This window comes from Thermaerobacillus caldiproteolyticus (assembly GCF_015326725.1).
Taxonomy (GTDB): Bacteria; Bacillota; Bacilli; order Bacillales; family Anoxybacillaceae; genus Thermaerobacillus; species Thermaerobacillus caldiproteolyticus.
This window is the reverse complement of sequence record NZ_CP064060.1, coordinates 919,582-977,252: the sequence shown is the minus strand read 5'-3', so window position 1 is coordinate 977,252 and position 57,671 is coordinate 919,582. Positions and strand designations below refer to the sequence as shown.

At 40.7% G+C, this 57,671-nt stretch carries 51 protein-coding genes and 1 pseudogene (1 of these 52 running past the window's edge); 14 read left to right on the top strand and 38 right to left on the bottom strand.

All coding sequences use genetic code 11. The annotated features are described in order from the left end of the window. Positions 1–166: 166 nt before the first annotated feature. Together ISX45_RS04895 and ISX45_RS04890 are read left to right on the top strand one after the other, a co-directional pair. Entirely contained in the window at positions 167–889 is a 723-nt protein-coding gene (locus ISX45_RS04895) for an NAD-dependent protein deacylase (protein ID WP_194520114.1), read from the top strand. A gap of 4 nt (positions 890–893) precedes the next feature. Further along, on the top strand, positions 894–1,769 hold the full coding sequence (locus tag ISX45_RS04890) for a fructosamine kinase family protein (protein WP_194520113.1): 876 nt from the start codon (positions 894–896) through the stop codon (positions 1,767–1,769). 230 nt (positions 1,770–1,999) lie between these two features. Here the strand turns inward: ISX45_RS04890 and ISX45_RS04885 are convergent, their stop codons facing one another. The 3 genes from ISX45_RS04885 to ISX45_RS04875 all read right to left on the bottom strand — a co-directional run bounded on the left by ISX45_RS04885 (position 2,000) and on the right by ISX45_RS04875 (position 3,932). Further along, on the bottom strand, positions 2,000–2,830 hold the full coding sequence (locus ISX45_RS04885) for a formate/nitrite transporter family protein (RefSeq protein WP_181556832.1): 831 nt from the start codon (positions 2,828–2,830) through the stop codon (positions 2,000–2,002). A 334-nt stretch (positions 2,831–3,164) separates the two neighbouring features. Further along, entirely contained in the window at positions 3,165–3,305 is a 141-nt protein-coding gene (locus ISX45_RS04880; protein WP_194520112.1) for a hypothetical protein, read from the bottom strand. A 255-nt stretch (positions 3,306–3,560) separates the two neighbouring features. Then, the gene (locus ISX45_RS04875) at positions 3,561–3,932 is read right to left on the bottom strand and encodes an HXXEE domain-containing protein (protein WP_194520111.1); all 372 of its coding nucleotides are present in this window, start codon (positions 3,930–3,932) and stop codon (positions 3,561–3,563) included. 119 nt (positions 3,933–4,051) lie between these two features. Here ISX45_RS04875 and ISX45_RS04870 point away from each other — a divergent pair, with 119 nt between their 5' ends. Further along, positions 4,052–4,747 (top strand): Crp/Fnr family transcriptional regulator, encoded by a 696-nt coding sequence (locus tag ISX45_RS04870; RefSeq protein WP_194520110.1) that lies wholly within the window; start codon positions 4,052–4,054, stop codon positions 4,745–4,747. Positions 4,748–5,025: 278 nt separating this feature from the next. Here ISX45_RS04870 and ISX45_RS04865 read toward each other — a convergent pair whose 3' ends face one another. The 21 genes from ISX45_RS04865 to ISX45_RS04765 form a co-directional block, all read right to left on the bottom strand. Then, positions 5,026–5,511, bottom strand: a complete 486-nt coding sequence (locus tag ISX45_RS04865; RefSeq protein WP_407649705.1) for an amino acid kinase family protein — start codon at positions 5,509–5,511, stop codon at positions 5,026–5,028. 386 nt (positions 5,512–5,897) lie between these two features. Then, positions 5,898–7,250 carry an aspartate aminotransferase family protein gene (locus ISX45_RS04860; protein ID WP_194520109.1) on the bottom strand — a complete coding sequence of 451 codons (1,353 nt, stop codon included), beginning with the start codon at positions 7,248–7,250 and terminating at the stop codon, positions 5,898–5,900. A 25-nt stretch (positions 7,251–7,275) separates the two neighbouring features. Next, on the bottom strand, positions 7,276–8,742 hold the full coding sequence (locus ISX45_RS04855; RefSeq protein WP_181556828.1) for a CoA-acylating methylmalonate-semialdehyde dehydrogenase: 1,467 nt from the start codon (positions 8,740–8,742) through the stop codon (positions 7,276–7,278). A 243-nt stretch (positions 8,743–8,985) separates the two neighbouring features. Continuing rightward, positions 8,986–10,599: a PucR family transcriptional regulator gene (locus tag ISX45_RS04850; RefSeq protein WP_194520108.1), complete on the bottom strand. Its 1,614-nt coding sequence runs from the start codon at positions 10,597–10,599 to the stop codon at positions 8,986–8,988. A gap of 118 nt (positions 10,600–10,717) precedes the next feature. Then, complete coding sequence (locus ISX45_RS04845; RefSeq protein ID WP_194520107.1) at positions 10,718–10,951, bottom strand: hypothetical protein; 234 nt, start codon at positions 10,949–10,951, stop codon at positions 10,718–10,720. 69 nt (positions 10,952–11,020) lie between these two features. Then, a complete protein-coding gene (locus tag ISX45_RS04840; protein WP_181556825.1) occupies positions 11,021–11,254 on the bottom strand; it encodes a hypothetical protein in 234 nt (77 codons plus the stop codon). 13 nt (positions 11,255–11,267) lie between these two features. Then, on the bottom strand, positions 11,268–12,761 hold the full coding sequence (locus ISX45_RS04835) for an NCS1 family transporter (protein WP_194520106.1): 1,494 nt from the start codon (positions 12,759–12,761) through the stop codon (positions 11,268–11,270). Positions 12,762–13,052: 291 nt separating this feature from the next. After that, positions 13,053–14,471, bottom strand: coding sequence for a dihydropyrimidinase (gene hydA / locus ISX45_RS04830; protein WP_194520105.1), 1,419 nt, complete (start codon positions 14,469–14,471; stop codon positions 13,053–13,055). Between the two features lie 43 nt (positions 14,472–14,514). Further along, positions 14,515–15,798 carry an NAD-dependent dihydropyrimidine dehydrogenase subunit PreA gene (gene preA, locus ISX45_RS04825; protein ID WP_194520104.1) on the bottom strand — a complete coding sequence of 428 codons (1,284 nt, stop codon included), beginning with the start codon at positions 15,796–15,798 and terminating at the stop codon, positions 14,515–14,517. A gap of 34 nt (positions 15,799–15,832) precedes the next feature. After that, the gene (locus tag ISX45_RS04820) at positions 15,833–17,188 is read right to left on the bottom strand and encodes an NAD(P)-dependent oxidoreductase (protein ID WP_194520103.1); all 1,356 of its coding nucleotides are present in this window, start codon (positions 17,186–17,188) and stop codon (positions 15,833–15,835) included. Positions 17,189–17,254: 66 nt separating this feature from the next. Further along, the gene (locus ISX45_RS04815) at positions 17,255–18,145 is read right to left on the bottom strand and encodes a nitrilase-related carbon-nitrogen hydrolase (protein ID WP_194520102.1); all 891 of its coding nucleotides are present in this window, start codon (positions 18,143–18,145) and stop codon (positions 17,255–17,257) included. 247 nt (positions 18,146–18,392) lie between these two features. Further along, positions 18,393–18,839, bottom strand: coding sequence for a DMT family transporter (locus ISX45_RS04810; RefSeq protein ID WP_181556819.1), 447 nt, complete (start codon positions 18,837–18,839; stop codon positions 18,393–18,395). Positions 18,840–19,270: 431 nt separating this feature from the next. Then, on the bottom strand, positions 19,271–20,503 hold the full coding sequence (locus ISX45_RS04805) for a dihydrolipoamide acetyltransferase family protein (protein ID WP_194520101.1): 1,233 nt from the start codon (positions 20,501–20,503) through the stop codon (positions 19,271–19,273). A gap of 91 nt (positions 20,504–20,594) precedes the next feature. Beyond that, a complete protein-coding gene (locus ISX45_RS04800) occupies positions 20,595–21,629 on the bottom strand; it encodes an alpha-ketoacid dehydrogenase subunit beta (protein WP_181556817.1) in 1,035 nt (344 codons plus the stop codon). A gap of 22 nt (positions 21,630–21,651) precedes the next feature. Continuing rightward, positions 21,652–22,647 carry a thiamine pyrophosphate-dependent dehydrogenase E1 component subunit alpha gene (locus ISX45_RS04795; RefSeq protein WP_181556816.1) on the bottom strand — a complete coding sequence of 332 codons (996 nt, stop codon included), beginning with the start codon at positions 22,645–22,647 and terminating at the stop codon, positions 21,652–21,654. Between the two features lie 184 nt (positions 22,648–22,831). Continuing rightward, positions 22,832–24,676, bottom strand: coding sequence for a sigma-54-dependent Fis family transcriptional regulator (locus ISX45_RS04790; RefSeq protein ID WP_181556815.1), 1,845 nt, complete (start codon positions 24,674–24,676; stop codon positions 22,832–22,834). A gap of 420 nt (positions 24,677–25,096) precedes the next feature. Continuing rightward, complete coding sequence (locus ISX45_RS04785) at positions 25,097–25,357, bottom strand: HPr family phosphocarrier protein (RefSeq protein WP_181556814.1); 261 nt, start codon at positions 25,355–25,357, stop codon at positions 25,097–25,099. 24 nt (positions 25,358–25,381) lie between these two features. Continuing rightward, positions 25,382–25,774: a dihydroxyacetone kinase phosphoryl donor subunit DhaM gene (gene dhaM / locus ISX45_RS04780; RefSeq protein WP_181556813.1), complete on the bottom strand. Its 393-nt coding sequence runs from the start codon at positions 25,772–25,774 to the stop codon at positions 25,382–25,384. Next, positions 25,771–26,400: a dihydroxyacetone kinase subunit DhaL gene (gene dhaL / locus ISX45_RS04775; protein ID WP_194520100.1), complete on the bottom strand. Its 630-nt coding sequence runs from the start codon at positions 26,398–26,400 to the stop codon at positions 25,771–25,773. The genes dhaM and dhaL overlap by 4 nt, the downstream gene beginning before the upstream one ends. Before the next feature lie 53 nt (positions 26,401–26,453). Continuing rightward, a complete protein-coding gene (dhaK, locus tag ISX45_RS04770) occupies positions 26,454–27,449 on the bottom strand; it encodes a dihydroxyacetone kinase subunit DhaK (protein WP_194520099.1) in 996 nt (331 codons plus the stop codon). Positions 27,450–27,565: 116 nt separating this feature from the next. Continuing rightward, a complete protein-coding gene (locus ISX45_RS04765) occupies positions 27,566–29,611 on the bottom strand; it encodes a sigma 54-interacting transcriptional regulator (RefSeq protein WP_228485630.1) in 2,046 nt (681 codons plus the stop codon). Positions 29,612–29,774: 163 nt separating this feature from the next. On the opposite strand from ISX45_RS04765, the gene ISX45_RS20210 reads away from it, so the two are divergent. Next, positions 29,775–29,921, top strand: a complete 147-nt coding sequence (locus ISX45_RS20210) for an IS3 family transposase (protein WP_194520614.1) — start codon at positions 29,775–29,777, stop codon at positions 29,919–29,921. Positions 29,922–30,374: 453 nt separating this feature from the next. Beyond that, a complete protein-coding gene (locus tag ISX45_RS04755; RefSeq protein WP_194520613.1) occupies positions 30,375–30,701 on the top strand; it encodes a thioredoxin family protein in 327 nt (108 codons plus the stop codon). 593 nt (positions 30,702–31,294) lie between these two features. On the opposite strand, the gene ISX45_RS04750 is transcribed toward ISX45_RS04755, so the two are convergent. The 7 genes from ISX45_RS04750 to ISX45_RS04720 form a co-directional block, all read right to left on the bottom strand. Next, positions 31,295–31,675, bottom strand: coding sequence for a DMT family transporter (locus ISX45_RS04750; protein WP_194520097.1), 381 nt, complete (start codon positions 31,673–31,675; stop codon positions 31,295–31,297). A gap of 714 nt (positions 31,676–32,389) precedes the next feature. Continuing rightward, entirely contained in the window at positions 32,390–33,322 is a 933-nt protein-coding gene (locus tag ISX45_RS04745) for a TauD/TfdA dioxygenase family protein (RefSeq protein ID WP_194520096.1), read from the bottom strand. A 164-nt stretch (positions 33,323–33,486) separates the two neighbouring features. Further along, positions 33,487–34,329, bottom strand: coding sequence for an ABC transporter ATP-binding protein (locus ISX45_RS04740; protein ID WP_194520095.1), 843 nt, complete (start codon positions 34,327–34,329; stop codon positions 33,487–33,489). Positions 34,330–34,350: 21 nt separating this feature from the next. Continuing rightward, positions 34,351–35,406 carry a taurine ABC transporter substrate-binding protein gene (locus ISX45_RS04735; RefSeq protein ID WP_194520094.1) on the bottom strand — a complete coding sequence of 352 codons (1,056 nt, stop codon included), beginning with the start codon at positions 35,404–35,406 and terminating at the stop codon, positions 34,351–34,353. A gap of 23 nt (positions 35,407–35,429) precedes the next feature. Beyond that, positions 35,430–36,224: an ABC transporter permease gene (locus ISX45_RS04730; protein WP_181556802.1), complete on the bottom strand. Its 795-nt coding sequence runs from the start codon at positions 36,222–36,224 to the stop codon at positions 35,430–35,432. A gap of 563 nt (positions 36,225–36,787) precedes the next feature. Continuing rightward, a complete protein-coding gene (locus ISX45_RS04725; RefSeq protein WP_194520093.1) occupies positions 36,788–37,597 on the bottom strand; it encodes an alpha/beta hydrolase family protein in 810 nt (269 codons plus the stop codon). 915 nt (positions 37,598–38,512) lie between these two features. After that, a complete protein-coding gene (locus ISX45_RS04720; RefSeq protein WP_194520092.1) occupies positions 38,513–39,331 on the bottom strand; it encodes an NERD domain-containing protein in 819 nt (272 codons plus the stop codon). 180 nt (positions 39,332–39,511) lie between these two features. On the opposite strand from ISX45_RS04720, the pseudogene ISX45_RS04715 reads away from it, so the two are divergent. Next, a pseudogene (locus ISX45_RS04715) lies at positions 39,512–39,743 on the top strand (DNA-binding domain-containing protein); the annotation flags it as partial. Between the two features lie 425 nt (positions 39,744–40,168). Here the strand turns inward: ISX45_RS04715 and ISX45_RS04710 are convergent. From ISX45_RS04710 to ISX45_RS04695, 4 genes are all read right to left on the bottom strand, one after another. Continuing rightward, on the bottom strand, positions 40,169–40,501 hold the full coding sequence (locus tag ISX45_RS04710; protein ID WP_181556798.1) for a nucleotide pyrophosphohydrolase: 333 nt from the start codon (positions 40,499–40,501) through the stop codon (positions 40,169–40,171). Between the two features lie 224 nt (positions 40,502–40,725). Continuing rightward, positions 40,726–40,899 (bottom strand): hypothetical protein, encoded by a 174-nt coding sequence (locus ISX45_RS04705; protein ID WP_194520091.1) that lies wholly within the window; start codon positions 40,897–40,899, stop codon positions 40,726–40,728. A 147-nt stretch (positions 40,900–41,046) separates the two neighbouring features. Then, positions 41,047–42,459 carry a glycoside hydrolase family 18 protein gene (locus ISX45_RS04700; RefSeq protein ID WP_194520090.1) on the bottom strand — a complete coding sequence of 471 codons (1,413 nt, stop codon included), beginning with the start codon at positions 42,457–42,459 and terminating at the stop codon, positions 41,047–41,049. Between the two features lie 469 nt (positions 42,460–42,928). Continuing rightward, a complete protein-coding gene (locus tag ISX45_RS04695; RefSeq protein ID WP_194520089.1) occupies positions 42,929–43,984 on the bottom strand; it encodes an alpha/beta fold hydrolase in 1,056 nt (351 codons plus the stop codon). 1,137 nt (positions 43,985–45,121) lie between these two features. Here ISX45_RS04695 and ISX45_RS19440 point away from each other — a divergent pair. From ISX45_RS19440 to ISX45_RS04665, 7 genes are all read left to right on the top strand, one after another. Then, positions 45,122–45,370, top strand: coding sequence for a GntR family transcriptional regulator (locus ISX45_RS19440; protein WP_228485628.1), 249 nt, complete (start codon positions 45,122–45,124; stop codon positions 45,368–45,370). A gap of 29 nt (positions 45,371–45,399) precedes the next feature. Further along, positions 45,400–45,777: an FCD domain-containing protein gene (locus ISX45_RS04690; protein WP_267240198.1), complete on the top strand. Its 378-nt coding sequence runs from the start codon at positions 45,400–45,402 to the stop codon at positions 45,775–45,777. An 89-nt stretch (positions 45,778–45,866) separates the two neighbouring features. Beyond that, a complete protein-coding gene (gene gabT / locus ISX45_RS04685; protein ID WP_194520088.1) occupies positions 45,867–47,228 on the top strand; it encodes a 4-aminobutyrate--2-oxoglutarate transaminase in 1,362 nt (453 codons plus the stop codon). Between the two features lie 72 nt (positions 47,229–47,300). Continuing rightward, positions 47,301–48,143 (top strand): ABC transporter substrate-binding protein, encoded by an 843-nt coding sequence (locus ISX45_RS04680; protein WP_194520087.1) that lies wholly within the window; start codon positions 47,301–47,303, stop codon positions 48,141–48,143. 46 nt (positions 48,144–48,189) lie between these two features. Then, a complete protein-coding gene (locus ISX45_RS04675; RefSeq protein WP_194520086.1) occupies positions 48,190–48,897 on the top strand; it encodes an amino acid ABC transporter permease in 708 nt (235 codons plus the stop codon). Positions 48,898–48,901: 4 nt separating this feature from the next. Continuing rightward, a complete protein-coding gene (locus tag ISX45_RS04670) occupies positions 48,902–49,642 on the top strand; it encodes an amino acid ABC transporter ATP-binding protein (protein WP_194520612.1) in 741 nt (246 codons plus the stop codon). 427 nt (positions 49,643–50,069) lie between these two features. Beyond that, positions 50,070–50,270, top strand: coding sequence for a hypothetical protein (locus ISX45_RS04665; RefSeq protein WP_194520085.1), 201 nt, complete (start codon positions 50,070–50,072; stop codon positions 50,268–50,270). Between the two features lie 143 nt (positions 50,271–50,413). Here the strand turns inward: ISX45_RS04665 and ISX45_RS04660 are convergent, their stop codons facing one another. The 3 genes from ISX45_RS04660 to gltB all read right to left on the bottom strand — a co-directional run bounded on the left by ISX45_RS04660 (position 50,414) and on the right by gltB (position 56,890). Beyond that, a complete protein-coding gene (locus ISX45_RS04660; protein ID WP_181556900.1) occupies positions 50,414–50,632 on the bottom strand; it encodes a hypothetical protein in 219 nt (72 codons plus the stop codon). A 164-nt stretch (positions 50,633–50,796) separates the two neighbouring features. After that, positions 50,797–52,278 (bottom strand): glutamate synthase subunit beta, encoded by a 1,482-nt coding sequence (locus ISX45_RS04655; protein WP_194520084.1) that lies wholly within the window; start codon positions 52,276–52,278, stop codon positions 50,797–50,799. Positions 52,279–52,327: 49 nt separating this feature from the next. Beyond that, the gene (gene gltB, locus ISX45_RS04650; RefSeq protein WP_194520083.1) at positions 52,328–56,890 is read right to left on the bottom strand and encodes a glutamate synthase large subunit; all 4,563 of its coding nucleotides are present in this window, start codon (positions 56,888–56,890) and stop codon (positions 52,328–52,330) included. A 131-nt stretch (positions 56,891–57,021) separates the two neighbouring features. On the opposite strand from gltB, the gene ISX45_RS04645 reads away from it, so the two are divergent. Then, a protein-coding gene (locus tag ISX45_RS04645; protein WP_181556788.1) for a glutamate biosynthesis transcriptional regulator GltC crosses the window boundary here: on the top strand, positions 57,022–57,671 show its 5' portion. It continues 253 nt past the right edge of the window; the window shows 650 of its 903 coding nt (coding positions 1–650); the start codon lies at positions 57,022–57,024; the stop codon falls past the right edge of the window.

Genomic DNA, 57,671 nt, shown 5'->3' with positions numbered 1-57,671 from the left:
TAAAATTTGACCATTCCATTAATATCTCTGTTTTAATGAATGAGTAAAGCATTAATTCCGCCAACAAAAAACAAATCTCTACATGCAGCCTATATTTCAAAACACCACGAGTTCAACAAACTTTTCCGATCGATCTTTTAACATAAATAATCGGGAAGGTGAAGCAATGTTAGCACAATGGTTAACAACCTCAAATTATACGGTCGTGCTTACAGGAGCTGGCATGTCAACGGAAAGCGGGTTGCTTGATTTCCGTTCGGCACAAGCAGGACTGTGGAATACAAAAAATCCGCAACAGTTAGCGAGCACATATGCACTGAAATACAATCGGGAGGAGTTTATTGCATTTTATCAATATCGTATTCGTACACTCCAACAATGTAACCCGCATGCAGGACATCTCATTTTAGCTGAGTGGGAGAAACGAGGGATTGTCCAAAACATCATTACGCAAAATGTAGACGGATTTCACCAACAAGCAGGCAGCCAAAACGTTATCGAACTTCACGGATCATTACGGACGGTTCACTGCCAACAGTGTCATCAAGCGCATGCGAGTGACATGTATATAAACGAAGAATTTCATTGTGCTTGCGGCGGTTTTTTGCGTCCATCCGTCGTCTTATTCGGCGAATCGCTGCCTGCCAAAGCGATAGAGAATGCATGGTCTGCTGCGCAAAAAGCGGACTTATTGATCGTGTTAGGCTCTTCTTTACAAGTATCACCAGCGAATCAGCTTCCGCTCATAGCCAAAAGAAACGGTGCAAAGCTAGTCATTGTGAATATGGAACCAACGGAAGCGGATAATTGGGCAGATTTGGTCATCCATCACCGAAAAATCGGTGAAGTTCTTAAGGAAATCGACAATGAGTTAAAGGACGGTGAATAGGGACATGAACGCTTCGACCATTTTGCGGGAGGCGCTTGATGAAATCGGTGACCGAACAGCGATTATCCAATGCAAAAGCATATCTGGCGGCGATATAAATTCTGCCTATTATGTGAGAAGCGAACGTCATTCATATTTTGCCAAAATAAATAATCATATTCCTCCTCGCTTCTTTCAAAGTGAGGCAGCTGGCCTTGAATTATTAAGGAAAACGAATGTCGTCCAAGTTCCAAACGTATATTACGTCATGGAAGCAGGAGACGGAACATACGGCTTGCTTTTACTTGAGTGGATTGAAGGAGAAAAAACTGAGCAAACCGCCGTTTTACTTGGTCAGGCGGTCGCTCACCTTCATCAGTGTTATAGTCAGCATTTTGGGTTAGAGAAAGACAATTATATTGGCCTCCTTTCTCAAAAAAATAGGCTGTATGAAGACTGGATTGATTATTTTGTTGATTGCCGCCTCCTTCCTCAAATCCAATTGGCGGAACAAAAAGGAAGAATGCCGACATACAGACGGGATAAAATAGAAAAATTATTGGTTTTACTCGAACAATGGCTTCCGCGAACATGCCGTCCTTCTTTATTGCACGGTGACCTTTGGGGAGGAAATTGGATTGTCGGCACAAACGGAATTCCATACCTTATCGACCCTTCTGTATTTTATGGCCATTACGAATTCGAAATAGCGTTTACGGAATTGTTTGGCGGATTTCCGGAATCATTTTATCGCGCGTACAATGAGATTCAACCACTTTCACCGGAGTATAAAGAGAGAAAAGAACTGTATCAACTGTTTTACTTGCTTGTGCACCTCAATCTGTTTGGGGAAACATATGGTTATTCTGTCGATCGGATATTGGAAAGGTATGTTGGATAGCTCATTAAAAGCAAGGGACAAAAGTATGACATAGAGGTGTTGGTCTGCTTGCACCGTATGTGAATCAAAAGAATATTAGAAAGCATTCCAAATGAAGGACGGTTTAGAAAACTGGTTGAAAGTTCCGGGAAAATTTTATTCATTATGTTCGCTCAAAATTTTATTGAAATCATCAAAATGCCTGCCATCTCCCAATGTTCTATAAAACACGGGCGGTGGCAGGCACTTGCTCATTTGTTTAAAATTTTTCCCTTATGAAACAAATATCCAAAAGACCACTTTTCAGAAACACAACTTTCCTTTTGAGATGTCAGATATGTATACAACGCTCCCATAAATAAGGCCCCACCGACAATATTACCTAGTGTAACAGGAATAATGTTATGCATAACTCCTGTCAAATCAATCGTCGTTGGATGAGGGATCGCTAACACAAGCGAAAAGAGGACGAAATTAGCAATAGAGTGCTCATATCCAGAAGCGAAAAAGATAAAAACAATGAAAATCATTGAAAATACTTTTGCCATATCTTCTTTCATTTGCATCGGAATAAAAATCGCTAAGCAAACAAGCCAGTTACAGAGAATTCCTTTAAAAAAGAGCTGTATTATCGTTGCGTGTATTTTTTTTGTCGCAACAAGAAACAATAAGTGGTCTTTCGGAATATGATCAAAAACGCCGGATTGGGAAATAAGAAAAGCAAAAAATACAGCCCCCAATAAATTACCGCTATAACAAACAAGCCAGTTACGCAACGTGTCTTTTACGGTTGTTTCCCTTTGCAAGGTGCTAATCGTAAAATACATCGTATTCCCGGTAAATAGTTCTGCTCCACCATACATAATCAATACTAAGGCAATCCCGAAAAAAATGCCGCTTACTAAATAAGTGGCCGGGGAATTCGCTTCACGGAAAAACTCCCCTACACGGAAACAAAGGACAAGGGCAAAACCGATGTACACACCTGCTAAGGCAGCCCGAATGATATATTGAACAAGGGAGCGCTCTAGAATAGCACGTTTTTTTAAAGCTAACTCTTTGCACTTTTGAACTGCTTCCATTTCTCCGACACTTCTCTTTCACTGCAAATTTGTGATGTTTTTCACATTCTTTACGATATATAACATACTTCTTCCTCATTGATTTTTCAACATATTGATGCAAATGTTAAAATAAATGTCAACACTTTTTATTTGTAAACGATTACTAAAAAAATAATCGTTGCAAATTCAACTACCTTTGTTCTAATATAATCAAGATAAAGATGAAAAAGAAATAACCCGTGGCGATAGATAAGCTTGGAAATCCCGTCAGAATGAAAGTGGACAAACTCAACATTTCAATGCAAGAGCGTCTTCATCGTACACGAGATGCAAAAAACAATAATCATCGATTTTACTCATCGGCAAAAATATATCGCTTTCCCTCTACCATACTTACATCGCCGAAATCATCATTTGCTGAAACAGTCCAGTCCTCATTCGTATCCATGTTCTCGAAAAAAACAGAAGCGCAAACGGCTTCTGTTACGAGCAATCTACCACCGACTCAACACCCACAACATAAACTGATCGACATCGTTCTCCGTCTCCGGTCTGACGAAGTCAATGGGTGTACCGATTGATTCAAAATATTGCGAGTGAAGTTGATTTTTGCTTGTTCTGCCTGTTTCAACTTTAGTTTCTTGTGACCCATCAAAACGGTCCTGTCAACTTTTCAGTCCGCTGTACACAAGAATCTGACCTTAGATAAAGGGGAACTGAGATGAGGGGGGTATGCACGTTGAATCATTTAATGTTTCGTCACTCGATTTCGTTCACTAACTAAGAAAAGAAAAAGAAAAGGAACAGCTATGCACATGCCTAAGATGCTCCAAAGAATATCACCGCCACTAATAACTTGTTCCTTTAGCAACCGGTAGTAAGCGTAAAGAGAATAAGGTAACACTAGAATGATGGAAGTAATCACACCTGGAGTGTATTTTTTTAGATAAAAAGTTTGCCCTATATGTGTGAATACATGGGCAAAAAAGATAGCCAATAACATGAAAAATAAATAGTAAAAAGAGAAAATGACAGCTAGAGCTGTTGAAGTCGTAATGGTAAGGAAAATCCAAAATACATCTTTCGCAAATTGAACAGCCGTCATCTGATAATGGGCCATATATTTACGTATTTTTTATTAAAATGGGCTAATTTGAAAATATTGTGACCATTTTGATCAAAATAAAGAATTTCTATTCGCTTACTATTATAATAAAAAACGAAAAGGAGGCTGAAATTATGTTAACGGTTACAGTACCTTCAATACGAAGAAATGAAATTTACAAGTTTCCTGTTTTTAATGCGCTTCCTAGAAAACGTGTACAGGAAATCATGGAGCATGCTTTTATCCGAAATTATCATAAGAATCAGATTTTATTTATGGAAGGTGATCCCCGAGATAGAATATATCTTTTGCTTAAAGGGTTCATTAAACAATTCAGTGTGAATGATGTTAGTTCCAATGAGTTGATCTTATACCTGAAACCTTATAGTATATTCCCTTATATAGGAATTTTTCAGGACAAGTATTATCGATTTTCTGCGAAAGCAGTAACTGATGTTGAAATAATTTATATTCCAATGTGCAAATTTGAATCGATGATTCAAAACGATACAGCTGCCTTAATTAATTTAATTCGAACTATGGGGAATGAAATGCATGAACTTGAAATAAGGATTCAAAAATTAACTCAAGTACATGCTGTAGATAGAATTAAGCAACTAATTAGTTTTCTTATGAAGGATATTGGTGAAAAAATTAGTGCCTCCAAAATACGTATCCCTTGTCCAATTACTACCACTGATCTTGCTAAAATGGCAGGAACAAGTCGAGAAACGGTCAGCCATGTACTCCAGAAATATAAAAAATCTGGAAAACTGATAATCGAGTCAAAAATTATTACAATTACTAATCCCGATTATTTTATGATATAACAATTTAGCTGGTTTTGTATATGACAATTGTTACAAAGGGTCAAATAGTCTATTTTTAGTTTTTACATCAATTTGAAATTATGTAGAAATGGTTCGGTTAGTTGGATTTACAAGAGAAGACAATTTTACTCGTGTGGATCAGTAAGCGTTTTTTATGATAAAAGTAATTCTATAAAAATTCTTCAAAAAAATTAATGACCTTTTCCCAATTTAATCATGAGAAAAGGTCGATGATTCTTTTTTCTGTCCTACAAAAAATCCGATGTTTATCTCCTCATTTATTTACTCCAATCACGAGCAGAAATACGTGTACCCGTTTTTCCAAGTAACGCATCCAACCCTTTTTCCAGAGATGTAATGATAGCTAATCTGCCAGGCTTAGATTCAGCAAACTGTACAGCAGCTTCTACTTTTGGTAACATACTTCCCGGTGCGAAATGACCTTCTTTCATATATTGTTTCATCTGATCAACAGTAACTTCTTCTAGATCTATTTGATTTTGTTTTCCAAAATGGAGTGAAACTTTTTCTACTGCTGTTAAGATTATCAAAATATCTGCATCAAGCAATTCAGCCAATTTAGAGGAAGCTAAGTCTTTGTCTATAACCGCTTCGACTCCTTCAAAAGTTCCATCTTCCTTGCGAATGACTGGAATTCCTCCACCGCCGACACTAATAACTATATATCCATCATTTATAAGTTTATGAATTACATCTTTTTCAACAATATCAATTGGTTTTGGGAAGGAACTACTCTTCTCCATCCTCTTCCTGCATCTTCTTTAAATATATATCCTTTTTCTTTCGTAATTTCAACAATAAAAAACGAACTCCTTTTGAAAAGAAGTTCGTTTTTGTTTAAGTCGTTTTCTTCATTTCAATTACGTTTTTTGGGTATATGATTTTTAACCATGTAACGCTAAATCCGTATAAAACGAAAAGTAGCACGGTAACGAATATATTCTGAGTATAAAATCAGTTTTCATTATTTTTTATTTCCTTTGGTATACCGATTCTCATTGCTGTTCCTCCTTTTTAGACAAAACTAGTTAGAACGTTTTTGCAGGAATAGTAGGACTCTTTTTATCTAAAAATGGCACTCGCAATCTCCTGACAACGATTGCGAGTGCCGTCCCTGTCCGTCAATTTATTACTTGATTTGCGATAATGCCTCTGCTAATGTTTTCACTAAAAATGAGAGATCTTCCTCTTCAATATTCAATGGTGGTGACAATGTCAAAACGTTGTTATAGCCGGCAACCGTCGTACCGTTTTTACCGATAATCAGTCCATTTTCTTTGCAAATACCGATCACTTTATTGACGAGTAACACATCAAGCGGTTCTTTTGTGTCTTTATCGGCCACCAATTCAATTCCAATTAACAAGCCTTTTCCGCGAACGTCGCCAACATAAGAATGATCTTTCAGTTTATTTTTTAACTCGTTTAACAATCGTTCACCAACTTCTCTTGAACGCTCGAATAAATTTTCTTTCTCCATAATTTCTAGGTTTTTTAAGGCTAGTGCGCATGCTGCCGGATTGCCGCCGAATGTGTTGACATGGCGGAAGTAATCATATTCTTCTGTTCCTTTGAACGCTTCGTAAATCTCTTTTCTGACGGCCGTTGCCGATAACGGCAAATAAGCGCTTGTAATTCCTTTCGCCATTGTAACGATGTCCGGCTTCACACTGTAATTCATGAATCCAAACGGTTTGCCCGTCCGTCCAAAACCGCAAATAACCTCATCGACAATCAGTAAGGCACCGTGTTTTTCACACACTTCTTTCACAGCTTTCATATATCCCTCAGGCGGAATCAGTACTCCCCCGCCAGTGATGATCGGTTCCATGATCACCGCTGCAATCGTTTCGCTCAATTCCCACGTCATCACATCATCGATTGCTTTCACCGATTTCAGATCTCTCGGATTTTCCGCCTGATCATCGTCACGGTAGCTGTCTGGAGGCGCTACGTGAATAAAACCGGGAGCGAGCGGTTCATATTTATATTTCCGCTGCGCCTGGCCTGTTGCGGCAAGCGCTCCCATAGAATTTCCATGATACGACCGATAACGGGAGATAATTTTATAGCGGTTATGTTCGCCTCTTTGTTGATGATATTGCCTTGCGATTTTGAACGCCGTTTCATTTGCTTCCGATCCGCTGTTAGAAAAGAAAATGACATATTCATCGCCAAGAAGTTCGTTCAATTTTTCACCCAATTGAATCGCAGGCACATGGCTTTGCGTGAGCGGAAAATAAGCAAGTTTCTTTAGTTGTTCATAGGCCGCTTTGGCCAATTCCTCGCGACCGTACCCGACATTGACGCACCATAAGCCTGCCATGGCGTCTAAATATTTTTTCCCCGTGTGATCCGTCACCCAACAGCCTCTCGCTTCTGTCACTACTAACGTTGCATCAGGATTGTACGGTTTCATTGAATGCCATATATATTGATCATCTTTAGCCAACAATGGTTGGCTTTGGTCGGTTTGAACCATCTCTTTCCCCTTCTTTCTACACAAATTAAAAATCAAATCGAGAGGTAATCATTTTTTTGCGTGTATAGAAGTTCACACCGTCTTTTCCGTTCACATGAAGATCACCGTAAAAGGAATCTTTCCATCCGGAGAACGGGAAGAATGCCATCGTCGCCGGTACGCCGACATTGATTCCTAACATTCCAGCATCTGCTTCTTCGCGGAATTTGCGGATGGCTTTTGCGTCTTTTGTATAAATCGTCGCGCCGTTTCCATATCTTGATTTGCGAATATACTCGAGTGCTTCATCTAAATCCTCTGCACGCAACAAGCTGAGAACAGGAGCAAAAATTTCTTCTTTGGCAATCGTCATATCCGGTATGACATGGTCAAAAATCGTGGGACCAAGGAAGTTTCCTTCCGTCATTTCGTCCATTTCTTTGCGTCCGTCCCGAATTAATATCGCTCCTTCTTCAATTCCTTTTTGAATGTATCCTAACACTTTCTCGCGGTGAGATTGACGGATGACAGGAGTTAAAAGCACTTCTTCATCCATGCCATTGCCGACAATGAGCTCATCTGCTTTTTGTTTTAAAACCTTAACAAACTTATCATTCTCCCCGACGACTACGACCGCGCTGCAAGCCATGCAACGCTGTCCTGCGCTTCCAAAGGCAGAACTGATGATATGTTGTGCCGCTATCTCTATGTCCGCATCTGGCATGATGATATGATGGTTCTTCGCACCGGAAAGCGCTTGTACGCGTTTTCCTTGGGCAGCTGCACGTTCGTAAACGTATTTGGCGACAGGTTGGGAGCCGACAAAGGAAATGGCTCTAATATCCTCATGATCAATGAGGGCATTCACAACATCATGAGCTCCGTGAACGACATTCAGAACTCCTTCCGGCGCGCCGGCTTGCGTAAATAACTCGGCCAATTTGTTGGCTAAGATCGGGGTTCTTTCGGACGGTTTTAACACAAACGTATTCCCGCAAGCAATGGCTAATGGAAACATCCAGAGCGGCACCATCATTGGGAAATTAAATGGAGTAATCCCACCGACAACCCCTAACGGATAACGGAACATCTCCGAATCGATATCTTCAGCAATCCCAGAAAGTGACTCACCCATCATTAATGTCGGAGCTCCTGCAGCGAATTCCACACACTCAATTCCGCGCTGAATCTCACCATACGCTTCTTTGTATGCTTTTCCATTTTCTTGAACAATAAGCCTTGCTAACTCTTCATGATGTTCATTCAGTAAATGATGAAATTTGAACATAATCCGCGCCCGTTTCGGTACGGGAGTATTTTTCCATGTTTCAAACGCTTTTTTCGCGGCTTGAACAGCCTTCTCTACATCTTCTTGCGTGGAAATAGGGACTCTTGCCAGCACTTCTCCCGTCGCTGGATTTGGAACATCCAACGTTTCTGTTCCGCTTGATTCTACCCATTGTCCATTAATAAAGTTTTTCAAGACCGTTGTTTCGTTCTTCGTTACTGTCATAACAGCAGACCTCCCATTTATTCGACTATTTTAAATTATTTTATTTTAATGAAATTATCTCTCAATTTATAAAGGTCTTCATTAGACACAATGTAAAAATTCTAGATGTATTCATTCCACAATATGACAATCACTTTTTAACTATTCAAGGAGCTTGAAAAAGGGGTATAGTACCACCTAAAACTGGGTGATACGTGATGCAAACAAAAAAGATAAAAACTCCCCTACTTTTGTAGAAGAGTTCTATTTGTCGTTTTGAACATATTGATTTTCGTCGCTCGGTGTTAAATATTCGTATGCTTTAATCATAAATTCAATAGCTAAACGTTTTTCCGGATTCATAAAATCGTCGCCCAACAATTTTTCCAGCTTTTGAATACGATGATAAAGCGTCTGCCTGACCACAAATAGTCTTTTGGCCGTTTCTTTTTTCGAGCCGTTGCATGCCAAATAAATTTTTAGTGTTTCCATCAGTTTGCCGTTATACTTTTTATCATATTGGATGACAGGTTCTAAATATTCCATCACGACCTCATTCAAATCGCTGTATTTATGAATAAGGGAAATAATCCGGTACATATGTAAATCTTCATAAAAATGGCTATTTGCTTTTTTCCCGAGTTGGTGTTGAATTTTAATCGTTTCAAATGCGGTTCGGTAGCTTTTGTCCATATGGGAGAGTTTTTCCACAAATTTTCCGACACCTAGAAAAAAACACGGCACCCTTTTTTTATTCACAAAATCAGACTCGATCAAGCGTTGAATTCCTGCTTTCATGCGATTTTTCCATGTTTTTATGCCGCGTTTGTTCAACATAATGAAGATGACGCTGCTGCGAAAATCAACGGAAAATGTATAGAAGCCTTGTTGTTCAAAAATGGTTCGAAACAATAATTTAAAATAAGTAATATCTAGGTTCGAGTATTGCCTCAACGACTTGAATTTACAAATACTTACAAACCCACCTTTTGGCTTTAATTCTGGTTCGTGGTCTGTTAAATAATCGTAAATGGCTTCGTTGCTATGTTCTCCTTCCAACCAACCCTTTAGCCACTCATTTTCTTGCGCCCGCTTTTTTTCCTCGACATATAAATCGCGTAACAAGTGCTGGGCCAGAGCAGTAGCCGTCCGGTCTAAAATCAGAAGATCGAATTCACTGATTTCTTTTTCTAATGAAACAATGGATAATTCGGCATATTCGTTGCCAAGAAGCTGTATCGGTTGAGAAGCCGTCTTTTTCGGCTGTTGGGACGGATGATCTAACAATGAGATTGCTTTTTTGGAATGTTCTACATGTTCTGGTACAAATTCTGCTTCTTTTCCGTTCAACCGAAAAATAACTTGATAACCTAAATAGTTGTGTAGAAATTTTAAAATCTCATCATAATGCTCAATCGATAACAATTTTTTGTTTAATTGCTGCGAATACGATTCTAAATTAGAGATCATTTGATAATGCTGGTTAATTAAGTAAGTGTGGATATCTTGGGTAATTTCGACGAATGGAACTTCCTTTAAAAAGAGAATAATTGGAAAGTGGTGTTCGTTGGCCAAATCAATGATTTCTTGCGGAATTGAAGAAGTATAGGTCCCCATTTCAATACATAATCCTGAAGCATCGCATTCAATCAATTGCTGCAGAAAAGATCTGAATAATGATTCGTTTTCCTTCCATCCTACTCCTGTGGATAAGATGAGTTCTTTCCCATTTAATAGTTTGTTAATTTTTGTCACTTCAACAATATGCACCCATTTCACTGTGCGATTTAGCCCTTCATATCCAGCTACCACTTGAACATGCTCAAAATGCCTCCTTTTGAGAATATCTGAAACGGTGAATTGAAAATTTTCATGCACCTCTTTTCACCCCTTTAGATTTCGGGAAAATGTGTATAGTAATAATATTCAGTACAACATAGCGTATTCCTGCTAAACAGAAAAAGTGGGACTGGTTGCCTACCAATCCCTCTTCTCATTACTGACTAATAGAAATATAGACTTGAATTTCTTTCATCATCCAATCGAACTGTTCTTGGTCTTGAAAATCGTCATTGTTCCAATTGTCAATAATCCATTGCACAAGTTCTTCCGGTGTGTTAAATACTTCCCCGCTCGTATCGGCTTTTCGAATCATGTATCTGCCGTTGTCCTCATCAATCGTCACTTCACATGGGAAAGCACTATCCTTCGCTTTTAAAGAAAATTCCACACTAATTCCCCTCCTATAATTATTTGAATATTAAGGAATTTATAGACACACTTGCGACTCATTACCAAGTTACTGAGCTTGTTTCATTTGTTGAATTAATAGAGAAGAAAAATATTTGCGGGCATCGGCGTTTTTGATGTGCAATGTTTCTGTAAAACTCTTTTTGCCGGAAAGATCCGGTTCTTTTAATTCAAATTCCACAAACGCTCCGCTTAAATTTTCATTGACATTTTTCATGTAATAACCTTGTTGGATCAAATAGTCGATTTGATCCCTTTCCTCCAAAAATTCTTGATAAGACATCCCTCTTCCTCCTTTAATCTAACGAAACATTTGCATTCCCGCTCGTGTTTACTACAACGACAGAAGATGGTACCACATCATTATCTTCAATTTTCCAATCTCTCCCTACAGTTATCCCTAAATATTTTTCCTCATTCGGATCTTCAATTTCTGCTTGCTTATATTTTTGGAACCACCAATATTTCGCCAAAAAGTAATAACATACCGCACCGACGAGGAAACCGACGACAAATGAATAGTTTGTAAGGAAATAGGCTGCTGTTCCTCCGACAATCCAAGCGATAAATCCAGCAAGGTTAAAACCATTTAAATAACGGAACTGTCCATATTCTTTATAAAGGTCATATACATTGACACGCCGTTTGCGAAGCAGGTAGTAGTCTGCAAACAAAATCCCGACAATAGCTGATAATACACCGCCACAGATTAACAGTGCCGGAATGATAATGTTAAATAAACTCCAAGGTTGAACAATAGTTCCGATGAATCCTGCGGCAAATACCCCTGCCCAAAACGGAAACTTTGGACCGCCGACATTGGAGAAAATTGTTGCTGCCGGAATTACATTTGCTGACGTGTTGGTTGACCATTGTGCGAGGACAATCATGAGCAACAAGACACCAAGAATAAAACCGCTGGCTGCCTCTTGAAGAGCAACCACAGGATCATAGTTTTTGAGCGCGATATAGGAAACTGCTCCGATAATAACCATAAACGTTTGTGTAACGGTTAAAGCTAATATATTACCAATAAGTGATGCTTTATTCCGTTTAAACCAATTTTTTTCATACTTTGGCGCTTTAATGAACCTTGAAATCGAAGGCATATCCGCAGCAAGTGTAGACCAGAATCCCATATTGCTCATAATCACGACGATAAATGCTGTGATAGCCGCCCTGCCGGTGACGGGGTTTTCCACCCAGGACCAAATATGACGACCTTCTTCTAACGCCTTTTCAGAAAGCGTTGTGTACATCCAAGCAGAAATGATAATAATGACCGGCGCGGCCAAATCCGCAAATCGTTCAATCGCTTTAATTCCTAGGGCTGTATTGATTAATTGGGCAGCCGCAAAAATGATATAGCACAAAAACCAGTTATCAAAATCAAACAAAATATTTAATATGCCGTTCATTGCTGTCGATCCGAAATACGTATTAATGCCGAACCAACATGAAGCAGCAAATCCGCGAATGACAGAAGGAATGTGCGTACCAATCGTTCCAAATGGTGCGCGCATATAGACAGGGAACGATAAACCATGCTCAATGCCGATATCTCCAATAATTGTCATAAATAAACCAATCGCCGCCGAACCAATAATTGTTGCCAATATAACCCAACCGAGAGATAAATGTTGTACACCAGCACCGCCAATGGCAAACGCTGCAAGCACTACCGCCATGCCAATCCAAATTAATGCGAACCCTAACGCACCAATTGTTTTATCGCTGTGTGGGACTGGCAAAAGGTCCGGAGATTTTAAATAATTAGATTTTTTACTCATGCCATCACTCCTTAAATCTAGCTTTTTATTAAAAGCCTTGGTTTGCAGAACAGTGCGTTTGCTTGCCTTCTCATCGTTTGGCGATAAATGCAAAGTTTCAACTGTGAGAGGATTCGAGTCTCCCCACTAATGCGGCGGTGATCTCCAACCTATAAAGGAGGAAGACTTACCGCCGATTAGAACGAGATTAAAGGTCAAGCCATTGCATAGAGTGATTCATATCGGGTGATAAGATTGATCATTATTTTAGAGTACAGCCTGAGCAACGTACCTCATGAATCGCCCATCCTATTAAATAGTTAATTTCTCATCTCGCTTAGAAACAGCGTAGTTTCCGTATCTTGCCCGATTTAAATATTGACCGTAACCCGGCTTTCCGACAAATGTTTTGTCACGAATGACAAATTCTCCTCTAGAAAGTACGGACACTGGTTCGCCCGTCACCTTCATTCCTTCAAACGCATTGTAATCGACTGACATATGGTGGGTTTCAGCTGAAATAACCCGCTCAACATTTGGATCGAAAATAACTAAGTCTGCATCAGCTCCCACAGCAATGGTTCCTTTTTTCGGAAATAATCCAAACAGTTTCGCAATTCTTGTAGACATGATGTCGACAAATTGATTTAATGTAATTCTTCCTTTCTTCACACCTTCACTAAAGAGAATACTTACACGATCCTCAATCATTGGTCCGCCGTTCGGGATTTTCGTGAAATCGCCTCTGCCAAGTTCTTTTTGGCCTTTAAAGTCAAAGGAGCATTGGTCGGAACCTAACGTTTGCAATTGGCCGTTTTTCAAGGCGTTCCACAACACATCTTGATGCCATTTTTCACGGAGCGGAGGAGACCAGACGTATTTCGCTCCTTCAAAGTTAGGCTGTTCTAAATAAGATTGGTCTAGGACTAAATATTGCGGACACGTTTCTCCCCATACGTCCAATCCTTTGTTGCGCGCTTCCGCAATTTTTTCCACGGCTTGTGCGCAGGAAACGTGAACGACATATAATTGAGAGCCGGCGAGTTCAGTTAATTGACATGCACGTCCTGTCGCCTCTCCTTCCACTTCTGGAGGTCTAGTCAGCGCATGGTAAATCGGATCGGTATTGCCATCAGCGAGCGCTTTTTTTGTTAAATAATCAATGACGTCACCGTTTTCGGCATGAACCATAACAAGTGCACCTAGTTCTTTCGCGGCCACCAATGTGCGGTATAAAGTACCGTCGTCCGCTTGGAATACATTTTTATAGGCCATGAACACTTTAAACGATGTAATGCCTTCTTCTTCAATGACTTTCGGCAATTCTCCCAATACATCGTCGTTAATTTCACTGATCATTAAATGGAATCCATAATCGATGACCGCTTTTCCTTTTGCTTTGTTATGCCAAATTTCAATCGCTTTTTTCAATGGCTGACCTTTATTTGTTAAACAAAAGTCAATAACCGTTGTCGTTCCGCCAAATGCCGCCGCGATGGTTCCCGATTCAAAATCATCTTTTGTCACCGTGCCACCAAATGGCATATCTAAATGCGTATGCGGGTCAATGCCTCCTGGAAACACATAACATCCTTTTGCGTCAATCATTTCTGCGTCTTTATCGTCCAAATGTCGGCCAATCATCGCAATTTTCCCGTCTTCAATCAGCAAGTCGGCTTCATACGTATCAGTTGCCGTGACAATCGTTCCGTTTTTAATGATCTTTTTCACTTGACATCCCCCTTTTTTGTTTGGACCTAGTTATGTTAAAAGGTTATTTTACATCAATATTGCAACTGGCTAATGCGCCGATGACGGCTTGCCGTTCGTTCCACGTCATCGGCGGGTGTTCACTCGGAATTTCGACCATGTCGATAGCACCGTCAACTGGACATACGATGGAACATAAATTACAGCCTACACAATCATCTTCACGTACTTTTAAATATTCTTTGCCATTTTCATCCGTTAGGCGGTCAATGCATTGATGAGATGCATCTTCACAGGAGATATAACACTTGTTACAGTTAATACAGACGTCTGTGTTTATGCGGGCCGCCACTTTATAATTGAGATCAAGATTGCCCCAATCCGAGTATTTATGAACAGATTTTCCGACAAGATCCATGACAGACGCAATTCCTTTTTCATCGAGGTAATGGTTAAGTCCTTCGATCATATCCTCAATAATCCGGAAGCCGTGATGCATCACAGCTGTACACACTTGAACACCGGTTGCTCCCATCAACATAAATTCAACCGCTTCCCGCCAGCTTGATATACCGCCCATGCCAGAGATCGGTACATTAATCCGCGGATGGCGCGCACATTCTGCGACCATGTTCAACGCAATCGGTTTGACAGCCGGACCGCAATATCCCCCATGTGTTCCTTTTCCAGCGACATGCGGAATAGTGTTCCACGTATCTAAATCAACACCCGCCAAACTATTGATCGTATTAATCATACTGACGGCATCAGCTCCTCCTTGTACAGCGGCTTCGGCTGTCGCGGTGATGTCCGTAATGTTCGGTGTCAGCTTGACGATTACCGGAGTCTGTGCTACTTCTTTTACCCAGTATGTTTGCTTTTCAACGAATTCAGGCACTTGCCCTGAAGCAGAGCCCATTCCTCGTTCTGCCATCCCGTGAGGACAGCCAAAATTCAGTTCCAGTCCGTCTACGCCGACATCCTCTACCCGTTTTACAATTTCATGCCATTTTTCCCTTTTTGGTTCTACCATGAGCGATGCCACCAATGCCCGATCCGGAAACCGTTTTTTCGTTTCATAGATTTCTTTCAAATTGACTTCCAGCGGACGGTCGGTAATTAATTCAATATTGTTAAAGCCGGCAACACGCTGTCCGTTGAAGCTTACTGCCGCAAAACGGGATGACACGTTTAAAATCGGTTCGCCGAGCGTTTTCCAAACCGCCCCTCCCCAGCCAGCCTCAAACGCTCTTTGCACTTGATAACCGGAGTTTGTCGGCGGTGCGGAAGCTAGCCAGAACGGGTTCGGAGACTTTATACCCGCTAAATTAATGCTTAAATCTGCCATTTTCCTAGCCCTCCTCTTTTAAAAAATTGCTATATCAGGCGGTTTCACTCACCGCTTGTGTTAGATATTGATGTATAGCATAGGCTGATTCTTTTCCTTGCTGGGCGGCTGTGACAACCATTGCTTCGCCTTGTCCTTTTCCAAACATGACATCGCCGCAGGCAAACACTTTTTTGTTGGATGTTTGATAATTTTTCTTATCAACTTTCACCACGCCGTCGTTATGCTCCAAGCCAAATTCCTCAATGAGATCAAGGTGACGTGTCTGGCCGATCGCTTTAATAACGGCATCTACTTGCATAACAAATTCCGATCCTTCAATTGGGATTGGACGGCGGCGTCCGTCTTGGTCCGGTTCCCCCAGCTTCATGCGAATGCATTCAATATGGGTGACCTTGCCGTTTTCATCACCGATAATCCGTTTCGGAACGGTTAACCAACGAAACTCAATACCTTCTTGTTTAGCAAATTCGTATTCAAAATCATAAGCTGTCATTTCCTCTTTTGTCCGGCGGTATAAAATTTTCACATTTTCCGCCCCTAACCGTACCGAACAGGTCGCACCGTCAATCGCAGTGTTCCCGGCACCAATCACGACGACTTTTTTGCCCAACAGCTTGTCGGTCAATTGTTTTGTTTTGGTTTCTTTAATGAATTCAATCGCATCGTATACGCCGTCTAAGTCTTCTCCTTCAATGCCGAGCATCGGAACTTTGCCCATTCCAACGGCCAAAACAACTGCGTCATAGTTGTCTAAAAGTTCCTTAGCGGGAATATCTTTTCCGACTCTTGTATTCGTTCGGATATCTACACCTAAACTTTTGACTTGATTCACTTCCCAAAAAGATATGTTTTGCGGTAACCGAAAAGAAACGATACCGTACGTATTAAGTCCGCCGGCTTCTTTTTCCGCTTCAAAAATCGTGACCTTGTATCCCATGCGCGCCAATTCTCTGGCCGCAGACAATCCTGCAGGACCACTGCCGACGATAGCTACCGTTTTGCCGTTTGTCTTTCCAGCTTGGAACAACACTTTTTCATTTCGAATGGCCCAATCTGTTGCATAACGTTGCAGATTCCCAATCATAATCGGTTTGGTTGAATGGTTCAGCACACAGGCTCCTTCGCACAATTCCTCTGTCGGGCATACTCTTGCACAGCTTGCTCCAACCGGATTCGACAGCATGATCGTCTTAGCCGAGCCTTTTAAATTCCCTGATGCAATTTTTTTTATGAAAGTTGGAATGTCTATCCCGGTAGGACAAGCTTTAATACAGGGAGCATCGTAACAGTACAAACATCGGTTGGCTTCTTCAATGGCTTCCCGGTCCGTCAAACCCGGCTCCACTTCTTGAAAGTTTTTTTCCAAGTCGAGTAGCGATATGTTCATCGCAAACAACCTCCTTTTTTCATTTTTAAAAAAAGGGAATAGAGGTGAACCCTAATCCCTTGTTTGTTATGGTAGGAGTGCCGTCATTTCATTGTAAGTTTCAGGGCGGCGGTCTCTATAAAACTGCCAAGTATCACGGACTTCGCGAATCATCTTTTTATCGATTTCGCCGATAACAACTTCGTCTTTGTCACGGCTTCCCATCGCAACAAAATTGCCTCTTGGATCTACTAAATAAGATTGGCCGTAAAACTCTCCCATGTTCCAAGGCGCTTCATATCCGACCCTGTTAATCGCGCCGACATAATATCCGTTTGCGACCGCATGGGAAGGTTGTTCGAGTTTCCATAAGTATTCTGATAGACCTGCCACTGTTGCCGATGGGTTAAAAATAATATCAGCACCTTTTAATCCTAGGATTCTCGCACCTTCCGGGAAGTGGCGGTCATAACAGATGTAGACTCCTACTTTGGCGAATGCTGTATCAAATACCGGATATCCTAAGTTTCCAGGTTTGAAATAAAATTTTTCCCAGAAGCCGCATCCTTCATTACCGACACCAACATGCGGAATATGCTGTTTCCGGTATTTGCCCAAGTACGTACCGTCTGCATCGATCACAGCCGCTGTATTGTAATAAGTGGCAATTCCTTCTCTTTCATAGATTGGCAGCACAATGACAACACCGAGCTCCCTCGCCAAATCTTGAAATCTTTTTGTTGTTGGTCCGTTCGGAATTTCCTCCGCGGCATCATACCATTTTGTATTTTGCTCCGCACAAAAATATGGGCCATAAAAGATTTCTTGCAAACAAATGATTTGCGCTCCCCGATCTTTGGCCTCCTTGACCAGCTTTACATGTTTTTCAATTGCCTTTTCTTTGTGCACTTCCACTGGTTCGTCCCCATGAACATCATGCGAAGCTTGAATAAGACCAATTTTTACTTGATCTGGCATTGTTCCATCCTCCTACTTTTTTATATTTCGAGAATTGGCGATTTATTTTACTCTATAAACCTATAAAAGTAAGCGTTTTCATATATTTTTGAAATAATAGAAAGATAAGCACCTCCCTTTTCTTTTTGTATTTGACAGAAAAATTATAACTTTAAGAATATTTTACTTAGGCGAAATAAGCTTTTCATTATACACTTTGTTAAATAAATCGATGAAGTTGTTTTTCATTATGTAAAGTTTTTCTGTTCTATGATGACACGCTGCCCCGGTAAATAAAGAACAGAGCCGCCAACATTAACGCTAGACCAAGCAGGCGGTTTGCATTCATCGGAATTTTTTGTACGCCGAACAAACCAAAATGGTCAATGATAATGCTAATGACAATTTGGCCAATGATCGCCGCAAAGATGGTTAAAGCCACCCCTACATTCGGTACAGAAATAACAACAAAAGTCACGAAAAGTGCCCCTAATAAACCACCAAGTAAATTCCATTTAGGTACTTGAAATAAATGAGTGATTTGTCCTTTTCCAAAAAATAAGACCAAAAGTGTTAAAAACAGCGTTCCGACAAAAAATGAAGTAAACGCTCCTTCAACACTGCCTATTCTTTTGCCGAGACTTCCGTTTATAGGTGCCTGAATCCCCGCCATCATTCCGCCTAACAAAGCTAAAAGGATATACAAAAACTTCATTTTTCTCCCTCCTAATAAGTGATTAATTACACCCCGTCATATTTTTATTTCCAAAATTGTAAACAACTGAATCATTATAATAATTTTATGTCAATATTTGAACAAACACTAGAAGAAAAATACGACGAACTCACCATAAAAATCGGTGTAAAGATCCGAAAAGGTTACCTTTCGTTAACGCACCGATTCACGTGGAAAATTTTGTGCGGCTACTTTCAGCCTGTGGAGTAAGGCTGCAAAACAAGAGAACATAAGATGATATTAATTGCATTAAAATCCTAAAATAAAAAAATCGCTAATTTTGAACAAAAATGTCCAAATTAGCGATTTTCTTTTGAAATAACTTCCTAAAATCGCTCTTATGTTATCTAGTTCTACATTAGCTATTTTTATATGATTGAATCAATCGTCAATGATCCTGTTTGATACTATTAAATCAACATTTTATATGGTTTTTCCAGATAATCTTTAATGGTAGAAAGAAACTTACTGGCGGGCACACCATCAATGACACGGTGGTCGAATGTTAGACTAAGCGGCAGAAGGCTGCGACGCTGCACTACATCTCCAACAAAAACAGGGGTGTCCGTAACGGTTCCAACACCGAGAATTCCTACCTCCGGCGGATTTAGTACCGGGGTAAAAAATTCGACTCCATAAGCACCAAGACTCGTAATCGTGAAGGTGGATCCCTTCATTTCCTCGCTTTCTAGATTTCCTTCTTTTGCCCGCAGGCTCAAATTCTTTATCTTTGCGGAAATTTCCTTAATGGACAGTTTTTCCGCATGGGAAATGACAGGAACAATAAGACCGTTTTCTAACGCTACGGCGATCCCGAGATGAACTGAATCATACGTATGAATATGTTCGTCTTGATATATGCTGTTCATCTGCTTGTGGGCGAGTAATGCCAAGATTGTCGCTCGAGCGATAAAATCCGTTATCGTCAGTTTTACGCCATGTTCATCTAGAAAATCAGCCCTGACTTTTTTCTGTATTTCGAGCAACTCTGTGACATCTGCTCGCATATGAATGGAAAGCTGGGCGGTTTGCTGAAGGCTTGTGAACATTCTTGTTGCGATCACTTTCCTTATCCCGGTTATAGGTTTTACCGTAACTCCCGTGTGATTGTTTGTTTTTTGCTGCATTGTGGCGATTTCCAGTTGCTTTTTCCGCTGAAGATCGGAGCCTGAACGTTTCGCTTGAATCGCTTTTTCAATATCTGCTCTTGTAATTCTTCCTTGTGGACCCGACCCTGAAATACTATTAAGATCAATCCCTGCTTCGAGTGCTAGTTTCCTAGCAGCAGGGGAAACTCGCGGCTTTCGTCTTACAGCTTCCAATGGCTTCATTGTCTCGACGGAAATAGCCGCTTCTAGATTTGCTTGCTTCATCGTTGTTGTTGATTGATCACGTTCAACTTCATTCTTCTGGCTGATATAGCCAATCACTTTGCCAACCGCAACCGTTTCATCCTGTTCAGCGAAAATTTCCAATAATACTCCATCCTCCGGCGCTTCGATATCTTTCTCAATTTTATCGGAACTAATGACAACCACGGATTCTCCTTTTTTGACTGGATCCCCCTTCTTTTTTAACCATTCAACAATCGTTCCTTCTTCCATACTCATTCCTAGCTTTGGCATAAAAATTTCAACAGGCATTCTTCATCACTCCCTTTTCACCTATAACAAGAGTGCGTGTTGCTATTTCGTTCATTATGTTTTTTGGCAACACGCGATCAAAGGTTGATTGTTAAACAGTTACGATCGTTTCATCCCCAATCATTTCCGCTACTACCTTGAGTACTTTTTCAGGTGTTGGCAAATAGAGATCTTCTAAAACAGGCGAAAACGGAACCGGGCTGTGGGGAGCAGTAATCATTTTTATTGGAGCATCTAAATAATCAAATCCCTTATCAGCCACAAGCGCGGAAATATCAGTTGCCGCACTGCACCTTGGATTAGCTTCATCAATAACGATCAGTCGTCCTGTCTTTGCTACAGAAGATAAAATGGTTTCTTCATCGAGCGGCGACAAACTTCTCGGATCGACCACTTCTGCTTCGATTCCTTTGTCCGCAAGCATGTTAGCTGCTTTCAGTGCGGTGTGTACTTGTTTTCCTATTGCCACAATCGTGAGGTCACTTCCTTCCCTTTTTATGTCGGCTTTGCCAATCGGAATGGTGTAAAATCCTTCTTCTACTTCTCCCTTCATGTTATAGAGCGTTTTGTCCTCAAAAAAGATCACCGGATCATCGTCGAAAATGGAGGAAAGTAGAAGACCTTTCGCATCTTGAGGTGTAGAAGGAATGACGACTTTCAAACCTGGTATATGTGTAAAAAGCGCATACAGACTTTGCGAATGTTGAGCGGCTGCCCGGAATCCAGCACCGTGCATCGTCCGTATCGTTAGCGGTACCTTTGCCTTTCCACCAAACATATAGCGAAGCTTTGCTGCTTGATTCATGACTTCATCAAGGCAGCTGCCGATAAAATCATTGAACATCAATTCCGCAATCGGCCGTAGTCCTGTTGCTGCTGCCGTAACAGAAGCCCCGATATATCCCGCTTCGGCAATCGGTGTATCCAAGACACGGTCTCTGCCAAATTCTTGAACAAGTCCTTTCGTAACCCCCATGACACCTCCCCACGCCTCGTCATCCTGTAAATGATCAACAGCCGCACCTCCGGCAACATCCTCACCTAAGAGAATGACATTTTCATCCTTGCGCATGGCTAGCTTCATTGCTTCATTAATAGCCTCTGAAAAAGAAATTTTTCTTGTCATGCTTCATCTACCTCCATATTCATTATTGATAGGAAACATATACATCTTTTAAGAGATCTTCAGCTTGAGGAAACGGGCTTTGTTCAGCAAATTCAACTGCATTTTTAACGGTTTCGATTACTTTACGTTCAATCTCATGTAATTCCTGTTCAGTTAATAATTGCTGTGATAAAACATAGCGGCGGAACTTGGCTATGGCGTCCCATTCTTTTATATGTTTTTCTTTTTCTTCAGCTGTTTTGTATTTTTGAGCGTCACCCTCAAAATGGCCGTAGTTTCGATATGTCTTACATTCAATTAAGGTCGGACCTTCCCCGTTTCGTGCCCGTAAGATCGCGCGCTCAGCCGCTTCATATACGGCGACAACATCTTTTCCATCCACGATTTCTCCCGGAATGTTGTAAGCTATTGCTCTGTCAGCGATATTCTTACAGCTCGATGCATAGGCAAAAGGAGTAGCTTCAGCATAACCGTTATTTTCGGCTACGAAAATGACAGGAAGTTTCCAAATCGCTGCTAAGTTGATTCCTTCATGAAAAGTACCGTGATTGTTGGCGCCATCACCGAAGAAGCAAACAGCAACCGCTCCTGTTTTCTTCAATTTGGCTGTTAAAGCGGCTCCCACCGCAAGAGGAAATCCACCACCGACAATCCCATTCGCACCAAGCATACCTTTTTCCACATCGGCAATGTGCATGGAGCCCCCTTTTCCTTTGCATAGCCCGGTTGCTTTCCCGTAAATTTCAGCCATCATTCCATTAAGATCACAACCCTTGGCAATGCAATGACCATGTCCGCGATGGGTGCTGGTAATGCTGTCTTTTTCGTCGAGATGAGCGCAAACCCCGACGGCTACCGCTTCTTCGCCGGCATACAAATGAACAAATCCAGGCAAGACACCTTTGCTGAAGATTTCGTGGACTTTGTCTTCAAACTGGCGGATTTCACACATTTTCTCGTACATCCACTTCGCTTTCTCACGGGTGAGACTTTTCATTTCCGGTTTCATCACTGTCATGATTTGTTCCTCCTATCGTTTTGATATTAATTTAGGGAAAAGTCCCTTCATATCTAAGTAATGCAAGAATCATACCAATAAAAAAGCGCTTACAATTGTAAGCGTTTTTTTATATCTCCCTCCCTTGAATTCCTCCATGAGATGAGACAATTTGATACATCGTCTCATTCTGTCTCAATGTGTCTCATGATAATCCGTATTTTTTCAGTTTCCGATAAAACGTACTGCGCGGAATATTCAATTTGGCAGCGGCAGCTGTTACGTTTCCTGCTGTTTGTTCCAGCATATCCATTATGCAATTCTTCTCCATTTGTTCACGAAAAGACAGCTTTCGGGAATCTTTGATAAATTCACTTCCCTCCCATTTATTCCAATGTGTCAACATAGAATGTATGATGGAGGCATCCGGAAGGTTCTCCTCATATTGCACACGGATCCGTTCTAATACATTAAACAATTCCCGGATATTCCCCGGCCAATCATGCTTCATAAGAATTTCCATTACCTCATGAGTAAATGTGATGGGCCAGTCATTTTTTTCACAGTAGTATTGAATGAAGGATGGAAGATCTTCTTTTCTTTGTCTTAATGGGGGGACATGTATCGGATAGACATAAATTCTGTAAAACAAATCTTCGCGAAACTTTCCCGTCCTAACAAGTTCATGTAGATTTCGGTGTGTGGCGGTAATAATTCGGATATCAAGCGGAATCGGCTTTGTTCCGCCAATCGGAACGATTTGTTTTTCCTGCAGAACTCTCAGCAAGGCAACCTGCATCTCATAGGGAATTTCACCGATTTCGTCAAGGAAAAGAGTGCCTCCATTTGCCTGTTCAAACTTTCCTTTATGCCCCGTGCGTTTTGCACCGGTAAACGCTCCCTCTGCATAGCCAAACAACTCACTTCCGATCAAGTCTTTTGGAATGGCGCCGCAGTTAATGGCGATAAAAGGACCGTTTTTCCTCGGACTGTTCAAATGAATCGAACGGGCAACGATTTCCTTCCCTGTGCCGGTCTCTCCGGTAATATGAACAGTTACGTCTGTTTTCGCCGCTCTTTCACAACATTTGATAACATTTTCAAATATCTTGCTTGTTCCTTTTACACCATCAAATTGAAAGATCATTGAGCTATGTTGCCTCTTCTTTTCTTTCTTTTTTTTGATGCTGATTCGGTAACCGATTACACCATGATGAATGGTCGAGTAAATTGGGAATTTCGTTTGGATGAGCCAATCTTGATGGTAAAGATCCTCTAAGTACATATCCTGCCAATTGGAGAGAGAAAGACGTAAACAGTGGTTTGTCCAAACAATTTTTTCTTTTTCATTACATAAGACGATAGGCAAATCGGGGTTTTCAAAGCTTGGAGCCTGTTTTAATAACTCCAATTCATCTTCTTTCGACTGGATGTGAAATCGTTGTTCAATGGCATAAGCTACAGAAATAACAGTCGCAAGGATATGTTCATGGCAATGATCATCAATGGGGTAAGAAACATCAATGATGCCTACAAATTCTCCTTGCTCATTGTAGATAGGAGCTGCGGAACAGACCCATTGCTGGGAAGCGACAGAATAATGTTCCAAGCCGACAACCGTAATGGGTTCTCTGATTCGTACAGCAGTGCCGATGGCATTCGTTCCGACTTCATCTTCTGTCCATTTGACCCCTTCCACAAATTTTATAGATTCAGCCATCTTTAATGTCTGTTGATTCCCTTTTGCATACAAAACATAACCGTCACGGTCTACAAGCAAAAAAATAGATTTTGTTTTCTCAAAAACCTTTTGTAAATTTTCTAAAAAGGGAATAGCCATATGCAACAATTTTTGATTCCTTTTTTTGCGTTTCATGAGTGAATCTTGATTTAAAATGACCTTGCCTTTTCCATCATAGGGATTTACTCCGGATTGACGACATAAGCACCATGACTCCGCAATCCTTTTGTTCATTCTCACAGGATCGAGTGCACCTTCTCGAACAAACCGTTCCCAAATTTCTTGCTTTAATGGGTCAACGACTTTCATATCTTCCCTCCTACAAGGAGATTGTTTTGTTTCACAGCTGCATCACCGCCAAGCAGCATTCCTTACTTAAATATATACTTTCCGAAAAAATGGATTCCTCTTTAAACAAATGGATTTTTCAAAATTAAAAAGACAACAAATAACCGCAACTGATGTAGTTGCGGTCGTTTGCAGTCCCCTGCTTTCTTTTTTCATTTCTTCTTTCGTATCAATCAGGTTATGAATATGTTTAATATATTCAATTAAGTTAAAAATTCTCATTAAACATTATTCTCTGCTAAGTTATATTCAGCTTAACTGGGTGTAACCCTACACCCTCTACTCCATTCGCAAAGGCGTTTGGAGATACTTTCTTCACGATTAGAATAATCTGTCACATGCTCCTTTCCCTGAGAGCTTCCAAATTAACCAAGTTTAAAACTATTCTTTACCTGATTGAAGGAAAGATTCGACAAATGCTAAAGCTTCTTTCTCATCTTCTCCATCAATGATTACTTTGATCGTTTGTCCCTCTTTGACGGCAATACTCATAAGATTAAGAATGCTTTTCGCGTTAATCCTCTTTTCGCCTTTCACTAACTCAACCTTGCTTTTATACTGATTTACTTTTTTCACAAAATCTGCTGCTGGTCTAGCATGAAGGCCGTTTTCAATGATTACGCTAATCTCTTTTTCTATCATTGTGTTCACTCCCATGTATTCTCGTTAGTCATTTAATTTAGCGAGTTCCTTTGCACTCTCACTAGCTCGAACGACCTCTTCGATTGAGCTTCCGCAGCCAGCTTCAACGACAGCTGCATAGGCTCCTTCAACTAACGGAGCATCGGCTATGATAATGTTTTCTTTTTTCTCAAGCATCTCAATCGCCATTTCTGCGTTTATAAGCGCGCTGCCCAAATCAAATAAAATGACAACGCCTTTCTCAGAATAGACCGATTCAATTGCTTTTTTTATGTCTAATGCATTTGTGCCGATATCGCCCTCCGCACCGCCGGCGATGGCCACAGACACATCCGGTTGAACTTGATTCAGGAGCTTTTTTAATCCGCTTACAATTTCATAGCTGTGTGAAATTAATACAAGACTTACATATTTCATGAGGACAACTCTCCTCCGGTAAACACTTCTGCCAAAGAAACAAACAATAAATACGATGAAGCTGCTCCCGGATCAATATGACCAATGGAACGCTTTCCTAAATAAGCTGCACGTCCCTTTTTGGCTTCTAGCTCTTTTGTGTATTCCATTTTCTCTTTAGATAAAACAGACAGTTCTTTTGGTTGAATCGTTTCACTGTTTGTCAAAAATTCAATAACGGGCTCCCAAACATCGATCATCGTTTTATCTCCTGCTTGCGCCTTTCCTCTAGTTTTTAAACCATCTAATGATGCGGCTAATGCCTCCACTAGCTCCTTTACATCGGCTTTCTTCTTATCTTTTAAAGCAAGCGAAGCTTTCATAAAAGCTGTTCCATATAACGGGCCTGAAGCTCCGCCAACCTTAGCAATTAACGTCATGCCAACATCTTTAAACAAAGATCCAAGGTCGTCATAATTGACTGAAGTAATTTTATTGACGGTTTCCTGAAACCCCCGGGCCATATTCAATCCATGGTCACCATCACCAATCGCTTGATCTAGTTCCGTTAAATACTCCTTATTTTCTTGGATTTTATCATTAAAAGTAATTATCCATTTTTTGGCCTGTTCAACGCCAAAAGTCATGATCATCTCTCCTCATATTTCTTCTAATGACAGACTGTATGAAAGCGAGATTGCTATTTTTTGAACGCGATTGTGTCCGCTTGTGCATCTAACAATTCAATTAGTTGATCGTCTAATTTTAATAACGAAATAGAGCAGCCAGCCATTTCAAGCGAAGTCATAAATTCCCCAACAAAAGTCTCATGTACATGAATGTTCTTTTCCTTTAGAATCTCGGAGATTTTTTTGTTCATAATATATAGTTCCATTAACGGCGTTGCACCGAGACCATTAATCATGACCGCAACCTTGTCGTTGTTCTCTAGTTTTAAGTCATCTAAAATTTTTCCAAGGAGAATTTGTACGATTTCATCCGCAGGTTGAATTTGTGTTTTTTCAATTCCAGGTTCTCCATGAATTCCGATCCCAATTTCTATTTCATTTTCCCCAAGTTCAAATCCAGGTTTTCCTGCTGCTGGAACGATGCATGGGGTCAATGCCATTCCCATTGATCTCACATTTTTCACAACTTTATTGGCAACGGCCTCTACTTCTTCTAATGTCGCGCCTTGTTCAGCTAATGCACCGGCAATTTTGTGAACAAAAACAGTCCCCGCAATACCGCGGCGGCCTGTCGTATATGTACTATCCTCCACAGCTACATCATCATTAACAACCACTTTCGCTACTTTTATACCTTCCGCTTCCGCCATTTCCGCAGCCATTTCAAAATTCATAATATCTCCAGTGTAATTTTTAATAATAAGCAATACACCTTTTCCGCTATCAACCGCTTTAATTGCCTCAAAAATTTGATCAGGGGTCGGGGAAGTAAAAACTTCTCCGCATACAGCTCCGTCTAACATTCCTTTTCCAACATAACCGGCATGTGCAGGCTCATGACCGCTTCCTCCGCCGCTTACCAAGCCTACTTTTCCTTGAATAGGTGCATCTTTTCTTACGATGACAGTTGTATTCGGTAATCGCTTAATTCGATTGGAATGAGCCGCCACCATCCCGGCCAGCATGTCTTTGACAACTTGATTGGGATCATTCATTAATTTTTTCATAGAAATTCCTCCCTTTTGAAACTTCACTTTTTATTAATGCAAGAATTATGCCAAAATGAAAACGCTTCATGAATACGTTTTCATATGTTAAGAAGTGAATTCATTGGTAAAAATGATCAACTTCCTTGATACTTTTTCCCAACTAAATGCTCCAATCCATATTCTCTTACTTTTTTAGCCGCTGTTTTATGAGTGATCCCAAGCGCTTTCGCCAGCTGGTTATAGCTTGGATAATGTTGACAAGCAAAAGAAAAAATTTGTTTTTCATATTCTTTTAAAGTCAGCACTTTACTGCCAAAGGTTAAGTTCTGTTTTTGTTTCGCTTCATTATTTTCAAAAAATTGAGGATCCGAGATGTAATGAGGCAAATCCTTGCAAAGCAAAATATCTCCATCCGCGAGATTAAATAACCGTTCCATCACATTTTGCAATTCCCTTATATTCCCTGGCCAATTGTAACTGCATAAAGCCTCAATAAATCCCTTTTCATACCCTTTGATATTTTTTCCCAACTTATCATTCAGTTGTTTCCGGAAAGCCTCCACTAAGAGAGGAATATCTTCTTTTCGCGCCCTTAAAGGTGGTAAATGAATCGGCACTACGTTTAAACGATAATAAAGATCCTCTCGAAAACTGCCCTCATCCACCATTTTTTTGAGGTCGCGGTTCGTAGCGGCAATCACTCGAACATCAAGCTGAATCGGGGCAAAACCGCCTATTCTTTCTACTTCTTTTTCCTGCAAAACTCGTAAAATTTTTGCTTGTAAGTCCAAACTTAAATCTCCGATTTCATCTAAAAAAATCGTGCCTTTATTAGCAAGTTCAAATTTCCCGCGATGTGTTTTATACGCGCCAGTAAAGGCTCCTTTTTCATAGCCAAACAATTCGCTCTCAATCAATTGAGGCGGGATCGCCGCACAATTCACTCGAATAAAAGGGTTGTTCTTTCTCTCACTCGCTTCATGTATTGCCCTAGCAACAAGTTCTTTTCCTGTTCCGCTTTCTCCTGTAATGATCACCGTAGAATTTGTTTTTGCGACTTTTGCTGCGATGGTTAAGGAATCTTTCAATGTTTCACTATTTCCAATGATCTTATGAAATGCCATATCGAATCCTTGATGTTTTGACAGTTCCTGTTCTAAGTATTTCGTTCTTTGCTCCATAAGGTCAATTTTATCGAGGAGCTGTTTAATATCATCGAAACGAGTCATGGTCGTAACTGTCCCGCGCAACTCATTGTCAACGATAATCGGGTTTATTTTTGTAATATAACTAGATTGATTGCTTACTTGAATTACTTTCATAAACTGTTTTTGGACATCTTTCATATTTTTCCACACATTTTTGCCAATGAATGATTGAATATTTTTTTCACCGTTTAATTTACTTAACAAAACATCCATTTCATCGTTCCAGTATATAAAATTTCCATCTTTATCCGTCAACCCGATTAAATCAGAAACAGACTTTAAAACAAGATGTAATCTTTGCTGCATCTCTTTCACTTCATTTAATTCCTTACTGATTTTCTCAATACTAGAAATATCTTGGAATATAGCAACAGCCCCAATTGTTTTTCCGTTAAAAGTAATTGGTGAACGTGTTGTCAACAATGTATGATGATTGATTTTTTGTTTTTTGGCGACTTCCATTTTTCCCGTCTTCATTACTTTATGCAATCTTGAATGAGGGATCACTTCGTCAGCACGTTGATTGATAAGCTCATGCGGATCTTTTTCCAACAATTTTGCAGCGGCTGCATTGACATAGGTGATCATATTGTCGCTGTTCACAACAACGATCCCATTGGGTAAGGCTGATACAGCCTCGTGAAGGGTGATGGAATTCTCCATGAGAAGACGATCTGCTTCGGTCTGCTGGGAATCTTCTCGATCTGTTTGTTCAAAGAAATTTTTAATTTGATTAACAATTTCCTCGTCTACTTCTTCTTCAAAGCAAAGAATAAATTCCTCTCCTTGTCCAATTTTTAAGGAAACTAAAGATAATAAATTGTTAACCTGTACTTTTTTATCATGATATAAAACGTACGCTTTTTTTAACTTTTCTTTATTCTGAATTAACTTTTGCAGCATTGAAATAAATGCTGCCGCCATGCGAACATGAAGACCGTTCTTTTTGTAAACTTTCAATTTTATGAACATAAAATCCCTCCTCATTCCTATTTTAATATACAAAACGGTAAGATTACTTGAAGTTTTGATTTATCACAACATTTTGTTAAAAGGTCGAAAATAGTAAATACCTATAAAATCATGATAATAACGTTAACTCACAAACTGTACTTGAGTAAACTTACACCTAAACATATACAATGCCTACATTGAAAACTTCTTCTCCTATCTAAAAACAGATATTCACGAATTACAAACGGTAAAAAACATAGAGAATGCAAAAAACTTGATTCATAATTACATTCGGTATTATCATGGCCAACGTATACAATGGTTTTAAATGATCAACCATCTATGCAAACAAGTAAAATAACAAGCACATGAGGACTATCACATCTTGATCGCCATTCACGAAAAGATGAGAAAAGGAATCAGAGCGATTCCCCCTGATTCCTCCTACAGCTTATACTGTCTACTTTTGGGAGTACCATCCACAGGCACTTGATTTACGAAAAGTTTATTTGGCACAAAACGATGAATGATAGATAACTTGTGAAATTAATACTAATTATTATGTATATGAAAGCCAAACGTTAGTCCAAGCAAAATCAGTATAATATTCTATAATGCGCCATACAGACAGTAAAAACGTACCTACTTCGCTTATTACACAAGCGACAAGGACAAACCAGTCACATAGCACATCATACTCCAACGATTCGTATAGCTAATTTGCTATGCTATAATGATAAAAAATTATTTTATTACGGAAGGAGACTAAATTTTGAATGTCATGAATGAGCTATTTTCCATTGAAGAAGTCGACGATTTTGTAAGCAATCACCATTTAGCATTCTTATATATATCCAGAACAAATTGTAGTGTATGCCATGCCTTGTTGCCCAAAATCAAAGAAGTCATGGGCGATTTTCCAAAGATTCAATTCTCTTTGGTCAATGCCGATCATGTCCCGGCAATCGCAGGACATCTTTCCATATTTACTGTCCCCGTTATGATTTTATATGTGGATGGAAAAGAAATTCTTCGCGAAGCCCGGTTTGTTCATGTTGAGCAGTTTCGAGAAAAAGTGAAAAAAGTTTATTCTTTAACACAGCAATAGACAACCTCTCACTTCGTCTCGTGAAGAAGATGGTTGTCTTTTATCCATATTAAATGATCAGTAGTGCCAGACACTTTAGAGCAGATTACTGAAATAGTACAGCTCTCCTTTTCTATAATCTGTCCACCTGCGATAATACGGATACAAGAAAGATACTTTTCTACCATTGTGTTTGAATGTTAGCGAAATCTCGTGTACATCGAAAATATTCTTGCATGGCAAATCTTCTTTATGTACATGTCAGCAAGATTTCCTTGCAAAGGCTATTTCACTCAAGGATGTTGAAAGCGTCCAAGTCGGGGGACAACTTTCATCGTCAAATTACTTTTTTAATAACCTCTGTTGCTTGTGCTTACAAAAACTCAAACTCTACATTTCAAGTTCGGGGGTCGTGTAAAATGATTCCGATCTGTACGAAGTGAGCACTCTCTCCTTTGTCGAGGTAAAGAATCTTATTTGAGAAGACGTTTTACGTTTGCAAAATGTTGATATATCAAGATTTTGCCAAATTGAGTGTTCACTACGTTATATACAGATTGATCGATTGGCCCCCACTTCGCCCCTTATGAAGATGAATAGGCGAACAGTACCTGTCACTGTTCGCCATTTCCATTCCTTTTTATCTGCAGATACGATGAAGATGCTTCTTTTCCATGTACTTCTCCACTTATATTCAACATAATAACACCGACAATAATCATTAGTATTGCCAGCATCTTGAATAAGGAAAAGTGTTCCTTGAAGAATAAAATTCCTATCGCTGCAATAATAGCTGTACCTAGTCCGGACCATATGGAATAAGCAATACTTACATCAATCTTTTTGAGTGCTAATGTTACTAAAGTAAGACTTGTTCCATAAAAAACAAACATCAAAATCGAAGGGATCAACTTCGTAAATCCTTCTGACATCTTCATAGAGGTTGTACCTAAAACTTCCGAAACAATTCCTAATAAAAGGAAAACCCAACTCATTGGCTCTCCTCCTTCCTGAATAGAAAATAAATTCATTTAAATTATTTTGCAAAATTATAACAAATAATCAAATTTGTTGCATAAGAACGCATAATTCAACCCATAAGTCCGGCGTTCTTTAACTGATTAAATATCTGCTCAACCTTGTTGTGGAACTGAAACAACCATTGTCCGAATTGTTTTTTAGGAAACTAGAAATCACTTGACCATAGGCACTCTTGCTTTCTTCCTAGTTTCAACGATGAATGGGAGAAAAAAAGATACGCGCTGTTCCACAGCCGCAGCTGGTTTGACTTTTTGGATGCCACACGCCGTGCCCAAGCGCAAACTCCCTCTTCCATTCTAACAGTTCAGAGTCACCACGATATCATTTCGATTCGAAGATAGGAGATAAAATGATTCCTTCTTTTTTAATTTATCTTATTCTCGAGTGAAAAGGTAGAAACATTTGGAACTTTTGGAGAGTCTACAAAAACGCCGGAAATAGCCAATCGGTTAAGACAGTCGATCAAATGACGCAAAAATTTAATGTTTCTTTAGTAAAGATTTCTTTAAATATATAGTTAGCTAACCTTTTTACCCTAAATTTTTTAAAAGTAGAATTATTTGAAATGATGAACTCCGTAATGAGTTTTGCGGCATATTCATAATTACACAAACACAACGAATGGAACCTTTTTAGGTTCCATTCGTTTTAAATGATTTTAACAATGTTTAAAATGGGCGGTCTCCAACGATTGCTACCCGTTCAGCCTTGCGAGGATGAGGGTAATAATCGGAAACGGCGTAATGTTGAGTCGCACGGTTATCCCAGAAGGCGACTGTGTCCTTCTCCCAGTGAAAACGGACCTGGTACTCAGGAATGTGAGCTTGGCGAAACAGGTACTGAAGTAGTTGCTCACTCTCCTCTGGCTCAAGCCCAACGATTCGCGTAGTAAAGGATGGATTCACAAACAGAGTTTTCCGGCCTGTTTCTGGGTGGGTTCGAACTACTGGGTGTTCAACAGGTGGAAATTCTTTCTGTTTAATAGCTAACTCTTCTGGTGTCATTAAATGGCTGAAAGAAGGGGTGAAATCGTGAATAGCAGTGAGGTTATCGATACGCTCCTTAATCTCGTCAGGTAAATTGTCATACGCGGCACCCATATCGGCCCATAGCGTGTCGCCACCAATAGGAGGAACTTCAATCAGCCTTAATACAGCTGCTTTAGCAGGATTGGCTCGAAAGGTCACATCGGCATGCCAGATGTTCTCGTAACCGCCTTGCTTATGATCCCTAGAAAAGCGGACAATTTCTTTTGATTGACCTTCTTCAATTGGAAAAAACGGGTGAACTTCTAACTCTCCCCACAGCCGGGCAAATGCTCGCTGCTGTTCGCTAGTGATTTTTTGGTTGCGAAAGAAGAGAACCTTCCACTCTAATAGTGCACGGTTCAATTCTGCTTGTAGCTCAGGAGTTATTGGTTCTCTCAAGTCAACTCCGATAATCTCAGCACCTATGATTGGACTTAATGGTCTGACTTCAAATAACAAATACGGTCGCTCCTCCACACCTTCAGGTAGACGTCGTAAAATACGTGGGCCTACATGATCTTCGCGATTTTCAAACTTGAGTGGTCGAGAATAATGGGTATTAATTTCAGACATACACATGCTCCTTTCAACAGTATGAAAAGTTGAATATATAGATTGAAAACCCAACATCAACAAGACGTTTAAGTTGGTTGAAAAAACGCTCGAATAACTGGTGTATCGAACCATCAATCTGCATTTCTATAATGTTTAATTGAACTACTAGACCATTGAAACAATTAATGGTTCATTCCAAACACGGTATTATTTGCTTTACTATTTCTTATAGTGGAAATTAAATAATATCGTAGATCACTAAATTCCTTAGAATGTTTGATTTCTTGGACGGATTGACTGTACTGTGATAACGGATTTTGCAAATCTACGACGATTCTCCCCGGTTTAGAATGCATAACTAAAATTCTCTTTCCTAGCAATAGGGCTTCTTCTACATCATGAGTAATAAAAAATATGCACTTTCTTGTTTTTTTCCAAAGTTCAAGAAGATGGATCTGCATGTTTTCCCGCGTTAAGGCATCTAATGCACTAAAAGGTTCATCCATTAAAATAGCTTGTGGATCGGTAGCTAATGTTCTTGCAATGGATGCTCTCTGTTTCATGCCTCCAGAGAGCTGGTAAGGCAACATTTTAGCAGAAGACTCTAGCCCTACAAGATTTAAATAGTAAGAAACGAGTCTTTTTCTTTCTGATTTTGATACAGATTTCATCTTTAAACCAAATTCAATATTTTTTTCAATCGTCATCCATGGAAAAAGATTATGATGTTGAAAGACTACTCCCACATTGGGACTTGGGCCGGTATGCGGTTTATCGTTAATCATTACTTCACCTGTAGTTGGTTTCTGAAAACCCGCTAATATATTTAATAAAGAAGATTTACCGCAACCTGACGGACCTAATAAACACACAAAATCGTTGACATCTAATTGAAGATTTATATTGTCCAATATAGGAAGACCGTTATTTTCGTTTGAATAATATAAGCTAATATTTTTTAATTCTATTAATGTGCGATTATTAAGCATCTCTGAACGTGCTTTGACAGGTGTGCTTACATACATAAACTTCCCTCTCTATTCATGTTATTTGTAAAGATCGCTTAATAGAGCTTGTTGATAAACAGCTAGGCTAGGGGAAGACGATATGTTTTTCTGTTTAGCCATAAAATCTCCCGTATCTTTTAATATTTTGGCTAACTTTCCCGGTTTCTCTGGTTCCCCAAAAAAATCCTTTTGTTGAGAAGCGTCCAGCCATATAATTTGTTTCATTGTTTTTAAGCTTTCTTCAGGAGATAACCCTAATTCTTTAGAAAGAAGTTGGGATGCTTGTTTAGGGTTGTCCCGATAATAATGCACCGCCTTATCCAAAACAGAGATATAGCCTTTTACAATTTCAGGGTATTTTCTCGCAAACTCTTTATTCACAATTCCAAATTCACCAGTTACAATGTCTTTTTCAGACAAATCCTTTGATGTAACAATAACGCGGCCTCCCTCATTGATTAACTTTGTCTGTGTAGGTTGCCAAATATAAGCGCCGTCTATATCGTCACGTTTCCAAGCAGCATAAATATCAGGGGGCTGCATATCAAGAAGCGTTATCCTATCTTTTTCAGGGTTGATGTTTTCTGCCTTTAAGGCTCCCAGTAAACTGAAGTGAGATGTCGAACTAAATGTGGTAGCGATTTTCTTACCTTTCAAATCCTTTAAAGATTGAATACCAGAATCTTTTTTTACGACTAACGCTTCACTTTCGCCAATAATATCATGAAGGTAATACACTTGATAAGGCAATTTGTTTGCGATCCCTATTGAGCCGGGAGGAGTACCAACAAGACCAAAATCAATGCTTCCACTTGCCATTGCGTTATTAACATCCCGTCCGGAATCAAATTTAATCCAATTAATTTTAATACGAGGGTACTTTTTCTCTAGCAAACCTAATGCCTTTGCTAAGAGTTCTCCATTTGGGGAAACTTGGTATCCTAATCTAATCTCTTTTGGCGCACTGCTAGATGGAGGCGATTCACCATTTTTTGCTGCAGTAGATGTTTCTTGACTAGAACAGCCGGTTATTGCGCTAAATATAACGAATAGCAAAATAATCCATATCGTGTTTACTTCCCTTTTAAATATCATCTTTTTCCTCCTGATATACTTTGTTAATCTTGTTTTCCGACCCAAGAGAATTGAATATGCTGGTACAATCTAATGATGCCATCCATAAGAATCGCGATTCCTCCCATTAGAATGATTCCTACAAAAACAATATCGCTTCTCAGGTATTTACTCGCATCTAATACCATCCATCCAATCCCTGAGGTAGCTGCTACCATTTCAGCAGCAACTAATGTAGCATATGTAACGCCAATGGCTGTACGAAATCCCGTTATGATGTCTGGTAAGCAAGATGGGAGAATTATATATAAGAGGACTTTCGGTTTTGAAGCTCCTAAAGACAATGCTGCATTTATACGATCTTGTGGTACGCGCTGTACGCTAGATACAGTTGAAATAAACAAAGGAGCAAAAGCACTTAAGAATAAAAGCGCAATTTTCGATTTATCATCAATTCCTAGCCATAAAACAAGTAAGGCGTAGTAGGCTAATGGAGGAAGAGGTCTGTAAAATTCAATAATTGGATCAAAAATCGCGAGTATATATTTTGACATCCCGCAGAACATTCCCAATGGCACGGCCGTGAAAAAGGCTAAAATTAAGGCTAAAAATAACCTGTACAAACTATTTAGTATATGAGTGCTTAACGAAGCACCTTTATATCCGTCTCTTATTAACTCTAAAAATGCTTTCCAAACAGATTGGGGAGTTGGGAGAAAAACAGGATCCACCCATTTTAAATTTGTACTTACTGTCCAAATGATCAGTATCAGGACAATGCTGATTATCGAAATCCCTCTAGTAAGTACTTGTTTTTTGCATACAAATTTCGGAGCCATTTTATTTCCCCTTCTCTATGAAGTTTGAATAAAAAGTTCCCTTTTCGCAAAAAACTTAAGAGAACCTCAGCAGGCTGGTTATAAATATTTAAATTCCAATATGATTACTTGGATATATGGTAACAAGTGGTTTTTACTTTGTCAATACTTTTTTCTAGTTTTGTTGAGTTCTAAAGTTCAATCTCACCAAGAACGACAATATAAGAGAAAAAATTCCTTTTAACACGGCTTCAGATCCCTTCAAGACTGCTCAAAATCGGGAAATAGCCGATGAATACCCCAAACACTATTTCTTTATTTTTTTCACATATCCATTGTTGTAACTATTCATCTTATACTAGCCAGTGTATATCCGTATCAAAATCTGCGTGTTGGAAAAAAACAGAGGGGTGACATTCATGCTATGAGTGCCATCCCCCTTTTCAGCCATTGCCTTTATTCATTTTAGAGCTCACAATCGACTTACTTCTTAAGATGATTGTATGTATTTCTTACTCCATTTTGTATCCACTTTAATCCCAGCGTCATGCAAAAGGTTCAATACGGGACGTCTTGCCTCCTACTCAAATCACCTGATTGGATCTTTTCATATCACGATGTTCTGCATCGAGCCAGCTGGTTGTGACATGCAGCAACCGCTCGCGGTGCTGGATCGAAGAAAACGTATGATTGGCCCCCAAAATAACCTCCTTGTCACATTTCCCCTTGTTTCGAAGCCGAAATGCCCGTTCATATAAGAAGCAGTAATCGACCGGAATTTCCTCATCATCGGTTCCGTGAACCAACAATACGTTTCCAGAAAAATGATGCGTCTGAACCAATGGCTGATGTCTGGACAACGATTCAAAAAATTGGCGGGTAAGTCGATAGCCGCAATAATCCACCCCTCCATCTGGAGAGGATGCGAGCAAATTTTCACCGACAATTCGTGTAATATCGGTAAACGGTTTTGCTACCGCCGCCCACAGCACGAGCGACTGAACGCGGGGATCCGCCACAGCGGTTAACAGCGCCACCGCTCCACCCAGACTATGCCCCAACAGCGTCAGTCGCCTCTGGTCCACCAGTTCCAATGACAAAACTGAATCAATCACATCCTTGGTTTGTTGAATCAGATCATCCATTTCCAACTTTCCGTAGTCTCCGCTACTCTCGCCGCAGCCTCCATAATCGAAACGCACCACGATGGATCCGTGTTCCGCAAGATGGCGCGCGGTCTGTACAAATAGCCGATCGACCCCGATCCGCGTACTTAGAAATCCGTGACAGATTATGATGAGCGGATATCTTTCCGCAGTCTGCCGCTGGGCAGGATAATGAATCGTTGCCGCCAATTTCGTATTTCCACTTGGAATGTGAATAAATTGTTCCAAACCGATCCCCCCTCTGCCAATAAAAGGCCCTCCCCTTCCGGCAGGATTGCCACAAGTCAGAGGGCCTCTGGTGATCCAGTCAGCTAAATAATTCATACTAAATTAATCGGAATACAATGATATATAACTTTATTTACATCGTACCTGTCCTTTCTTCCTTTTGTCAACCCATTCTGTAAAAAATTTTTCCTTCCGCCAAACAGTATCGAATTCTTATGAGACACTTGCCTAGCGATAGACATATACACTTATGCTGCATTCAACCAGCAAATCTATTTTAAATATGTACTTAATAAATAAATCGGATTAATCAGGAATACACTGATTCCATTGCGGCTATTTTGCTCTACACTTTCAGGTAGAAGATGATGGATTGAAACTTTCGAGAAAAGAGGAATATGTTGGTATTAGACGAGCCATCTGATTGGGTGTTAGTAGTCAGCGGCATTGCAGCCGCTACCCTCATGCCCGTCAATTATCTGGAGCAAATTCTCCTGTAATTAAAGATACGGATATATCAAAAGCAAGCGAAGGAGCACGGTAGCTATTCCCTTCGCATACCGCCACACGTGCTTGCATTCGAGATGTGATTCGCCGCCTAGAAGATTTGCTAGCACCCATAGTCTAAGTCATCATAGCCACCTATAAGCCTTGTTAGCTAAAAGCGCGATGTTCGCTCAAACGTTATTGGCATTGCTCCTTGACACAGCGGCTGACATACTTGACCGCACCACCCTTTCCGATCTGCTGAGCGACCAGATCCCCCCCCGTTGACAAAGCAAGGTTGAGGTTCATGTCCCAGGGAAATCAATGATTCTCGGCTTCAGTGACTCTTCAGGCATTGGGAGGAACTCAAATATGAAAGCCTGTATATCGTCGTGTATGACTCCCAAATCATCCAGATTCCCCAAGGAATTATTTCATGTTCAAGAAAGCTTTTTGCGTAAACCTACATTTTGGATAGTTACTACAACTTTTAAAACTTCCATATTTCCCTTTTTTCAACACAAGAGCGCTTCCGCACTTGGGGCACTGATTTTGTTGTACATGTTCTTTGATATACTTTTGTTTAGTTTGAATAGATTGAATGTGCTGTTTTTTCATTTCTTTTTCTTGTTGTTTATCCTTAACAAGCAGTGTCTTTAATTTTTGAACTAAATATTGTTTTGTTTCATTATCGATCACTTTTGTCCGATATTTCTCAAGCACTTGTTTTAACTGTTTAGGGTAAATGACATGAGATTGGGTGAAATGAATGCCCGATTTCAATTTAGCTCGCGGCATAAATACAACGATAGAGTAAATAGGGATGTGCGCAACCTCTCCTCCCAGCCATTCCTTTAAAGCTTTTATATGACCTTTGTTCTGCCAAATCGGGTTTAAAAACTTTTCTTTTCGTTTGTAAATCACTTGAGTCCAATATTTTGATGCTTCATCTCCAAAAATCCAACCGCTATAATTTTTCGTTTCAATGACAAATAAACCTTGTTCGGATAGAATAAGATGATCGATTTGAGAAGTGGAACCATCCTTTTTCGGAATGTAAAGGTCATGAAATGCCTTATATTTGCTAGGGTAAGATTTTTCAATCATTTCGATTTCTTTGCGAACGCGGTATTCCCCTAACGAACCAACCCAGTTAGCCTTTCGAGATTTGATCCATCTGATAAAGAAAACCAGCAAAAACAAAAAAAGAAGCGGATAAAACATTTCAACGAACAAGGAAAAGTTCATGTTTCATACTTCCTCCTCTCTATTTTTCAATTACCTTATAATCCTACAAACGAGTCTTTTTATACTAATATTATCCAATGTTTGTAGGGAATCCTGTCGAATCATGTGATAAAAACAAAAAATTTGCCGTAGCTCAAAGAATGATATACGCATATATTGTGACAGATGCATGGTGACCAAGATGAGAATTCGTTACAAAAAGAGAGCCGCGCCATGGAGCAACGGACACGCCGTACTTTCACCCACTTGTCTTCGCTTGGCTTAACTGACTATACCCCCCCTCCCTTCAATCACTTCCCCCCCACGCTTATTCGATTTCGAGAAAATTCGCCTGCGTATGCAGGAATTAGAGAATAACGAGAAGATAACGAAATGCCGGATTAATAATGTAGCATTTTACATGGAAGAATAATAAGATAGTGAGTCTTATTAGTATCAATCTTGGTCCCCCCTCTTAAAATGGCTATATTTTCCCCTTCTCATCCTGTCACAAAAAGCAAAAAGGAACCAGAGCAGTTTCAACTCTGATTCCTCCTACTTGACCGATTTTATACTGTCTATTTTTAGGATCGCAATGTACAGGCACTTATGTCATGTCTTCTGAAAAAGCTTAGCTGCATCCCCCGCTATAATTCATACTTTTTCTAAATTAATCCTCTTGAATTAAGAATGAAATTGACTCTCCTTTTTTCGTATATTATTAAGATATTTACCTTCTTGTAACTTCATCCTCCATTTACGGAATGTAAGCTCTATCTTACAACATGAAGTCACTGAGTTCTTTTTATTTTTTCGAAAGGAAGGCCTTTCGACATTATCATCTAATACACTACTTCTCTACTCCAGCTCAGTATATTTCTTTTTCGATCCAAAAGATTTCTCAATTGGATACTTTTGTTCATTTTTCTTCATTTTATCCATAATGGCTTCCTCTAAATCAATCCCTAATTCATGAGAAAGCAAAAGTGCATAAATTACTACATCTGCGAGTTCTTCCTTCATATTTTCAAAACTCTCTCGAACTGCTTCCTCACTGCTTTTCCATTGGAAATTTTCTAGCAATTCCCCTGCTTCTAAACTTAACGAAATCGCTAAATCTTTTGGGGTATGAAACTGTTTCCAATTACGCGCATCACGAAATTCAATGATTTTTTTCTGTAAGTGTTTCAATATGATCACCTCTGAACTTTTATCAAAAATTTGATTGTGTTGCAAAATCACCGCAACTTTCACAAGATAAGTGGAATGATCACTCTATCTGAATAAATATGGTCTTCCTCATTTTAACGAACAACAAATAAAAAATGTAGAAATATGCCGAAAAAGCATCAAAATATCGTGCTGGCGAATCACCTGAATCTTGATATTGATTTGCTTGGCGCTGTCCAATCGGCTCATCTTGCCGTCTTGAGTTCGGCATTTTCGTAACGCAAATCGGCAATGCGATCAAGGATCACTCGATTAAGCAAACTATCCAAACGCACAATCGTAATGGATTTCCGTCTCGGATAGCCAAACAGCTGTTTAAACATAAAATCCATTTTCAAATGGAAGGATTCTTTTGACATGAGGAACCTAGCCTTTCGAGGGGATTATTGAAGATTTAGTTTTGTGAATTTAGAATAATAAAAAAGAGCATGTTATCGGAAATTTTCCGTTTACATTGCTCCTTTTCTTTTTAGACTATAAGCCTCCCACTCATTGAAACAGGAGATTTATAAAATCTTACGAATTTGAAAATTGTCTTCAAGTAATAGCCAATTTTGCGGGTATGGATAACCAAGGACCCAGTAGCTAATTCCGCGCAGACCATAATTCTTCACCGCGTCAAATTTGGCCTGGGCGCTGCGGGCATCTTCAAACCAGACTTCATGGGTGCGCCCCTGACTGTCGACATACCGGTAAAACGGCGATTCAGCTGTCTGATCATATTGGATAGTCGCTTTATATCGAATCGCCCGTTGAACAGCTTCCTGCGGACTAAACGTTTCTGCCTCTTGTCCTTGTACATGAGGAAGGAGCCAGTCGCGGGCATACACTTGGAAGCCCATAAAAATTTTGTTTCTAGGAATGACAGTGACGGCGTAATCAAGAACACGTCTGATTTGATGGATCGGTGAAATCGCCTGAGGAGGCCCTAGTCTATACCCCCATTCATACGTCATAAGAATCACAAAGTCAACAATCCTTCCATGTGCAGGATAGTCATGCGCTTCATACAAAAGCCCTTTTTGTTCGCCGCTGAATTTTGGGGCAACGGAGGTGGAAACAAAATACCCTTCCGGATGAAGTCTGTCAACCGCACGCTGCAGAAATTGATTATACAACTCGCGATCAGCCGGATAGACATTTTCAAAATCAATGTTTAAACCCCGATACCCTTTTTCCTTCATCGTATTAACAATATTGGTTAACAATCGATTTTGCAGATTAGTACTTGAAAGAATTGTTCGCGCCAACCGGGAACCGGGATCTTTGTACGTAAAATTCGTGATACCCATCATGGGAGCCACTTTCTCTGCTAGTGCAGCTTGAATGATCGCGGTGTCATTAATCGAATCCAGTCCACCATCTTCCTTTATAATGTAAGCAAAAGGAGACATGTAAGTTAAATGGCGGCCTACTTCCCGGACTAGCTTTGCCGCTTCTTCCCCTTTGTGAATTGTAAAAGCGTTTACCTCAATAGCTGGCTTGTAAAAGGGAATAGATAAAATCGTTCCAGGATGAATGAGATTCGGATTTGTAATTTGATTTATCCTCATGATTTCTTGGACGGTAGTGCCATAGCGCTGAGCAATTTGAGATAACGTCTCCCCGCGCTGAACAGGATGGGTTCTTGGAGGAATAACTAAAACGGTTCCAGGATAAATCTGGGGAGGATGACTGATTCTATTCGCTTGAATGATAGCCTCAACCGATGTTCCATACCGCCCGGCGATCATCCATAGTGTCTCTCCTGAACGGACGGTATGATATTTGAAAGGTGTTGGAATAACTAGTGCTTGGCCAACGACCAAACGATTTGGATCTGCCAACTGGTTGGCAGTTGCAATTTGATTAATGGTAACGCCGTAACGCTGTGCAATAAGCCATAAGTTTTCCCCTCTTTGTACCACATGGATTTGCATCCGCATCTCTCCCTAACAATTCATTTTATCTATATCTACTATATTCCTTCCACGTGCTTTTATTAGTAACAAAACCCAACACAGAGTCTAACTACATTCAAATACAAATAATGCGCGGCAAAGATAAGATAAGGGAGGGAAATCCATCGTAACGATTAGTTTGTATGATGAACGTCGAAGTCGAACCCGAGAACTACTCATTGCCGTTCTATCGAGCAAAAGAGAACATCCTTTTTCCGTGGTGGAAAAGCAATTTCAGTTGGAATAGAGGAGATTTCTAGAGGTTATCAAACGTATTTATCGCCGTACACGATTTGGCAAACAGTTTGAATAACGCCATCCCGCTATAGGCTACGCTCATGCTGGGCACACAAGAAAAGAAACCAGTGCTGTTTCAACTCTGATTCCTTCTGAGACTAACAGAATTTATACTGTCAACGGTTCTGTACGCTGGGTACAAGCACTTATCTCAAACAGGAGTGGCCAATAGTTCCTTCAACTGAGCATCAATATAGATCCTATCCTCCTCAAATAGCCCCATCATGGCGAAATGTCCCCACAGGCTAGGAATAACCCGCAGTTCGCTGTTGGGGATCAGCTCCTGTTCCGCTTTGCAGTCCCGAACAGGAAAGAACATGTCCTCTTCAAAAGGCATCACATATACCTTTGCTTTGATCTGCCCCAGTGCCGCTTTCAAGTCCCCGCCAGTGTTACGGCTAACATCGCCGCGCTGCCATTTCCAAGCCATACACAACAGGTTGTTTGGGTCCATTGGGAGAAACCAGTTGTCCCAGAACCCTACCAAAAAGTCGTCAAGGGAGGAAGAACCGAGGCGACGCCACTGCTCCTGCTTGTAAAATTCCGTGCATAACCCCATCACCGCCCAAATCCGGGTATGGCGGCGCAATCCCCGATGTACCTGTTGAGAATCCTCGTACCATCCGTCTTGAAAGGCGGGGTCAGAGGTGATCGCCTCAATCAGGGTTTCGGTGAAGATGAAATCGTGAGGCATGTTTTTGGCTGTTCCGCCAATGGGCGCAGCCCGTTTAACCATTTCCGGATACCGTACCGCCCATTCATAGGTCTGCTGGTCTCCCATCGACCAACCTACCACCAGCTGCAAGGTATTGATTCCGAATTTCTCTGTGACCAGCCGATGCTGGGCCCGGACATCATCGCTGATCCGCACCTTAGGAAAGGCTTCCCTATCGAAAGGAAATGGAGTATTGTGAGGAGAACTGGACAGGCCGTTACCGAGCTGGTTGGGAAGAATGATAAAGTACTTACTGGGATCCAGCGCCATCCCCTCTCCGATGTAGATCTCCATCGCCTTATGGGTTCCGGAGTACATATGTGGGAACAGGATGGCGTTATCCCTCGCTTCATTCAGCTTGCCGAAAGTTTTGTAAGCCAGCTTGCAATTGCGAATCGTGCCACCCTCTTCCAACTGGAAGTCTCCCAGTTCAAAGATTTCATATTCACCATGGACTTCAGGAGTATAGTAAACGTTTTCAATTATTTTCATATGTAACTCCTTCTCTGTATTTTTTTGTATTCATATCTATTTTACGACATGATATTTTCTTGAATGAAAATTTTTCAAAAATTTAACATTTTTAAGAAATAGTTATACAAAAATTCATTAATAAATTCAAAATAGTCAAGTATCACCTCTCATTTTAAATAAGAAATCCTTTAGGCTGTCTAATAAAAGAGAATATTCCCTTCACGGCGCGAGATTTTCCCATCGCAATCAACTCCAATCTATGTACCATATTGTTCACAAACATCACGCAGCATGCCGACATCGCTATGTACAGATATTTTGCTTCTTCTTTGACCTTGTGTCTTCAGCCGGTTCTCCAGCTTCAGACGAATCACGAGGGCATCAAAGATATGGTATATTGATTTCTCTCATCTTCCCTCGTCATAATTGGCGTAAGTTCTCGGAGAACATGACAGGTACTTGACCTATGGGACAGCACCAAATCCAGTTACAATCAGTTATTCGCCGATTTTATTATCTATGTTTTAATTAAGTGGCTATATCAAAAACATCTTCTCTTCATGTATTCTCGTTTACCACTTTTAAGAGAATGCTTCTTCATGACGCGTTTCCTATCGATTCGAAAACAGAACTGGTGTACGTTCTTCATGAAAGGTCTATCCTTACAGAGAGACACCTTCCTATTTCCAGATAATTAACGCATTTAATTTTTAACATTATTTTTTATTGACTCATCATAAATTTTCTGGCAATTGTATATTTTTTATTAGTTAGTTATTCATAAGATTTTTGATAATAGAAGAACTTTCGATAATTTGGATAAACGTTCCAAGGTAGGTGGTGAACTCTTTATTTGTCTATTAAAAAACGATTGGCAATACGAGAACTTTCATTGCAACAAATCGCACAATTTTAACTTTCTATTCTGCGATCTTTAATAATCCGGTAAACTGTTCGATTATCTGGACATAGCTGTCTGCTTTTGCACAATTTATTATGACCTGGATGCTTTCCATGATTTATTCATCCAAAAAATTCTGATAATTCAAAAATATTGTCAAGAGTTCTGACAAATTCCCTTTCATTATGTCAAAACTATGATAAGATGCATCTATAGAAATTGTTACGACAATCGCAGTATAAAAGGAGGAATTATTGATTCATACAAAAATAGGTGAAGAACATATTTATCAAATTTTAAGGAATGCCATTTTTAATGCTGACCTTTCACCTGGAACACAATTAATTGAAAGCTCATTAGCAGAAGCATTTGGCGTGAGCCGAACTCCTATTCGCGCAGTATTGCAACGTCTCAAATATGATTCTTTAGTGAAAATGATTCCGCATCGCGGAGCTTTTGTATACTGTCCAACTCCGAAAGAATCAGAACAGATTTTTTTGTAAGGAAGATACTGGAACCTGAAGCTGCAGCGTTGGCAGCTATCCATGCTACTCCTAAACATTTGCGAATGATGGCGGAGATGCTGGAGAAAGAAAAAGAATGCTATGAGAGACATGAACCGCATAAGGCCCTTCCTTTTATTGAACAGTTTCATATGAGCATTATTGAAGCTTCTGGAAATCCGTACTTAATTGAATGTCTTCGCAAAATTATTTCTTTAACACATATCATTCTCACTTTTTATGATGTCTCTGATACACATTCCTGTGACGTATATGAGGAACATGAGGCTTTATATAAGGCTATTTGCAATCGTGACTATAATCGTGCAACACAACTCTCTCACCTTCATATTCCTTCCATTATACGAGATATTGACTTTACAAAAAAATTTAATCGTTCACTCTAGATTCATGAAATTATTGCGAAATATAATACTACTTAAATTTTTTTAGAATACAATGTATACAATTTTTGTATACAAAAGGAGGATACAATATGTCGCATATTCAAATGAAAACAGCTATACCGGGACCAAAATCTCAAGCGTTATTAAAGCGTAAAGAGAAGGTTGTTGCGCGCGGCCCATTCAATACGGTGCTATCCTTTGCGGAGTATGGAGAAGGAGCATTGCTGACAGATATTGATGGCAATAGATTTCTTGATTTTGCCGGCGCAATCGGCACGCTCAACGTTGGCCATCGTCCGGCGCGCGTTGTACAAGCTGTGAAAGATCAGCTTGATAAGTACATTCATACTTGCTTTAACGTCATGATGTATGAGCCTTACATAGCATTGGCGGAAGAACTTGTGCGAATCACCCCCGGCAATCACGCTAAAAAGGTGTTTTTTGCTAATAGCGGTGCGGAAGCCGTAGAAAATGCTGTGAAAATTTCCAGAAAGTATACAGGCAGAAAAGGAATTATTTCCTTTGAGAGAGGCTATCACGGTCGGACATTGCTTACAATGTCTTTAACAAGCAAAGTGAAGCCTTACAAATACCAATTCGGACCGTTTGCACCGGAGACGTTCCGTGCCGGCTATCCGTATTACTATCGTAAGCCGGAAGGAATGACAGAAGAACAGCTTGATCGCGAATTGTTACAGCAGTTAGAAACTTTTTTCCTCTCAGAGGCACCAGCAGATGAAATTGCCGCAGTTATCATTGAACCGATACAAGGAGAAGGTGGATTTATCGTTCCATCAGCTGCTTTTATGCAAGGATTAAAGAAAATCTGCGAAAAATACGGAATTCTTTTTATCGCAGATGAAATTCAAACTGGATTTGCCCGAACAGGTTCAATGTTTGCGATTGAGCAATTTGGTGTAGTACCCGATATGATGACGCTATCCAAATCTCTCGGTGCCGGTTTGCCGATTGCAGCAGTAGTCGGCCGCTCTGAAATGATGGATGCCCCAGGTCCTGGAGAAATCGGAGGAACGTACGGAGGAAGTCCTCTTGGATGCGTAGCTGCAATGGAAGTAATCAAAATGATTGAAGAAGAAGATCTTGTTGAACGTTCGCAGGAAATCGGCCGGGTATTAACAAATCGCTTCCGTTCATGGCAACAGCGATTTAAACAGATTGGCGATGTCCGCGGGCTCGGTTCAATGGTTGCCATGGAGTTCGTAAAAGATCAGGTAACGAAAGAGCCGGATAAGGAACTGACCGGAAAAATTATCGCCGCGGCACAACAAAAAGGACTCATTCTGTTAAGCGCCGGATTATACGGGAACTGTATTCGCATACTCGTGCCGCTTGTTATCACAGACGAACAACTTGAAGAAGGTTTGGATGTTTTAGAATCTGTCATAACAGAGCTATTAAGTCAGCCCGCAGAGACAGAAAGTATAAAATAGATTTTCAAGTTTATACATGATCGCTGTTCTGTTTCGTATAAAGTCTAACCAAAAAATAAGGAGAGAATCAGAATGAAAAAATACATTTCTCTATGTTTGACAGTGCTCTTTTTCATCATGTTGCTTACTGGCTGCGATGGTGAGAAGACAGCATCTTCTCCTTCAGGTAAAAAAAGCAACACATTAGATGAAATCAAAAGGCGCGGTGTATTAGTCGTCGGTTCGTCAAACGATGCCCCATTTGCTTTTATCGATAAAGACACGAAGCAATTCAGTGGAATTGACGCGGAAATTATCACAGAGATCGCTAAACGCCTTGGCATCCCAAAAGTGGAAATGAAAGAAGTAAAGTTTGAAAATTTATTACTTGAATTAAATAACCAAAATATTGATATTGTCACAGACGGAATGTATGTCAAACCAGAGCGTGAGAAAATCGCCAGCTTTACGAACATTTGGTATAAAGAGGGAGAAGCGCTTGTTGTTTTAAAAAATTCTCCTATTAAAGGTATTGAAGATTTAAAAGACAAAGTTGTCGGCGTCCAAAAAGGAACGGCATTTTTAGAATTTGCACAAAAGCTTCATAAAGAAGGAAAAATTAAAGAGGTAAAAGTGTTCGGCTCTCAAGCAGAACTGTTACTTGCAGTAAATACAAATAAAATTGATGCTTGCATTACTGACAGTGCAGTAGCAGGATACAGCATTACAAAAGACCCTTCTTTAAATCTAAAACTTGTATCTCCTTATAAGGCCCAAGCATCTGGGAACATTGCTGCGGCAGTACGGAAGGAAGACAAAGATCTGTTAGATACCATTAATAAAGAGCTAAATAAATTAAAAGAAGAAGGATTTATTTTAAAGGTATTGAAAAAGTACGGCTTAAATGAAGATAATGTAGTTCCTGTCGAACAATAAGAGAGAGCCATATTCTCTCTATCTTTTAAAAATGTGAGGTGATGATATGAATTTGTTAGAAAAACTAGATTTTTCAACAGCATTTCGTGAACTCAGCCCGATTTTGATACAAGGTCTTGGAGTTGTATTAGGAGCCACTTTGTGCGGTTTTTCTCTAGCGCTTCTATTAGGAACGCTAATTGCTTTAGGACGTATTTCAAAATCGGTTCTGCTAAATAGAATTTTAGTCATTTTACTTGAAATTGTTCGGGGAACCCCTCTGCTCGTTCAACTAGTGTACATGTATTATGTTGTTCCTCTACTGATTATGCTAGTCGGTCAACTATGGGATCCGTCTTTCCGCTTTACCTTGAGTCCGTTTATGGCGGGGGTAATCGGTCTTGGAATTAACTATGGGTGTTATTTATCAGAAGTTATACGATCAGCTATTACAAGTATCGATAAGGGCCAACACGAGGCTGCCTTGGCGCTGGGCTACACAAACCGCCAAGCGATGTGGCTGATTGTGATTCCGCAAGCAGTAAGAATTGCTCTTCCTACATTTGGAAACTACATCATTATGATGATTAAAGATACTTCCTTATTAGCATTTATTACAGTCAGTGAATTGCTACTCCGCACACAGGCTTATGCTTCCCAAACCTTCTTAACGATAGAATCTTATACCATTCTAGCTCTTGCTTATCTCGTGTTGAGCTTACCTTTAGCACAGATTGTCCGAATCATGGAAAGGAGGCTGACCCGGCATGTGTGATGCGATGATTGAAGTGCGTGATCTGAGAAAATCATTTGGATCGAATGAAATTTTAAAAGGAATTAATATGACAGTAAAAAAGGGAGAGAAAGTAGTCATTATTGGTCCCTCTGGCTCCGGAAAATCCACACTTCTACGGTGTATTAATTTTCTAGAGATTCCTACATCAGGAACAGTTAAGATTGATGGACATTATTTTGCAAAGCCGAATGAAAAACTTAACGAAAAACATGTAGCTGCCCTTCGCACGGAAATAGGAATGGTTTTTCAACGATTTAACTTATTTCCAACGATGACTGCACTGGAAAATGTAATGGTTGCACAGATGAAAATCCGTAAGAAATCAAAAGAAGCCGCTCGTGAAACAGCAGAAAAATATTTAAAAAAGGTAGGGTTGGCGGAAAGAATGAACTATTACCCAAGTCAATTATCTGGAGGACAACAGCAGCGTGTGGCAATTGCACGGGCACTTGCCATGGAACCAAAAGCGATGTTGTTTGATGAAGCAACATCTGCTCTCGATCCCGAGTTGGTCGGTGAAGTACTAAATGTCATCCGCGAATTGGCTGAAGAAGGCATGACGATGGTGTTAGTCACTCATGAAATGAAGTTTGCCAAAGAAGTTGGAGACCGCATCATTTTTATGGATGGCGGAATCATTGTAGAGGAAGGTCATCCGAAAGAGTTTTTCCATAATCCGAAGGAAGAACGGACAAAAACCTTTATTAAAAAGGTGCATCATTAAGAGGAATGGTTATTGAATTATAAATTTACAAAAATATTGTTTAAAAAACTTAAAAAGTCGTTTAAGTTTCTGAGGATAGTTGAGTATCCACACGCCAGTACGGAGCAGTACCTGCCCCACATATCATTCAGCAAATTAAATAAAATTCAGGGAAGGAAAATTTTCATTCCTTAAAATAACCATGCTAGAGAAACATTCTACAAAGTTATTTTTTTCGGCTTCTACTATTTACAAATATCAAAAAAGAGAAAATAATCATAAACACAACACCAACTTTTAAGAGTATATCTACAAACTCTTCCATGTTGTTCACTTCTGGTCGATCATTTGGGTTTAATAAACATTCTTATTGTTCCTTCTGCTCGAAAGCTATCATAATCTTTTACCGATTAATTTCCTAACTTTGGTTGCCGCAGAATGTACAGTAGTGCTAAATTCGGCGGAAAAAGCACCGCTTTCAGATACGAAGCTCGTTCATCGGCTTGCCAAGTGGAGCGCCGTTATAAACTGGTTTGACACAGATCTTGTTCCTCCGTTAGTAACGCATCCATATACTAAGCAAGGTAACATCAACGGAAACGGAACAGTTGGATTTAAAATTCAAGAATGGCCCACCGCAAGGAAATGACACTAGAGCCTCGTTTTGGAAAAACTATTTCGTTCTTACTCATATTTTTGTTTCCGCGGGAGAGGGTCTTCCTTTAACTGTTTTTTCGCTTTCTTTAGCGTTTTATTGAAGAGATCTTTTTTTTAACTGCTCATCCATCTTCTTCATGGTTTCTCGATCTCTTTAGAGATCACAAGCTTCTGCTCTAATGGTTCGTCTAACTCCAATGACTCTTGTTGGAGTTCTCCTGTGAGAACCCGTTCAAAGCCATAGGCGATTTTTCGATCAAAAAAATGGAATCGTCGGGCTGTTCCACCGATTCGTGCGAGATGATGTTCAGGATTGAGGATTTCTAAAGCTAGTCGCAGAACGGGATGGTTCATGTTATAATCAATTGGAGGAAATATAAGGGAATCGCTCCTTCGGTGGTTGTTGTTTGGTCACTTCAATTTTATCATATGGAGCGATTCTCTTTTTTTAAAAGAGAAGAAGGTAACCCCTAAAAGGAAATTTTTAGTACCTTTTGACTCACCCTCCTCCCCATCCATTATGGTAAATTCGTCGTTCCCATTAAGAAGCGGTCCACTTCTCTCGCGGCTTCTCTACCTTCGTGAATCGCCCATACGAGCAAGCTTTGACCTCGACGGGCGTCTCCGGCAGCAAATACTCCTTCGACGTTTGTTGTGTATTTGCCGTACGGCGCTTTGACTTTTTTGTTGACGGTTTCGATCCCGAATTGCTGCAAAATAGGCTGCTCTGGACCTTCAAAGCCAATGGCGATAAATACTAAATCGCATGGCCAAACTTGCTCAGTTCCCGGAATTTCTTTGAATACCGCTTTGCCGTTTTCATCGATGATTTTTTCCATTTGAATCGTATGAAGCTCTTTGACTCGCCCGTGCTCATCTCCAACAATTTTTTTCGTCTGAATGCAATATTGACGAGGATCGTTGCCGAATTTCGCTTTCGCTTCTTCATAGGCGTAATCAAGTGTAAATACAAGCGGAAACTGCGGCCACGGGTTATTTTCTGACCGTTCTTTCGGTAAGGCGGGATGTTTGCCGAACTGCACTACACTTTTGCATTTTTGTCGCAGGGCAGTAGCAACACAGTCGGCACCCGTATCACCGCCGCCAATAACAATGACATGCTTATCTTTCGCATCGATAAAGTTGCCATCGGCAAAATTCGAATCAAGCAAGCTTTTCGTCACGCCTGTTAAATAATCCATCGCAAAATGAACACCCTCAAGTTCTCTTCCTTCAATCGCAAGATCGCGCTGTTTTTGCGCGCCGATGCATAATACGACGGCATCATATTGAGAGCGTAGCTCGTCGGCTGTGATATCTTTCCCAACTTCCGTATTCGTTACGAATATAATCCCTTCTTCTTCTAAAAGTCGGACTCTCCGCTCGATAATTTCTTTTTCGAGTTTCATATTCGGGATGCCATACATTAACAATCCGCCGATTCGGTCCGCCCGCTCGTACACCGTTACTGAATGACCCGCTTGATTGAGCTGATCAGCGCATGCGAGACCCGCGGGACCAGAGCCGACAATCGCCACTTGTTTCCCTGTTCGTTTTTTCGGAATTCTCGGCTGAATCCATCCTTTCGCAAATCCCTTATCAATAATGGCACGTTCGATGCCTTTAATGGCGACGGCTGGGTCGGAAATCGCTACTGTACAGGAACCTTCACACGGAGCTGGACATACTCTTCCAGTAAACTCTGGAAAGTTGTTCGTTTTCAACAGTCGATCGAGCGCTTCTTTCCATCTGCCTCGATAGACTAAATCGTTCCATTCAGGAATTAAATTATGGATCGGACAACCCGATGTTAAACCGTTCAATTCAAGTCCCATATGACAAAAAGGAGTTCCACAGTCCATACAGCGGGCGCCTTGTCTTGCGAGCGTTTCATCGGAAAACGGAAATGTGTATTCTTTCCAATCGTCTAGGCGGGAAAGCGGATCACGTTTTTTCTCTGCTTCGCGCGCATATTCTATAAAACCAGTTGCTTTTCCCATTATCGTTTCCCCTCCTTTTTCATAAAAAACGGTTGGCGAAGCGATCGCTTTACTTAGCGACCGCTTCCAGCATTAATCGTCCGTTTGCTGCTGGTTTTTTTTGCTTCGCCACCGCTTCAAATGCGGCCATCATCGCCTCATCGTGAGAAAGACCAGATTGTTTCATTGCTTTAATTGTTTCGATCATCAATTTGTAGTTTCTCGGAATCACTTTTACGAATTTTGCGACATACTTATCCCAATTGTCCAATAGGTGAGCAGCTTTCGTGCTTCCTGTGTATTGGTAGTGCTTCGTAATCATTTGGCGGACTTCATTTATTTCCTCTTCGTCTTCAAGACGTTCAAACAAAACTAATTCTTTATTTGCCGCTCTTTGCCATTGCTCTTCCTGATCAGCGAGCACGTAAGCAATTCCTCCCGACATTCCCGCCGCAAAATTTTTTCCGACCGAACCGAGAATGACAACGCGACCTCCTGTCATATATTCACAACCGTGATTACCGACGCCTTCGACGACTGCATTCACACCGCTGTTTCGTACACAAAACCGTTCGCCGGCGCGTCCACGAATATATGCTTCCCCGGCTGTCGCTCCATAGAAAGCAACGTTACCGATGATGACGTTATCCCCAGAAGCAAACGACGCTTCTTGCGGCGGGCAAACGATGACTTTGCCACCCGAAAGACCTTTGCCCACGTAGTCGTTTGCATCACCAACTAGAGTCAGCGTCATTCCTTTTGGAACGAATGCGGCAAAACTTTGTCCGGCAGATCCTGTGAAATGAAGACGAATCGTATCGTCTGGAAGTCCTTCTTCCCCGTATCGTTTCGATATTTCACTTCCCGAAATCGTTCCGACAGCGCGATGAACGTTGCGAATATCAAAATGCAGTGCAACTTTTTCTTTGCGTTGTAACGCAGTTTCGATTGCTGGCAAAATCTCATTGTAATCGAGTGTTTCTTCGATTTTATGTTGCTGCGGACGAGCAAACGTCCGTGGTCCATTGACTCGATAAAGTAAGCGTGATAAATCCAAATGCTTCGCTTTCCAATGTTTTTTCGCGCGTTCGCTCACTTTTAATACATCGACTCTTCCGACCATTTCGTCGATGGTGCGAAAACCGAGCTGTGCCATAATTTCACGCACTTCCTGAGCGACAAAGTACATGAAATTAATGACGTGTTCTGGTTCTCCCATAAACTTTTTACGAAGCTCTGGGTTTTGCGTCGCGACACCAACAGGACAAGTATCAAGATGACATGCCCGCATCATGACACACCCTAAAACGATAAGCGGCGCTGTTGCGAAGCCAAATTCTTCGGCACCAAACAATGCGGCCATCACCACATCACGACCGGTCATCAATTTGCCGTCTGTTTCGAGAACGACACGGTCGCGCAGGCCATTTAACATCAACGTTTGATGCGTTTCCGCAAGACCGAGTTCCCATGGAAGTCCAGCGTGCTTAATGCTCGTTTTTGGCGATGCGCCTGTACCGCCGTCATAACCGCTAATGACAATAACATCAGCATTTCCTTTCGCAACGCCGGCTGCAATCGTTCCGACACCTGCTTTCGAAACGAGTTTCACACTGATCCGTGCATCCCTATTGGCGTTTTTCAAATCGTAAATAAGCTGCGCCAAGTCTTCAATCGAATAAATATCATGGTGCGGAGGAGGTGAAATCAATTCTACCCCTGGAGTAGAGCCACGCACTTTTCCGATCCACGGATATACTTTGTTGGCAGGCAGCTGTCCTCCTTCGCCCGGCTTTGCTCCTTGCGCCATTTTAATTTGCAATTCGTCTGCATTAACTAAATAATGACTTTTTACACCAAATCGACCGGATGCAATTTGTTTGATGGCACTTCTGCGGAAGTCTCCGTTTTCATCGGGAACGTAACGACTCGGATCTTCTCCTCCCTCGCCGCTGTTGCTTTTTCCGCCGATGCGGTTCATCGCAATGGCGAGTGCTTCATGGGCTTCCTGGCTTAACGAACCGTAAGACATTGCCCCTGTTTTAAAGCGGCGCACAATCGATTCGACTGGCTCGACTTCCTCAATCGGAATTGGCGTTCGCGTTTCATCAAAATCAAACAAATTTCGCAAAAACGTCATGCGTTCTTCATTTGCCATCTTCGAGTATTCTTTAAAGAGCTGGTAATCATTTTTCCGGCATGCCCATTGAAGCGTGTGAATCGTTTTTGGATTGAACGCGTGATGTTCTCCGTTTCGTCTCCACTGAAGTTCACTGCCCGGATCGAGCGTTTCGTCTTGATATGTCGTTTGGAACGCAGCCGCGTGTCGCAGTTTTGCTTCTTTGGCGATTTCTGCTAAGCCGATACCGCCGATTTGCGATGCTGTGCCGGTAAAATATTGCTCGATGACGTCATCACCGATGCCGACCGCTTCAAAAATTTGCGCACCGCGGTAGCTTTGTACGGTCGAGATCCCCATTTTCGACATAACCTTCACAACGCCATCAGTAACCGCCTTTTTATATTTGTCCACCGCTTCGTGATACGAAACCGAAATGATTCCGTTCTCGACCGCATTGCGAATCGTTTCAAGCGCCAAATACGGGTTCACCACATCCGCTCCATATCCGATTAAAGCGGCAAAATGATGAACTTCTCGCGCTTCGCCGCACTCGACAATAATATTTGCGTTCGTTCGCGTTCCTTTTCGAACGAGATATTGATGAAGTGCGCTTACAGCAAGAAGCGTCGGAATGGCGACATGATGTTCGTCCACACCACGGTCAGACAGAACAAGAAGCACCGCGCCGTTTTCCATAGCTTTCTCCGCCTCTTCGTAAAGGCGATCGAGCGCCTCTTTCAAATCGTCGGTAAATAACGTTGGAATTGTCGCACATCGAAATTCTGGATACGGGTTTGTTTTCAATGCGGCGAGCTCTTCATTGGAAAGAATCGGCATATCTAAACGAATGCGGCGGGCAGCCGTTGCATCTGGATGAAGAATATTTCCTTCCTTGCCAAGGAGCGTCATCGTTGATGTCACGATATATTCGCGGATCGCGTCAATCGGCGGGTTGGTCACTTGCGCAAACAGTTGTTTAAAGTAGTTAAACAAGCTTTGCGGACGGTCTGACAGAACGGCGAGCGGCGTATCCATCCCCATGGCGCCAGTCGGATCTTTTCCTTCATTTACCATAGAAATGATTGTTTTCTCCACATCTTCATACGTATAGCCGAACGCTTTTTGCATCGTAACGAGATTTTGGACCGGCTCCGTATTTTCTGGAACGTCCAGCTCTTTTAGCGATATCATTTGTTCGTTTAACCATTGACGATATGGCTTTTCTTTGACGATTTCTTCTTTAATTTCTTGATCGGAAATGATTCTGCCTTGTTCTAAATCAACGAAAAGCATTTTTCCTGGACTCAAGCGGTCTTTGTACAGCACGTTGTCCGGATCGATATCGATCACGCCGACTTCGGACGAGAAAATAATATAATCGTCTTTGGTTACATAATAACGCGCTGGTCGCAAGCCGTTGCGGTCTAAAATCGCTCCGATTTGCTTTCCATCTGTAAATGCAATCGCTGTTGGGCCGTCCCACGGCTCCATTAGACAGCTATGATACTCATAAAATGCTTTTTTGTCCTCATCCATTTCGTTATCCCAAAACCACGGTTCCGGAATGAGCATCATCGCCGCATGCGCCAGCTTTTTCCCAGCCAAAACGAAAAATTCAAACGCATTATCCAAAATCGACGAGTCGCTTCCATTCATATCTAAAATCGGCGTAATTTTTTGCAAATCGTCCCCAAAAAGCTCGGAAACAAACTGCTTTTCGCGCGCCAACATCCAGTTGACATTGCCCCGCAGCGTGTTAATCTCGCCGTTATGAATTAAATAGCGGTTCGGATGTGCTCTTTCCCAGCTAGGGAACGTGTTTGTGCTAAAGCGAGAGTGAACGAGGGCAAACGCCGATTGAAATCGCTCGTCCTGCAAATCGACATAAAACTCATCCAATTGTTCAGGCGTTAACAATCCTTTATACACAATTGTCCGGCTTGACAGGCTGGCGAAATAACATTCATTGTCTTGAACGAGCTTTTCTGCCTGTTTGCGAATGACATACAATTTTCGCTCAAACGCAAGTTCCCCTTGAATATCATCGCTCGCTCCGATAAATATTTGACGGACAAACGGTTTGCTTTGTTTCGCGAGTTTTCCAAGTTTTTCGACATTTACAGGAACAGTTCGCCATCCTAATAACGTCTGTCCTTCTTTTTCAATGATTTTATTTATCTCTGTTTCATAATACATACGCTTTTTCTCGTCTTCCGGCAAAAACACCATGCCAACACCATAGCGTCCTTTTTGCGGAAGCTGCATAGTTCCACACGTCACTCGGAAATATTCGTGCGGAATTTGTACCATGATACCAGCGCCATCTCCTGTTTCTGGGTCGCTTCCTTGACCTCCGCGGTGTTCAAGCTGACGAAGCATATGAAGCCCTTTTTTCACGATGTCATGAGACGGCTTTCCTTTTAGATGAGCGTAAAAGCCGATACCACACGCATCATGTTCAAATTCTGGACGATACAGTCCTTGCGCTTTTGGCAATCCGTAGTGTTTCATCTTGTTTCCCTCCCATTCCGTTTACCGAACACTTCGTATTTATAATTGTAGTTTTCAAAAATGATATAAACAATATATAATTTAGATTAAATCAATCTCATTTTGCGATTAATAGCATAGGGGGAAAGAAAATGGAACTGAGACAGCTTCGATATTTTTTAGAAGTAGCCAAACGTGAACACGTTTCCGAAGCAGCAGACGCACTCCATGTCGCACAATCCGCCATCAGCAGACAAATCGCCAATTTGGAAGCGGAACTTGGCGTGCATCTGTTTGAACGAGAAGGACGAAATGTCAAACTGACTCCAATCGGCCGCCATTTTTTACCTCACGTAGAAACAGCGTTAAAGGCCATCGATTACGCGAGGCAACAAATCGAGGAATATTTAGATCCTGAACGAGGAACGATTAAAATCGGATTTCCGACTAGTTTAGCAAGCCATACGATGCCGATGGTCATATCGGCTTTTAAAGAAAAACATCCAAATGTCTCTTTCCATTTGCGCCAAGGGTCTTACAGATATTTAATGGAAGCGGTAAAAAGAAGGGAGATCGATTTAGCGTTTCTCGGTCCCGTTCCGACCGATGAAAAGGAGATTAAGGGGGAGATTTTATTTACCGAGTCGTTCGCCGCTCTTCTGCCAAGTAATCACCCTCTCGCGACAAGACAAAGTCTCGTACTGAATGAACTGCGCAATGAGCCTTTTGTGACATTTCCAGATGGATATATTTTACATAAAATCGTGCTTGACGCATGCCATCAAGCGGGGTTTGCCCCTAT

What these genes read in the sequence shown, in the direction of transcription:
- ISX45_RS04895 (WP_194520114.1), top strand. Translation starts at nt 167, where the DNA reads ATGTTAGCACAATGGTTAACAACCTCAAATTATACGGTCGTGCTTACA.
- ISX45_RS04890 (WP_194520113.1), top strand. Translation starts at nt 894, where the DNA reads ATGAACGCTTCGACCATTTTGCGGGAGGCGCTTGATGAAATCGGTGAC.
- ISX45_RS04885 (WP_181556832.1), bottom strand. Translation starts at nt 2,830, where the DNA reads ATGGAAGCAGTTCAAAAGTGCAAAGAGTTAGCTTTAAAAAAACGTGCT.
- ISX45_RS04875 (WP_194520111.1), bottom strand. Translation starts at nt 3,932, where the DNA reads ATGGCCCATTATCAGATGACGGCTGTTCAATTTGCGAAAGATGTATTT.
- ISX45_RS04870 (WP_194520110.1), top strand. Translation starts at nt 4,052, where the DNA reads ATGTTAACGGTTACAGTACCTTCAATACGAAGAAATGAAATTTACAAG.
- ISX45_RS04865 (WP_407649705.1), bottom strand. Translation starts at nt 5,511, where the DNA reads ATGGAGAAGAGTAGTTCCTTCCCAAAACCAATTGATATTGTTGAAAAA.
- ISX45_RS04860 (WP_194520109.1), bottom strand. Translation starts at nt 7,250, where the DNA reads ATGGTTCAAACCGACCAAAGCCAACCATTGTTGGCTAAAGATGATCAA.
- ISX45_RS04855 (WP_181556828.1), bottom strand. Translation starts at nt 8,742, where the DNA reads ATGACAGTAACGAAGAACGAAACAACGGTCTTGAAAAACTTTATTAAT.
- ISX45_RS04840 (WP_181556825.1), bottom strand. Translation starts at nt 11,254, where the DNA reads ATGTCTTATCAAGAATTTTTGGAGGAAAGGGATCAAATCGACTATTTG.
- ISX45_RS04835 (WP_194520106.1), bottom strand. Translation starts at nt 12,761, where the DNA reads ATGAGTAAAAAATCTAATTATTTAAAATCTCCGGACCTTTTGCCAGTC.
- preA (WP_194520104.1), bottom strand. Translation starts at nt 15,798, where the DNA reads ATGGCAGATTTAAGCATTAATTTAGCGGGTATAAAGTCTCCGAACCCG.
- ISX45_RS04820 (WP_194520103.1), bottom strand. Translation starts at nt 17,188, where the DNA reads ATGAACATATCGCTACTCGACTTGGAAAAAAACTTTCAAGAAGTGGAG.
- ISX45_RS04815 (WP_194520102.1), bottom strand. Translation starts at nt 18,145, where the DNA reads ATGCCAGATCAAGTAAAAATTGGTCTTATTCAAGCTTCGCATGATGTT.
- ISX45_RS04810 (WP_181556819.1), bottom strand. Translation starts at nt 18,839, where the DNA reads ATGAAGTTTTTGTATATCCTTTTAGCTTTGTTAGGCGGAATGATGGCG.
- ISX45_RS04805 (WP_194520101.1), bottom strand. Translation starts at nt 20,503, where the DNA reads ATGCCTGTTGAAATTTTTATGCCAAAGCTAGGAATGAGTATGGAAGAA.
- ISX45_RS04800 (WP_181556817.1), bottom strand. Translation starts at nt 21,629, where the DNA reads ATGACAAGAAAAATTTCTTTTTCAGAGGCTATTAATGAAGCAATGAAG.
- ISX45_RS04795 (WP_181556816.1), bottom strand. Translation starts at nt 22,647, where the DNA reads ATGACAGTGATGAAACCGGAAATGAAAAGTCTCACCCGTGAGAAAGCG.
- ISX45_RS04790 (WP_181556815.1), bottom strand. Translation starts at nt 24,676, where the DNA reads ATGAAAGTCGTTGACCCATTAAAGCAAGAAATTTGGGAACGGTTTGTT.
- ISX45_RS04785 (WP_181556814.1), bottom strand. Translation starts at nt 25,357, where the DNA reads ATGATAGAAAAAGAGATTAGCGTAATCATTGAAAACGGCCTTCATGCT.
- dhaM (WP_181556813.1), bottom strand. Translation starts at nt 25,774, where the DNA reads ATGAAATATGTAAGTCTTGTATTAATTTCACACAGCTATGAAATTGTA.
- dhaL (WP_194520100.1), bottom strand. Translation starts at nt 26,400, where the DNA reads ATGACTTTTGGCGTTGAACAGGCCAAAAAATGGATAATTACTTTTAAT.
- dhaK (WP_194520099.1), bottom strand. Translation starts at nt 27,449, where the DNA reads ATGAAAAAATTAATGAATGATCCCAATCAAGTTGTCAAAGACATGCTG.
- ISX45_RS04765 (WP_228485630.1), bottom strand. Translation starts at nt 29,611, where the DNA reads ATGTTCATAAAATTGAAAGTTTACAAAAAGAACGGTCTTCATGTTCGC.
- ISX45_RS04755 (WP_194520613.1), top strand. Translation starts at nt 30,375, where the DNA reads ATGAATGAGCTATTTTCCATTGAAGAAGTCGACGATTTTGTAAGCAAT.
- ISX45_RS04750 (WP_194520097.1), bottom strand. Translation starts at nt 31,675, where the DNA reads ATGAGTTGGGTTTTCCTTTTATTAGGAATTGTTTCGGAAGTTTTAGGT.
- ISX45_RS04745 (WP_194520096.1), bottom strand. Translation starts at nt 33,322, where the DNA reads ATGTCTGAAATTAATACCCATTATTCTCGACCACTCAAGTTTGAAAAT.
- ISX45_RS04740 (WP_194520095.1), bottom strand. Translation starts at nt 34,329, where the DNA reads ATGTATGTAAGCACACCTGTCAAAGCACGTTCAGAGATGCTTAATAAT.
- ISX45_RS04735 (WP_194520094.1), bottom strand. Translation starts at nt 35,406, where the DNA reads ATGATATTTAAAAGGGAAGTAAACACGATATGGATTATTTTGCTATTC.
- ISX45_RS04730 (WP_181556802.1), bottom strand. Translation starts at nt 36,224, where the DNA reads ATGGCTCCGAAATTTGTATGCAAAAAACAAGTACTTACTAGAGGGATT.
- ISX45_RS04720 (WP_194520092.1), bottom strand. Translation starts at nt 39,331, where the DNA reads ATGAACTTTTCCTTGTTCGTTGAAATGTTTTATCCGCTTCTTTTTTTG.
- ISX45_RS04705 (WP_194520091.1), bottom strand. Translation starts at nt 40,899, where the DNA reads ATGTCAAAAGAATCCTTCCATTTGAAAATGGATTTTATGTTTAAACAG.
- ISX45_RS04700 (WP_194520090.1), bottom strand. Translation starts at nt 42,459, where the DNA reads ATGCAAATCCATGTGGTACAAAGAGGGGAAAACTTATGGCTTATTGCA.
- ISX45_RS04695 (WP_194520089.1), bottom strand. Translation starts at nt 43,984, where the DNA reads ATGAAAATAATTGAAAACGTTTACTATACTCCTGAAGTCCATGGTGAA.
- gabT (WP_194520088.1), top strand. Translation starts at nt 45,867, where the DNA reads ATGTCGCATATTCAAATGAAAACAGCTATACCGGGACCAAAATCTCAA.
- ISX45_RS04680 (WP_194520087.1), top strand. Translation starts at nt 47,301, where the DNA reads ATGAAAAAATACATTTCTCTATGTTTGACAGTGCTCTTTTTCATCATG.
- ISX45_RS04675 (WP_194520086.1), top strand. Translation starts at nt 48,190, where the DNA reads ATGAATTTGTTAGAAAAACTAGATTTTTCAACAGCATTTCGTGAACTC.
- ISX45_RS04670 (WP_194520612.1), top strand. Translation starts at nt 48,902, where the DNA reads ATGATTGAAGTGCGTGATCTGAGAAAATCATTTGGATCGAATGAAATT.
- ISX45_RS04660 (WP_181556900.1), bottom strand. Translation starts at nt 50,632, where the DNA reads ATGAACCATCCCGTTCTGCGACTAGCTTTAGAAATCCTCAATCCTGAA.
- ISX45_RS04655 (WP_194520084.1), bottom strand. Translation starts at nt 52,278, where the DNA reads ATGGGAAAAGCAACTGGTTTTATAGAATATGCGCGCGAAGCAGAGAAA.
- gltB (WP_194520083.1), bottom strand. Translation starts at nt 56,890, where the DNA reads ATGAAACACTACGGATTGCCAAAAGCGCAAGGACTGTATCGTCCAGAA.